This is a genomic window from Haloarcula sp. H-hyl2, assembly GCF_056934385.1.
Genome location: NZ_JBRIIJ010000006.1, coordinates 57,672 through 113,347, shown reverse-complemented (window position 1 = coordinate 113,347; position 55,676 = coordinate 57,672). Strand labels below are relative to the sequence as shown.

Here is a 55,676-nt window from a genome sequence, read left to right as displayed (position 1 = left end):
CTCTTTCCAGAAATGGACGAACCACCGGAAATCTTTGTTTATCATATTCCCAGTGGACATAGCCCGAATGGTGGGTGCGTGCTCTCTTTCGCCGTGTTTTGCTTCGTGGCAGCGCCGACAGAGCGTTCCGAGATTACTGAGCGTGTTCGCTCCTCCAACCCCTTCTGGAACGATGTGATCCGCATCCAGATGGGATGCATCGTCTGCGTCGAATCCCGCTCGACAGTTGCGGCACCGGTACCTGTCGCGCCGATGGACTATGAGCTTGGCCTGATAGCCGTGGCTCACAATCTCGCTGGGTTCGTCTGCACTGCTTTCTTCCTCCGATTCGTTCGTGTTGTGTGTGTTTGAGTCGTCTGGCGTACTCATGTCTAATCGAGGGTTGCATTGAACCTGAGAGAACCTCGTGGATTAGGACGGGCCCCAGGTCAATACACGTGTTGTAGTTCGCTACTGTGCTTCTGGCAGCAGATATGTATTTATCGATACAGAATACCTTTGCTTTCACCCCCTTGCCCGGCCAGAGTCCGTGTAGGTGGATTAGGACGGGTACTGACCATTATACCCCGGCCTACGCCGTTGCAATGTATAAACCCAAGGGCGGGAAATATATCGAAAATAAATATCTAAATCCAGAAAATTTTCAGGAGGCGTCTCACGTAGAATATTTCTAAAGTACGTTTAAAATTGGGGCAGAAAGAACGTACTACCGGTCGCCCTCCTGCAGAACCGTCTCTCCGTTGGAGTTGTAGTTTCCGAGCGCCCACTGACCGCCTTCGATATTTGGTGTATCGCCTGCACCGAACTCTCTCCACAGCTCGTCAAGAATCTGTTCAAGATCGCTAATCACTTGCTGATCACCGATCTGCAGCGTGGCATACTCCGTGGTGTACCGGTCAGTATCGATAGTCTTCGGGGATCTGTGGAGACTGCTGCCTATGTCGTTCGGGGTTACCAGTCTGACGTCGCTGGCGTCAAGAAGAGAGATACATGCGAATGCGGTGCCGGAGAAACCCATCTCCGACAGATCTTCGACCGTATTCCTTGCCGCCAGTACAATGGACGCGTCAAGGCCTAAACCTACATTTTTTTGAATGAAACCCTGTAACCAGATTTCGTCGTGTTTCTCGTGGAAGGCGTCAGCGGAAGCTGTTTCGTACAGGCCGTCATTCTGAAGGACGGCATAAGAGTGGTGTTCAGTACCGGAACCACCGCTACCGTATGAAATCGTGTACTTGCCCTTTGGTTCGCCGTAGGAAGTCAGTCTCTCAAACAGGACAGACGGTTCCGGGATACTCCCTGACTGGGTTTTGTTCTTCGACAGCACGCCGTTCGGGATGATATGGAGGACGACAGCAGGACCTTCAATCAGTTCGCTTGCATACCCTTCCCGGGCCTGGATATCCTCTATTTGATTCTCCAGAATTTCGTTTATGTCCTCGATGTGGTCGTGGTTCTTCTGCAGGTCGACGTCGAAAAAGACCTCGGCTAAGTCCCGGCTGTTCTGTCTGACCTCTCCGAGGATCTCTTCCCGGTGGTGAATCCTCAGTTTCCAACCGTACTTGTCCTGGATCTCGTCCTCCATATCCAGTTCCTGCCTGCCTCCGACATCCTGGTTGGTGACGAAGACAAAGAGATCGTAGTCTTCTCCTCGCTCCTCCTCCAGATCCTCTACTTTCTCTGCATCACTCCGGAGCTTCTGTCTCCACGTTTCCTGGACGCTGGCGTGAGCGATACCTTCCCTACCACCTAGTTCGATTTGGCCATCCCATCCTCCGTCAGGGCCTGACCTGCCACTCTCATGAACATCGTAGCCTTGCTCCCGTAGATACGCCATAGCAAAATTTTCGAAAGGGTGGCCTCGGATACTTGCCAAAGCGTACTCCAGTTCGTCCATACACTTTGATTGCGCTTTCTGTGACAAAATGGTTCACAACCCACTGGTTAATGACAGAGAAAAAGAAGGTTGCCGCTGCTATTGTGAGAGTTCCTATCTCAGGCAGTTGGATGCTGTAAGTTCACAGCTTCTGTATGCGCGCTCTCTATTCAGCAAGCCAATCTAAGTGGTACGATAACTGATAGAAATTCGGGTATCGAATTAGCGAGGATACAAAACACGTGCCAATCTCTCCTCTCAAACTCAGATCCGCCGCATCGTCGTCACCACCTCTCGCCCGGTGACCCGCCACCGACACCCGCTCCAGACCACTCGTAGATGAACTCTTCCACAACGGCGATGGACTGAGTCATTTAGTCATCGCGCTGACGACCTGTCCCATTGCCTGAAAGCCGAAAGGTATCGCTGAAATAATCGAACCCCATCATAATCCTCCTATCAAATCAAAAGTTTTAAGTGTATTCAGACATTATATTATCATACGAATCGGGTAGGTAGTCCCAGTCTCTGGGACTGGGGTTCGAATCCCCATCCCGACTTCAATGCGCCGGCGAGCAGCTCTGGAGCCTCGGTATGCAGGCGGTTCGTCGTCTTCAAGACGACTGGAAGTCGAAGTTTCGCGGACTGATCAAAGAGGTGATCAGCAGTACGATAATGAATGTAGTGATCGCAGTGATCATCGGAATGGTCACATCAGATTGCAGTAGTATCGAAACACAACTGATCGCGGCTTTATTCTCCGCCGGCGCTACCCGGTGAGCGTCAGCTATTTGTTCAAACAGGCTACGTCAATGCGCTATAGTGTCGCCGTTACGTGCTGAAACTCACCTTGCGACGGCGTCGGCTGCAAGGTCAACCCACCCAGCGCCAGCTCACGCAAGACTGCAGGTGGCACCCCCTCGGAATCCTGAAGTACTGCATCCAGCGTCCACGTATCGTACTGACTTGCATTCGGTGCAACCACATCGACGGCAACGACCGGAACTATCTCTCTGATAGCTCGCGCAGCACGACGGACTTGTTTGCGCTGCTCAACGGTGCAGGTCATGCCTCGACCTCGCAAACGAGCTGCCCGACCAGCGACTCATCGAGCCGCACCTCGGCCCAACCACCACAGTCAGCGGCCCATGCGTCGACCCACGCCCGCGGAGAGGTCGCACTGTATGACTCTCCGTCATACGTCACTGGTTCCAGAACTCCCTCGGTAGCGAGCGCGTCGAGATCATGGACCTCCAGGACTTCGCCGCCGCCACAGATGAAGACACGACGATCGGTTACACCACCAGCGAAGCGGTGCTCGTGCCCGTTGGTATCGATCCCGATGAGTGCGGTCCCATACGGGAAGCCGGTACGTTCTTGTGAAGTGGATTGCGTAGTTGCCATTGGTTCTTCCACGGAACCACGCGCCTCGGTGTCCTACCACCGGGGCGATTTCGTGAGAAATCGACCAGCGGCGCGTGTGTTCCTATTCCATATTATATATCTGGACCACCATAAAACCTTTTGCACGTGCAAAATAAAGTGGCTATACGATGGCCCAGGGTGAGAAGACAGTCGCAGACTCTGAAATCGTCCAGTGGATGCGTGAATCGCCCGAACCCGCGTTTACAACTGCAGAGGTAGCGCAGCACTTCGAAATGACTGCAGAAGGTATGCGCGGACGGTTAGAGGATTTACAGCAGAGGAACGCTGTTTACAGAAAGAAACCGACATCGAGAACAGTGATTTGGTGGGTCGACTCAGATCACGATGATTCAGCGTTGTCGGCATAGAACTGCTTTCCAGCGTCGGTAATCCAGTAGATCACAACGCGGGAACTGGGCTTCTTCCGTGCGAGAAGGCCCTCCTCAACTAATCGTTCCATCTGATGACGAGCTCCTTCTTTTGTCACGTCGAGCTTGTCAGCGATTTCTTTGGGAACGAACGCAGGCTCTGGTGACACCACGAAGTGATGGAGTATATCGACCGGCTCGATCTCGGGATCTGGGCCGCGAGGCACACATCACAAGACCAGAGCGCCGGTAATCAAGCCTATCATGACTTTCTTTATGCACGTACCAAAAGTTAAGTGCAGACAGTGTTTCATCTGGCAGTAGGCGACGCACCGAATCCGACTGCGTCGCACCGAACCCATGAGAACGACCACGCCCACCCACGACGAGAGGCATCGCTCGCGACCGCTCCCGTTCACGGTCGAAACCACCAGACAGCGCGGCTCCCGTTCACTCCCGTTCATCTCCCGTTCATCGGCCGCACGGCCCACGAACCATCCACAGCGACCCACAGACGAGAACCTCACTCCGAAAATCCGCTCCCGTTCACACCGCCGCCTCAGAGTTATCCTAGCCACCGCCGACCCCTCGTTCGTGGGTGAGCACGCATGACGACCTACCACGAACTCACGGGCTTCCAGCGGGATCTCTTGACGGCCATCGCCGGCGTGGCGGACGAGCCCTACGGCCTCGCACTCAAGGACTACCTCGACGAGCGCTATCCGTCGCCGATCAACCACAGTCGCCTCTACCAGAACCTCGACGACCTGGTCGAGGCCGGGCTCGTCAGCCGGGAGTCCCTGGACGAGCGCACGAACGCCTATCGCCTGACCGACGCCGGGACACAGCTGCTCCGGGCCCAGGCCGAAACGCTCGCGAGCGTCTGTGACACCCGCCAGGTCGTCGCCGACGGTGGTGACCGGCAATGAGCCGCCACAGTCGGCACTCGGCAGAACAGAACCGGGACCCGGATGGATGTTGTCAGAGGCGAACTGCCACCGAACAGGTGGCGAACCGGGTCCCTGCGCAGTCCTACGTGGGAACCCAGCATAACTACCGCTGTGAGAACCGCTGTCGTATGTCTCTGTGCGACAGCTGGCCCCATCGACCCAGGCGACGAGGCCAGTCGTCACGTGCCTCTGACAATCGTGCCGGACAAAGCGGTCCTTGCTACGCCGGCACCATTCCCTACGCTGTCGGTTGTAGATGTAATTGTTGCATCACGATGCTACCAACACACATGGTATTGGATTCGGCTACAGCTGCAAGCCAGAACTGGAGCCCCGGTGCGAGTGTGGCGAGTACTCACGGGGAAGAGAGCGAGGGTATCCAGGGCCCCACGAAACTCCCCACACGGCTGCCTTATAAACGGTGGTCCGATATCAGGCGCTGTACTGCGGTTCTCCCTCGGTCTACTGTGCCTGGGACCACACTCACGCTCGTGCAAAAACGGGGCCCTGGGGCAATTGATGGGTCAGTGCTCAGGAGCGAGCACGGGGTCAAACAGGGCCCCACCGAGTGGGTAGGGCAGTGTCTAGATAAACCGTCGGTCGATATCGAGCGCTGTACTGCGATCTTCACCTCTTTAGGAGGTGGTTCCTGATGGGTATCGTCGACAACTCGTCTGGACTCACACACCCATTTGTCCTTACACGCCTGGGTGAGCACCTACCTGGACCTCGAAAGCGAAGGCTTCCGCACCGAGAGTCATCCCTACCAAACATACTGGAAACCCAAAGAGGGGTCGCCGACCCGCGGGGCACCATGTCAGACCCGCGGTCGGCGCTGAAACAGGTGGGCAATCGGGCCCCGGTGGATGCGCTTGGGGCAAGTGAGAGGGGACTGCGAAGCGGGAACCGGGACTCACTCGGTCGGTGTGGGCAGGCCCGGAATAAGCTTTCTGGACCGCCCGAGGGCGGCCCCGTCGGAGGTGGCCGATGAGTCGCCTGCCCGAACTGGGCGAGTGCATCACACTCGCCGACTACGACAGCGACCCCTGGCTGTTAGTCACCGAAGTCCGCGAAGAGTCTCTCCGAGCGGTCCTCTGTGCGGAGTTACCACCCATGTACCAGCGACGCCTGCGAGAGACTGCGGGTGACCCAGCGGGACGACGGGAGCTCGTCCACGCACTCCGCCAGACTGACTTGCAGGTCTTAGCGATCCCACGACAGGCAATCGAGCGAGGCGCCCGGGAGGAATGGAGCTGTGCGCCACAGTGAGTCTGAGCAAGATTATGCGGGGGTTGGAACGTTTCCGATCTTGGTCGAGCTCCCGTCGCCGCTGCTGGCCCAAAGCGGGGCTCCTCCAATGATGGTCCCGTCTCGTCCCAGCAGTGCGCGACCACCGAATCCACGCATAGGCAGGTAGTTACCACCCGCGCAGTGGTGAGGGCCAGCGCAGCGACCGCTCGTGAGCTACAGCCATGTCGCGATGCCTGTTCCGAGGTCGGTTCGTCCCGGTTCGAGTCCGGGGACGGGTCTGCAGATGCCCGAACAGATGTTCCACAGCACGCAGTCGGATCGACACCACACCAGTCCCCGAGACACCTCGAATTCGCCGGGGGTGAGGACCGATGTGTGAGGACTGCCTGACCCGCGAGGAGGTCGCGGAGATTGTCGCCGAGGAGACTGCCGAGCTGCGAGCAGCACTTGAGGCGGAACGCGAGCAACGCAAAGCAGCCGAGGCCGAGCGCGATCGCCTCCAAGAGCGTGTCGACGAGCTCGAAGCCCGAGCCCACATCGAGTGGGACGGCGGCGATCAGCGCGATATCTGGGTCATCGCGAACGACGGCACCCGCTTCCCACTCGGGCGAGCGGTGAAAGCGAAAGTCGCAGAGACCGACCTTCAGGAGCGCCTCGACGACCTCGCTGAGACGGAGCCGGCGCCGGCGTCACCGACGATCGAGACCGAGACCCCACTGGAGGACATCGTCGCCTTGCCCGATCCCGTCGCCGAATCCGAGCTCTCGGCCAACCAGCAGCGAGCCAGATTCATCGCGAGCGACGTTCGCGACTACGCCGACAAAGCGCCAGCCGGGTGGTGTCTCACTGCCGGCCAGGTCGGGACAGTGTTGAAAGCCGGCTTGGACATCACGCCACACAGCGAGACCGTCCGACGAGTGCTCCAGATCCTCGAGGATCTTGGCGACGACGCAGCGACCGTCCGGAAGCGACGCGGCGAGAAACGCATCGTCTTCGACGAGGAGCTGGTCCGACGCCTCGAACGACAGGAAGCTCACGATGGTGTGAGGACGGCACCGGCATAGGAGTGTGAGCAACGCCCCGATTCCGCCAGGACCCTGGCCAGGCTGAAACTATCCACTGATCGCACCGTCGTGCTCTCCCCCTCTCGGTAGCAGCAGCACCCGGGAACCGCTCGTGATGGACAGTCGTATCAGCGACTGTTCGCACAGAATTCGTCGGTTTGGGTGGGGTCATTCCCTCACATCAGTGTGAGGCGGCAGAGGTGGTCAAACAGATCACCCGGGTCTTAGCGTGGTAACGGTTCGTCATCGCCACCACCAGACGGTAGCCAGTCGTCGGTCAAAAACCCGTTCATCGAGCGCTCGGGGTACAGGGTTGGGGTGACGACCAACGGCAGTCGAAACCCGCCGATCGGGGCTATACTTCCGGTTCTGGAACCGGTGTGCGGAACGACGGCGGTTCCTCTTGTGGCTCGGTCAGTATCGCACTGTAGTCCAGATAAGCACGGAACTCCTTGATCTTCCCGTCGTCGTCGAAGCGCATGATGTCCACGAGTCCGATACCTTCGAAGGAACGACCTTCGACCGTTTCCCCGTCTAACGTTCCCTCACAGACGACCACGTTACCGTCCTCGTGGAAGGCCTCCATGACGTGTTCGCCGCCAGTGAAGAAGTCGGCGTTCGCGTCGTAGAACGCCTCGATATCGTCTTTCCCGCGGATGGTCCCCTTCCGAGGTGAGCGGAGGACGGCATCGTCCGCGTACAGATCGAGCACCTCGTCGATTCCTGCGTCGGGATCGTCCATCAGTTCGAAGTACCGTTTGGCTGTGTCAACGTTCATCGACGTGTGAACGTGTCACCTCCTCTCCCTACTGGGTTCCCTGAAACATGGATGGTCTTTTATTACCGACGCTCGATGTTGGCACAGACGTTCTTGACCTGTGTGTAGCCCTCGACGGCTTCCAGGCCCTTCTCTCGGCCGAAGCCACTCTGTTTGAACCCGCCGAACGGTGTCTCCTCGCCGCCGGCGAACCACTCGTTGATGAATATCTGCCCGGCGTCGACGTCGCGGGCAAAGCGGTGAGCGCGCCCGACGTCCTCGGTGTGGATGCCAGCGACCAGCCCGTAATCGACGGCGTTGGCGAGTTCGATAGCTTCGTCCTCGTCGCTGAATTCCACGACTGACAACACTGGACCGAATATCTCCTCCTGCGCGATTCGCATGTCGTTGTCGACATCATCGAATATGGTCGGCTCGACGAAATATCCGTCGCGGTCCAGCGCCTCCCCACCGGTCACCGGTTCGCCGACCTCGTCACGGCCGAGTTCGATGTAGTTGGTCACTTTCTCGAAGTGTTCTTCGGAGACCAGTGGTCCCATATCGTGCTCGTCGATACCTGGGCCCACACTGAGTGACGCTGCCCTGTCTGCGAGATCTGCGACGAATTCGTCGTGGATGTCTTCGTGTACCAGCAGTCGCGAGCCTGCTGAACAGACCTGTCCGGCGTTGGCGAAGATGCCGGTCATGGTGCTATCGAGTGCTGTCTCCCAGTCCGCATCGGGGAAGACGACGTTCGGACTCTTCCCACCGAGCTCGAGGTGGACGTTGGTGATGTTGTCCATCGCCGTCTTCCCGACTTCGATGCCCGTCGGTACCGACCCCGTGAAGCTGATTGCATCGATTCCGTCGTGTCCCGAGAGGGCGGCGCCGGCTTCACTACCGAACCCTGGCACGACGTTGAGAACGCCATCCGGGAGACCGACATCCAGCGCCAGTTTCGCGATCTCGACAGCCGTGATCGAGGTCTGTTCGGCGGGCTTGACGACAGCGACGTTACCGGTCGCGAGTGCCGGTGCGACGCTTCGCCCGAAGATGTTCGTGGGGAGGTTCCAGGGGATGATCTGGGCCGTAACGCCGAGCGGCTCACGGATTGTATAGTCCGCGTATTCCTGGGTGAGTGGGATACTGTCACCGTGGACCTTGTCGGCGATGCCGGCGTAGTACTCGAAGTAGCGGGCACAGGTTTCGACGTCTGCGTGCGCGTGTGGAAGCGGCTTACCGTTGTCGAGTGTCTCCAGCCGAGCCAGTCGGTCCGCGTTGTCCCTGATAGCGCCGGCGAGGTCGTTCAACAACCGACCGCGTTCTTGCGGAGCGAGGGCGTCCCACTCGTCGAACGCCGACCCCGCAGCAGCGACAGCGGCGTCGACATCCGCCGCCGTTCCCGCCGCAATCTCTGCCAGAGGATTCCCGGTTGCCGGGTCGACTGCTGTGAATCGGTTACCGGTCGCTGGGGGGCGGACCTCGCCGCCGACGACCGTGTCGTATCGTTCCTCGAGTCCAGTCTCTGTGGCCTGTGACATGTGAAAATCACCAGTCCAGGTACCGATAGCGTCTTTGTCGGACATAGTCGTGCTATCATAACCCCACGTTGTATCGGCACCTCGGTGATCTGTCCAGAACACTCTATAGCATTCGCGTGAGAGTGGGGGTATGCTGATCGTGAAGATACGAGTGCGGTACGAAGACGACTGGACGGCGGAACTGTCCACGTACGACGTGTTCGCGAAGTTCGTCGCCACCACGTTCCACTACCGGGAGTACCTCGGATTGGTCGCCATCGTCGTTGACGACGACGAGTTCGATGAGGTCGTGGACGTCATCAGATCACACGATTACACCACTGCTGTCGAGGTGACCGAGCGGTACAGCGCTCCTGAACCGGGACGGACCGCGGCAACGCTCGTCGTCCGTGGGGAGTATCTGGAGTATACCCCCCTACAGATCCTGCTCCACGAGGGGTATTTCCCACACGGCGGGTTCGGCGAACTCACTGACGGGTATATGGAATACGATATCCTCATGGAGGATCGCGAGGAGCTCTCCGATACGGTCGCGCTGCTCGAACACTTCGGGTCCGTCCAGATAGAGCACATCTCAGCCGACTTCCAGCGCCGCATCACGCCCAGCACGAGCGAGTGGAGCGAATTGTTTCATTCGTTGCCCGATCGGCAACGCCACATTCTGAGCGTCGCTCACGAAGAGGGGTATTTCAGACAACCGAGAGAGATCACGCACCAAGAACTGGCCGACGAGATCGGCATCGCCAAGACAACTGTCTCGCACCACCTCCGGCAGGCAGAGGAGTCGATCATGTCGTTCCTGGTCCCATATCTCGCTCTCGCACAGACAGGCGACGAATAACGTCCGCTCTAGAGTGCGATGAACATGACAGCAAGGGCGGCGAGCCCGAGACCGACTGCATCCGTCGTTCCGAGTGTATTTCCGAGTACGACGATATCGAGTAGTGCTGCCACTACGAAGTAGAGTGCAGCAATGGTCGTGACTGCAGTTGTATCACCGAACTGGAGTCCACGATAGTACGTCAGTGTTCCGACGCCCATGATCGCACCGGTCGCCAGGGCGAACCCGAATGCGCTTCCGACGGGGGGCATCTCGATAGGTTCCGGCCTGAACAGTAGATAGCCCGAAAAGAGGACGGCACCGGTCGAATACGTAATGAGTGCGACGACCTCTGGTGCGAGCGTCCGCGTCGCCAGCTCTGCACCGATTGCCCAGAGAGCGTACGCGAACATCGCGACGAGTGCAAACAGGAGTCCTGAACTAGCCATCTCGTAGTGATCACCAGATTAGCGGTCCGTAACGCGTCGCATAGACGTTTGGGTGAACATAGTCACTGACAGTTTACCCCTGTTGTAGTCCGGTGCTATAGTTGATCGGCAACTGACATCCTCTCCCTCGAAATGGTGCGCCTATCGGGACCAGAACGGCTTAGCAACCCGCCGGTCAAAAAGCTATGCAGGCTAACCAATCTAACCTACATAATAAATGGGCTGCTATGTTCAAGCGAAACACTACCACACAGAACGCTGCTTCTCCACCTATGCCACGGAATGAGACTCGGCGATCCTTCCTCGCAAGAGGTGGCGCGACGGCAGCGACCATCGCAACGACGTCACTGGCCGGCTGTGGAATGCTTGGGGGCGGTGGCGGCACCGTCAAGGTGAGTTCCAAGCGGTTCACCGAGCAGAAGATTCTCGGCTACATGGCGTACCACGCGCTCAAGGAGAACACCGATCTCAAGCTCGTCGACGAGACTGGACTTGGCGGATCGACACAGAACTTCCAGGCAGTCAAGAACGGCGAGGTCGATATGTACTGGGAGTACACCGGTACTGCGTGGTACACGGTGCCACCCCAGCACGACGAGCCCGTCGGGAACCCGAAGGAACTGTACCAGAAGGTGAAATCGGAGTTCGAATCTGAACACGGACTCACGTACTTGGAACGAGCGCCGCTGAACAACACGTTCGTCCTGATGGCGAATCCCGACTGGTCCGAAAAGACTGGCGTCGAGACACTGTCGGATCTGGCGGCGTACATCAACGACGGGAACACTGATATCGACATCGTTCTCACGACGGAGTACATCGACCGACCCGACGGCTGGAAGGGGACGGCCGAACACTACGGCTTCGGCGACAAGCTCGACGCACTCTCGGACTCGGTACAGGAGACCGGTATCGGACTGAGCTACCAGATCGTCGGCAAGGGGGAAGCCGACGTCGGGCTCGGCTACAACACCAACCCGCAGATCGTCAAGTGGGACCTGCAGGTCCTCGAAGACGACAAACAGTTCTTCCCGATCTACAACCCGGCACCGCTCATCAACGGCGATACCTACGAGAGCCACGGCGAGGCGATGGCACAACCGCTCAACGAGATCGGCCCCAAACTCGACACCGAGACGATGCGTGGGCTGAACAAGGCCGTCTCGGTAGACGGGAAGAAAGCAGAAGATGTCGCGACGAACTTCCTCTCTTCGGAGGGAATCATCTAACGTCATGTCTGGAGTGATCGTACAGACCGGGAGCCTCACGCCTATACTACTGGCCGGGCTGGGCAGTTATCTGGAGTTCGCACAGTCGTACGGGGGTGATCTGCTCAAGCTGGTCGTCGAACACATCCAGATTACGGCGTACACGATCGTGATCGCCGTTCCACTGGGAGTCGCTGTCGGGACGCTTATCACCCAGTACGAGCAGGCGGCCGAACCGATCCTCTGGCTCGCCAGTATCATGCAGACGGTCCCGAGTGTCGCGCTCTTTGGCATCCTGATCCCGTTCCTCGGCATCGGGACGCCACCGGTGGTACTCGCCCTGGTGTTGTACTCGCAGTTGCCGGTCATCAGGAACACGTACATCGGGATCACCGAGGTTGACGAGGCGGCCGTCGAGGCCAGTGAAGGCCTCGGAATGACCACCTGGGAGCGACTCCGTCGCGTCCAGTTACCGATGGCACTGCCTGTCATCATGGCTGGTGTCCGCAACGCCGTCGTCATCCTCATCGGCATCGCCGCGATCGGCGCGTTCATCGGGGCCGGTGGCCTCGGAGACTTCCTCTTTCAGGGGATCCGCAAGCGTAACGTCGAGATGATCGTCGTGACGACGATCCTGCTGTCCGCGCTCGCCTTGGCATTCGACTACGTGTTCGGGGTGGGCGAGCAACTGCTGCGCGTGCGCAACGGTGAAGAGATCGACCCGGCGGGACTGACCCGCCTCCTACAGAAGGTGATGACATGATCGAATTCGACAACGTAACCAAGGAGTATCCGGACGGGACAGTCGCGATCGACGACGTCTCTTTCACCGTCGAACGGGGGACGACGACGGTCCTCGTGGGGCCCTCCGGCTGTGGCAAGACGACGACGATGAAACTGGTTAATCGGCTGGAAGACCCGACTTCCGGGTGTGTCCGGTTCGATGGCACCGACGTCCAGGACCTCGACAAGATCGACCTGCGCCGGGACATCGGGTACGTGATCCAGGAGATCGGGCTCTTCGACCACATGACTGTCCGAGACAACGTCGCAACAGTCCCGGAACTGAAAGGCTGGGACACAGACAGGATCGACGACCGGGTCGACGAACTCCTCGAGTTGATGGACCTACCGCCTGCGACGTACCGTGACCAGTATCCCACCGAACTCTCGGGTGGGCAGCGACAGCGGATCGGCGTCGCCCGTGCACTGGCGGCCGATCCGGACGTGATGTTGATGGACGAGCCGTTCGGTGCGCTCGATCCGATCACCCGGGAGGATCTCCAGAACGAGTTCCTCGACATCCAGTCAGAACTTGACGTAACCATCCTCTTTGTCACCCACAGCATCGACGAGGCGCTGAAGATGGGGGACAAGATCGCTATCTACGACGTCGGAGAGGTGGTCCAGTACGACACGCCCGCGGAGATCCTCCGCTCGCCGGCTAACGAGTTCGTCGAGGACTTCATCGGCGCCGATCGGGCCCTCAAACAGCTCCAGGTACGCCAGGTCGGCGACCTGATGGAGGGGTCCAAACCCGATGGAGCCAGCCTCCGGTCGGATGGCCGTGTCGATCTCCCGTCGACGAACGGCGCCGGCGTCCAGCCCCTCTCCCCGTCGTCGTCGATGCAGGTCGCCCTCTCGCGGATGATTCAGCACGACGTCGACGTGATGCCGGTCGGCGACAGCGGTACAGTCGAGGGCTGGATCTCCCGTGACGCGATCCAGCGCGAGACGCGTGTCGAGACGGAGGTGCGGTCCTGATGGGACTGCTCATCGATTCGATCCAGTACCTGTTCGACAACAGCGGCGAGTTCCTGACACTCCTCCAGGAACACCTATTCATGGTGGTTATCGCGGAGGTCGGTGCGATTCTCGTCGCCGTCCCTCTCGCTATCGTCGCCGTCCAGTTCGACCGCACACGACGGCTCGTGATGGGATTCGGGAACGTCGCACAGACGATTCCGACACTCGGAGTCATCGCACTCGTCTACCCCATGCTCGGCATCGGGTTCGCACCAGCCGTCTTCGGCATCTGGCTCTACGCGTTGTTTCCCATCATCACGAACACAATCACCGGACTAGAAGACGTCGACGAGGAGACCGTCAGGGCTGCCGAAGGGATGGGAATGACCCAGCGGGAGATTCTTCGGAAGGTCCAACTGCCACTCGCGATTCCGGTCATCTTCGCGGGTATCAGGACCAGTTCGGTCCTCAACGTCGGGACAGCCTACCTCGCGTTCTTCATCGGCGGCGGCGGCCTCGGTGTCTGGGTCATCAGCGGGATCACCCAGTTCGACAACCCGCAGATCCTCGCCGGTGCGATCCCGGGAGCGCTGCTGGCGATCCTGGCAGACCGACTGTTCGCGGCGATAGAGACCCGACTCACGCAGACCGTCAGCGCAGACACAGGAGCGACCACCGCATGACAATGACGAACGGCAAAGTCGTATACGTACCAGAACCGGACGAGATCGAACTCCGAACGCACGAGGTCCCGGACCCCGAACACGGTGCCGTGGTAACGACTGTCGAGCGATCGAACGTCTGTGGCTCTGACCATCATATCGTCGAGGGTCGACTCGGTGATCCGTTCATGGATATGGTCCTCGGACACGAGGCCCTCTGTCGTATCGCAGAACTCGGTGACGGCGTCGAGACCGACTCGGCGGGTCGACCGGTCGAGACTGGAGACCTCATTGCACCGGTCTACTACCGAACGTGCCAGCGCTGTCACGCGTGCGCCCGTGGCGAGTACTACAACTGTGAGAACTCCTACAGCCACAAGACGAAACCGCTCGACGAGTTCCCGCACTTTCACGGGACTTACAGCACCCACTACTACATCCATCCCGACCAGCATTTCTACAAGATTCCCGAAGCACTCGAATCCAGCCCCGGCGTGGCTGCCGCGGCAAACTGTGCACTCTCACAGGTCATGTTCGGACTTGACCAGATCGGTGTCGAGTACGACGAATGGGTCGTCATTCAGGGTGCCGGCGGTCTCGGCCTGAACGCCACTGCGTACGCCCGTGAACAGGGCGCGAAGACGATCGTCGTCGAGGGACGACCGGAGCGTATCGAACGCGCACGGTCGTTCGGTGCCGACCACGTCGTCGACATGCGCGAGTACGATACTGTCGACGCCAGAATCGACCGGGTCCACGATCTGACCGACGGAGGGGCTGACGTCGGTGTCGAGGTGGCCGGTGTCCCGAGTGCGTTCACCGAGGGCGTGGAGCTTCTCCGGGAGGGCGGTCGGTACCTCGAACTCGGGAACATTAATCCCGGTTCGGAGACAGCCTTCGATCCCGGCCGTATCACCAGACGATCGATCGAAGTGACCGCACTCGTCCAGTACGATCCAGGGTATCTCGACCGCGCGCTCGAATTCCTCGCGCAGACGATCGAGGACTATCCCTACGACGAACTCGTCGATGCGGTCTACACGCTCGACGAAGTGGAAGAAGCACTCGACGAGGCAGCGAACGGTGATCTCTCCCGCCCCTCTATCGCACCACACCAATGACACTCGATACGATCCTCGTGGCGGTCGGACAGGACGACGCGCCACCTGGCGACCTCGTTGAGACGGTCGTCGAAGTCGCGGCACCGGCGGATGCGACCGTCGAACTCCTCCACGTATACTCCCGGTCGGAGTTCGAAACTGCTCGTGACGAACTCGATTACGAGGGGACACCGCCGTCGCCGAACGAGGTTGCCAAACGCTACCGCACGTCGAAAGATATCGCCGCCGAACTTGCCGACTCGGCGATCGAGACGAGCACGCACGGGGTCGTCGGCGACTACGCGGAGAAGATACTCTCGATGGCGGTAGATCTGGACGCCGACCGCATCGTCATCTGTGGGAGTGGCCGATCGCCGGCCGGGAAAGCGGTCTTCGGCAGCACAGCACAGTCGGTCCTGTTGAACAGCCCCTGTCCGGTCACGTACGTCGGACGCGAAGTGAGCTGAGGCGGACGTTCTCGATTTTTACCGTTCCGAGATGTAGTCATCTACCTGCCCTATTTATACTGACGACCATGTTCCAGTATAGACCCAATGTGAGTGTCGTGTGAGGTTGTAACTGTCATGGAATACACCACACTCGGAACGACGGGCGTCGAAGTCAGCCGCCTCTGCCTGGGGTGCATGGGCTTTGGATCGAGCGATTGGCGGGAGTGGGTTCTCGACGAGGACGAGAGCCGCGAAATACTCGACCGGGCCGTCGACCTGGGGATTAATTTCTTCGACACGGCCAACATGTATTCGCGGGGTGAATCCGAGCGTATCCTCGGTGAGGCGCTGGCAGGCCACCGTGAGAAGAGTGTCGTCTCGACGAAATGCTACTACGAGATGGACGGGGACAACCCCCAGTCACAGGGACTGTCGCGAAAGACGATAGAACAGGAATTATCGGCGAGTCTGGATCGACTCGGGATGGAGACGGTCGATCTCTTTTTTGCTCACCGGTGGGACGAGAACACGCCGATCGATGTTACACTCAGCGCGCTCGACGATGCCGTCCGACGCGGTGACACCCGCTATCTCGGTGCGTCGTCGATGTGGACCTACCAGTTCGCGGAGGCTCTCCGAGTGAGTGGACGGGACGGGTACGAGCGGTTCGACGTGATGCAGAACCACTACAACCTGCTCTACCGCGAAGAAGAACGGGAGATGCTCCCGTACTGTGAGCGTCGGGACGTCGCAGTCATGACCTACAGTCCGCTGGCACGCGGGAACCTTGCTGTCCCGTTCGACGAGTACGAGACGACTGACCGCGGTGCAACTGACGACTGGGCCCACCAGTATCCATACCGCGATGGCGGGGGCGAGACGATCATCAGACGTGTCGAGGAACTCGCCGACGAGAAGGACGCGACGATGGCACAGATCTCGCTGGCCTGGTTGTTCTCGAAGAACCCTGTGACGACGCCGATCATCGGCGTCGACTCGATACGTCACCTCGAACAGGCTGTCGAAGCGCTCGAAATTGACATCTCGGACAGTGACGTCGAGTGGCTCGAGGAACCGTACGAACCGCTCCCGGTTGCTGGCCACTCGTAATAACAGCCCGAATCTGCCACATGAGAGAGAGCTGAGACACGGAGGCTCTCGCTTCGGGCGAGTTACTCGGTCACGATCTGTCGCCCTTCGCAGGGACACGAATCTCTGTCTGACCAGTGTCCGGTGCATCTATTACTAGAAACTGGGTCTCAGCGGGGAAGGCCCAGTATCTATTGATAGATTCTTTCAGCGTTTCGAAGCTGACTCAGGGTTGGTCATCCCCGCGAAGGGCTGGGGATGTCTTCTCAATGGCCCTGACGAACTCCTCCGGGCGTTGGGAGCCAATCATCATCGTACGTCCATCCGTCCGCTCGATCCAGACGCCACGATTCCCGCTGACGTTGTATGCGATCTTCCCAGGAACCCACCGAATGCCCCAGCCACCGAACTCACCGATCGGGCTGTACTCTGTCGACTCATATGACTCGATTTCCGCCCACGAAATTTGACGGAACGACCGGTGTAGCGGCCACATCTCGATATAGATGCCGTCGGCTCTCACTTCGGTCTGGAGACGGAGACTGTAGATCAGGCCAGCGGCCAGGATGAGGATTACGAGGCCGGCCCAGGAAATTGGGCCTAATACGAGCAGCAACAAAGCCGCGCCCCCGAGCAACGCCCAGAGCCACGGCTGGCGAAATCGCTGTACCTCCTGAAAGACTGGCTCTTGCTCCATACGTACGTTGTACTGACGGTGCGCTACTGAGTAATTGTTTCTCCGGACAGGGTGGTTCGGTTGAGCCAACTACACGCTGCGCATACCCTGTCCTGTCATCATATAGCACACCGCCGATACTCTGAATGCAAGTGCTGTGCGATATACTCCTGGAACCAACTATGTCGTTCCGCAAACGGTTCTGGTACCCCGCATTTGTGGTGCCATCGGTTCCCTGGCTCTCCAAGTGGAGGTAACTAAGATGGGACTCTTCGATACGGTCAGACTGCACGACGATGTCCATCTCCCCGAGTACCCGGATGGAGTCGCGCCTGCCGAGACGATCGACTGGCAGACGAAGGGGATTGCTCGACCCAGCATGACGACCTTCCAAATCACAGCTGATGGGCGACTGCTCGAAGAGGAGTGGCACGCCGAGTCAGTCCCCCCAGACGATCGCCCCTTTGCCAGTCGAGATGATATCGAACCCGGCGATTTCCGCTATCTCGTCGGTGCCAGAAAGCGAGTCCACGAGGGGTGGACAGAACGCGATGCGTTCCATGGGCGATTCGTCATCTCGCACTTACCCGACGAGATGGAGTCACTGCTGAAGTATCGAGTAACGTTCACGCATGGGCGGCTTGAGGGCTTCGAGCGCGTGTAATTGGGGCTAGTTACGCATCGCTGGGCGATATCTGGCTGTCTAGACCGGCCAGGTGGGAATCGAGGGCGTGCCAGTCTCCCAGCGAATCGCCTTTAGCGCCGCTGGAAGTTGCTGCAGACGGGTATTGAGACGGAGGGTGGGTGCGCGTCGAGAAACGTCGCGTCATGCCGGTTGACGCGCGTGTCTTCGTAATTGAGTTGGATATGACAGGGCCCGAGCTCCGGATGGTCAGCGTTCTGGTGGAAACCGAGCATCAGGTTCCGGTTCGGTTCGATCCAATTGATACGGTAGTATTCGTGGTCGACGCCGGCGGGATACCAGAAGCGAATCTCCAGTCGTGCGGTCGTCGCGTCGTACGAGTTACCCAGGAATGTTGTCTGATCGACATCCTCGATGACGTACCGGGGCCGGCGTCGAGACGGGCGATAGCGCACGTCCTCACACCCAGCCCCTGTCCTAACAGCTGCGCCTACAACAAGTGGAGGTTGCATCAGGCTAGATGATCCCGCCGATAACGAGGAGGCCGAACACGAGCAGCAGCGTCGCGACCACGCTACCGCTGGCTAGCCATTTGTTCTCCATGGCCTTCTCGTGGAGTGGCATGGCGGCGTACTCCTTGCGGAACGCCTCGAGGTTCTGTTCGTCGTAGAAGTACTTCGTCTTCAGCGCGAACCGTTCGGTCACCGCACAGCCCGTACAGATCGGCTCCCCTTCGAGCCGTTCGGTCTTGCTGTGGCTGTCGCAGGCGATCGCCCCGCAGTTCGGACAGTACGTGTACGTCTCGTCGACGCCCCTCGTGTCACAGTGGACGCACTGATGGATGCCGTCCTCTTCAGTCACTCTGGACGGGCCCGCGGCGTAGTACTCATAGGAATAGGTGTACTCTTCGAGGTCGGTTGTCTGTCGAACCTCGGGGAGGTACACCGGTTCGATCGACTGGACGGAGATGTCCGAGCGATTCGGTTCGCAGGTCTTCTCGTACGTGACGTTGTTATCGCCGGTGTAGGTCACCGTCGTCGTGTGATAGTCCTGGAGCCGGTCGACGGCCCACTCCTTGTACTCCGTCTGGGTCTGGCCGAACCGGCGTTCCTCGACGTCGTCGAATGTCGCCCCGAACTGGTCGACATCAAGATCAACCGTCGCATGGAGGTTCTCGGTGACCAGTGTTGCGACGGTGTCGTCGGCGACCTGTGGGTGCCCACGTTCGGCGTGGACGACGAACCCCGTGCGGTCGTCGATTCGGTGGATGACGCCGACGGATGTCTCGAAGACGGCGTCGGTATCGGCGGTGATCGCAACTACTGGGCGGAAGGTCACCTGCGAGTGAGGCCTCGGAATATCCGTAGCCTCGATGTTCTCGATGTCGCGAAACGCCTCCTGAACCGGTGCGTCGACATCTGTGGCCGGGTCGTACGGTCGCAGGGTCTCGTCACAGAGGATCTCGATGCGGCCGTTGTAGAGGTCCAGCCCGATCTCGTCGGCGATCTCCCGAAGGTCCTCTCCGTCAAGCAACTCGATGGGATATGGATCGTCGTTCCGCCGGAGTCGGTCTGCGTACTCTTCGGCAGGGCTCGTGAACCGGCCGGTCGTCACCACCATCCCTCGCTTCGGACCATCGAAGTCGAACGTCGCGATAGCCGAGTGCAGCTTCTGGACGACCGGGCGGCCGACAGTTCCCGTGTGTTTGCACTCGACGACGATCGCCCGCCGTGTACCGTCGACGACCTCTTCCATCAGGACGTCTCGGCCCTCGTCGGCTGTCCGCTCTGCCTGCCGGACGTTCTCGTAGCCGAGGTTGCGGAACACGTCTTCCATCAAGTCCTCGAACTCGAATCCTGAGAGGTCGTCCAGTACAGCCATCCGAATGTAATTGGACTGTATTTTGCAACACCCAAATACGTTACCGCGCCCAGCGACAAATCCGTGTGAGATCGCCTTGTGGCAACACTACTTTCATCAGATGGGGGTGCCATAGGATGACAATGGACTGCCCTGCTTGTGGCACCCCAGTTACCCTTGAGATTGGGCCAGAGCGGCCGATTTCAATGTCTCTCCCCGACGCGATTCTTGGGGCGGAGGAAGACGAGTGCATCGAGATTACAACGGACTGCTGGAACTGCGGGTGGCATGAAACACGGGAGCTTCGAGTCGAATCGATCGATACAACCGCTGGCGACGTGGCTGATATCGAGCGAGCCTCACTCGTTGACGAGATAATCAATGAAATCGCGGGAATCGAAGACTTGGCGACACTTGAAGATGTGCTCGCTGAGATTCGCCAGCACCACGGCTCTGGAGGACCAGCCAACGATACGAACGATAGTTCCAGGGAGTAACACTGGATTGACTCTACTGTCAAATAGGTTTAACACCAAGTGAGAGAGTAGTATCAATCACAGAGGTACGCAGGGACCCGTCCTGCACATCGGATTCATGACAGAAACAGAAAACCACCGCGCTCATAACAGCGATTCGCTCCGGGAAGAACACCCATCAGGGTGGCTCGTGCTCACAAAAAACGAGAGTGCGTCGAAGATTATCGATGCGCTGCTGGATCTCCCGCCCCACCGAGAGGTCAACCAGTCCGAACTCGCCGAGGAGGCAGAGGTTAGCCGGCAGTCTGTCAATCGGCATTTAGACCTTCTCCTCGAAATCGATATTATTGAACCAGTTAGCAACACCCGGCCACAGCGGTATCGATTCAATCCTGAGAGTGACGTCAGTCAGGCGATCATCCAGCTCGACGCTGCGATGAACGCGGCTGGCCCTGAAGCCTGAGCCTCTACTTCACAGAAATTCAAGGCGGATGCCACGGGGCTTGACCCCGAGGTTGTTGACCTATGCCGGTCTCTCTAAGGGGTTGCTCACATCCGTCACTACCCACTAGCCAGCTATTGCTGACGTCAATTTTTCGCACCCTTAGGGGGTGAGGGGCGCTCCACAGAGAGCGTTCCGTTCCAGAACGATGTCCGATGACGACTCTCCAGCCCGTGTTGCACAGCAGCCGGACCCCGAGGCGATCGTCAAGTTCGGCGACGTCGACGCGGAGTTCCGCCAGTTCGTCGCCGAAACGCTCGACATATCCGAGTCTCTCAGTACCGAGCTACTCGGCGGGGACGATCCAGTCCTGGTCGTTGAGGAGGTCGGTCAAGATCGCTGATTACCCACTGTTCGTAAAACAAAATCCAAAAGCATATTTATATGTCTTGGGATTCAAATATACATACATGATTTCGAGGGCTGGCCTCAGCATTGTCGACGCGCTCAGTACTGGCCAGCAAGCGACGCCAGCCGAACTCGCAACAGAGACCGAGTACTCGCAGGCCCATATCTACGATGTCCTAGATGCACTGGTGGCTGCGGGATTGCTCTCTGAATCACGTGGCAATAAAAACCAACGGCAAGTGCAGGTTACGGATCACCCGGTCATCGAAACGTACCGCACCCTACGTACAAAACTGAGCCACGTCGACTGGATTGAGCTTCTGTCACCTGCCGCACTCCGGGTGTGTTGGTATCTCGACGAACCACGGCGTGTCACCGACATCGCAGACCGGCTGTCGATCACCCGCCAGGGTGTTCATAACGCCCTCTCACCGCTTAAGAATCGAGCAATGCTATCACCGTCAGGACCGGACTATGCATTACATGATGACCTTTCACCCTTACTGGCGTTCGCTCGTGCAGTGGTGATTCACGAGCACCGTTCTCGGGTACGGGCGGTTGCACCGAGTGCGACCGTCGAGTGGTGTGACCCAAAGCGCGCACTTGTCCGGGTCCAGACAGGTGCGGATACGGATGCACTACACAACTCCAGTGAGTGGCAACTGACTGGACTTGCTCAATTTGAAGCGTACGGGCTGCAGTTTTTCCTCGCTGGCGAACCCGCGTTCTGGTATGCCCCTGACGAGGAGCTCACACCTGCTGAGGTGGTCTGCCACACACTCGTCCTCGACAGTGGGTCCCGTCGTGTCAGCTATGCGATGCTCTTGATCGAGAAGGTAGATATCGACCGAGAGAAACTCGCTTCGACTGCGAGATGGTACGAGCTGGAGCGTGAAATTACTGCGATGTATCGACCACTGCAAGGTGAGTTCAATATCTCAGAGGAAGTTCCGGTTGCCCTTCCAAGTGAAACAGAATTTACGGCGCTCAAAGAGCAGTATGGAGTCTCATGACTGTGTTCACAGGCGGTGAGGCCATTGAGGCGTTTCTTGAGGAATTCGACGGTTGGCTCTCAGAATCGGTTACCGTGTATCTCCTCGGCGGCTCTGCGATGACCGTCCGTGGACTGAAAGACCAGACGGAGGATATCGATCTTGCCCTGGGTGTGGTCTCCGAGTTTGAACATGTATATGAAGCGCTCAAGATACAGGGATTCGTAGTTGTTGACGAGCCAACCGAGTCGTTCGAGGGTGTCGGAAAAACCATCGAATTACATCACGAAGAGCGCGGCTTCCAGATCGACCTGTTCGAACAGCAAGTCGTCGGGAAAGTGTGGATTACGGAGCGGGTACGCGATCGTGCCGAAGTGTTCTGGTCTGGCGATCACGCGACGGCGTTGGTCCTCTCGGATGAGGATATGTTCTTGCTGAAAGCAGTCTCCGGTGGGGACTTGGCAAGCGGTCGTCGACGCGATATTGAAGATATGCGAACGTACGCTCAGCGCGGCATCGACTACGAAGTGGTCCTGACTGAAATCGATCAGCAGCGACCGTTCAATACCGGTCAGACTGAAGCCCAACACATCCGTAACCGCTCTCACCCGCTATTCACCATCGAGATGGCGGTGACATCACTTTCAGGGCTTCCGGATACATTCACGTCTCAGATCGAAGCTTTTGCGACGGAATTCGAAGTTGAGTATACCATCTTGGGAGCTGTCGACGATGGGCTAACCGATATCAAGTCGATCCGGGAGCGCGTTGTCACCAATGTACGGGCGCTTTCAGCCGACCAAGGAGATGCTGTTGACGAGGCAATCGACCGACTAACTGTCAAGCAGATTCTCGAATTCGATGGGGACACAGTTCGACTCCGGTAACAAACTCTCCGCCTGAATTGTTTTCTCTTGTCCGGCAAAGACTACGCCAAGGACGTCGACGGCGTCGTCCCCGTGGTCAATCCCGACGCCCACGAGCAGTTGCAGAAAACCGAACGCTGAGTGATCAGCGCAACGGATGAATACTCAGATAGCGTATTCTCTGTGATGGACGGATCACGTCGGTTTGAAGTCGTTGAGCACTTGTCGAACGCGGAGCTGGACCAAGCGATCGATGACGCCCAGAAGGCGGACGAGACGCATCTCGTCCGGCGACTCTGCTTCGTGAAGAACCTCTATGAAGGCAAGACCCAACAGCAGGCTGGAGCAGCTGTCGGCGTCTCTCAGCCGACGAGTAGTCGCTGGGCACGCGCGTGGAATCATAACGGGATCGAGGGGCTACGCCCACGCTTCGGCGGCGGTCGGCCGCCGAAGCTCACCCCGGCACAGTGGGACGAGTTCTGCGCAGTCCTTGAACAGGGCCAACCGTGGACGCCACGCGAGATTCACGCACTCATCGAACACCGCTACGGCGTTACCTACCACCCGACCCATCTCGCCCGAAAACTGCGGGCCTCGGGCATGCACTACGCCAAACCACGGCCGATGGACCCCCGCAGTCCCGACGATGCAGAGGCGATTCTCGCCGAGCGCCTGTCCGAGGCGCTCGGCGAGGACACAGACAAAGACGAAAAGGAGGACGAAGACCCTGTCGTGCTGGGATTTTTTCGATGAGGCGTGGCCACAGCCGTTCGAGAACTCTCAGCGGATGTGGTCGTACGACCGCACCGTCCAGATAGAGAAACCGTTAGTAACGGTGCCGTGGCGGTCGATTGGCTTCTATGCGTTGACTGGCCGGAGCGTGATCACGTACAAAGAGCGGTTAATCAAGGAAACGATCGTTGAGGCGCTTGAAGAGATCCGCGAGCAGAATCCGCGGGGTCGGATTCTGCTCGTGGCCGATAACTACGGCTCGCACCACGCGAAGCTCACGCAGAAACGGGCCGACGAACTCGGCATCGAGTTCGTCTTCATCCCGCCGTACTCACCGACGCTGAACGCGATCGAACCGCTGTGGAAAGACCTCAAGCGCGAGATTTCACCAACCATCTTCGAGGGGAAAGACCACTTCAGAGAGTTCGTCACCGAGACGTTCCTTCGGCTGAGTCACAAGCTTAGCTTCGCTGTTGACTGGATCGAGACGTTTCTTCCCAACAATATTCAGAGGTTACAGTGATCACTCAGCGTTCGGTTTTCTGCACCCCCGGAGGGTGAGGGGTTTCCCGATATGAGCACTGAGCACCAAGCCGTCGACGAACAGCCGCCAGAACACACCACCGACGACGTCGACATCGACGCCGAACACCAGGAGGCACAGGCAACCGGCGAGGTCTTCGAGGGCCAGCAGCGGGGAGGGCGGTAAGATGGTCTGTCCGGACTGCGAGCGTCCGTACCCATCGTCGTCGACGGCGTGCGTCGGCAAGCGCTACCAGATCGGCGGAGCGAGCTACGATCCGATCCCGTGGGGCGAGGAAGCACAGTTCCGAACCTACGAGGAGCAGGTCACCACACTCGAAACGGAGGTCCTCTCCGGAGGCCGGGGCCGTCTCTCGAAAGCCGACGTCCGCCAAGAACTCGAGTACTTCGTCGCGACGACCGACCCCGAGACCTGGAACAACCGCTCCTGTCCCGCCTGTGGCGTCGAGCAAGGCGAGACCCATCATCATCTCTGTGACTACGAGGAGTGTCCCGCCTGCGGCGGACAGCCCCTGATCTGTCCCTGTGAGATCGACATCGAGGTCCCTGATCGCGAGCAGGTCCAGGCCGACGCCAGCAACGAGGGACGCCTGGCCAAGATCTTGGGGCAGCTGGGGTAGCTGACGCCTTTGCCCGACTCAAGACTGATGCTGATCAGGTGCGGGTATCGTCGGTATCCTGATCGGGATCGGCCAGGTATCGCACCCGCTTCAGAGACACGTCGTCAACGTATGCTGTGCCTGGCCCCGAGCCGTAATAGACCCACACTTCTGCCGATTTGACTGGTTGATCGTCGTCGAAATCGGAGATGACACACCGATCACGGTATTCAGTCCAGTCCACCTGGTAGGTCGCTTTTTCGATCGGCGTGACTCCTGACGGATCCGGAACATCGTAATACTGAATCCCGATATAGACGGACCCGTCGGGGTCGGTTACCTTCGATCGAGCACACATTCGATACGGCGTTCCGGACTGGATACTGGACGTGATATTTTGTCCCACGAAGCCGGGTGTACCGTCGATTTTGAGCGCGTACGAACCGCTGTAGGGCTCTTGGGTGGTAATCGTGTCACTACTGGCAGTCAGATCGGTATTGAATCCGTCCTCCCAGGCACCATCGTAGCCGTCTTCGAAGCCGCCATTTCTGGTGAGTTCACTCCCAACTGGAATGGGTTTCTCGTTCGTGTCGATCGAATCGTACGTGAGCACGACAAGCGCCCCGCTGATTGTCGCGACGAGGACCACAGCTATCGCGACCATCAAAACGTTTCCAATGACTGGTGAGACACCACGATCAGTGTCCATTACGCTGGGATTGGTGAGCACGGTGATAATAGCAACGAGAGAGTGCCAGGCTGGCGAGGTCCGGCTATGTGCCTCTAACAATTTATGACACAGAGTCCCCTGAGCGTGCGGTGTAGCCTGCTGCCAGATGGGGGGCGGGCCCCAATCGGACGGTACCCCATCGCACTGGCGTCCAGGGACCGCCGCCCAGATCGTACCACTGGAGAGTCTCGGAATACGCTTTGTGGCAGTCGTTTTTATGCAGAGATCCCAACCAGGCTCCTAGAATCGCCCGCCTGGCGTGGCTTTCTGCATCCCCGGCGGGTGAGGGACTATGCCAGAGGACACCTGCCCACGCGAGGGGTGCAACGCCGAAATCGTCGACAGCGAAATCGCCACGGTCGGGACGCTCGACCCGCGCGCTCGCGATCCATGAACCGAACCCGTCGTCACCTGCGCGGCGGGCCACCAGCGGGTCGTCTAGGCCCGCTGGTCCGTTCTCGGGGGAGGTTTCGATATCGTGAGCTGGAGCATTCGCTTTCCGGAGCGTCCCAGAGGTTGTCTCAGTACTCCCCAATAGTAAAATATTTTATTGTTGCACAAATATGTGCAACTATAGGGAAAGTGATGTTCGAGCCCTGCAATGAAAAAGCGCTCAAGACACTCCTGGCAATCGAGTCCGGTGACTCGATCTCGGGAGTCGCTCGTAAAATTGATGAGAACCGGGAGACGATTCGCCGTGTCGTCAATTCACTCGAAGAGGGGGGCTACGTGGAATATGACCAGGGGCTTTCCGTTGTCTTCCCAGCTGTCCGTGAGGCGGCACTCTCGTTCTTGGCGGCATCGGCAGCGGTGTCCCCACCGTCGATTCCCGAGGCGTACATCCTCCCGCACTTCGCTGGTCTGGACTTCGCATACACCTCGATTGATGCCGTCTACGTCTGGACGCGCGGGGGATATCAGGTCGCCCGCGAACCTGCGGACTATCCGCTGTTCATCGCCGTCGATGAGTCTGATCTCGAGGAGTGGGAACGGTTCTTCGATCGATTCGGAATCCCAGTCGGACAGGAGCGTCAACTACCAGAGGAGATCGCCGGACCGATTCAGTACGTCTTGGAAGCTCGTGAGACAGTCGAGGCCGACTCCGTCGACGGTCGCCCAGTCATCTCGCTTGATGAGACGCTTTCGTTCGCGCGGGATCACTACGCGACGTTCCAGCCGGCGCTCGATATGCTTGACCGGATGTACGACGATGTCGAAACTACTGCTGACTATCGAAGGGATTCTTTCTGAAGATCACGCGTATCAGACGACTATATTGGCGTTGACAGTCGGTCGCTCTCAGGGTGGGGCAGACGGCCGGGTGAAGCGGCCCGGCTCTCCGATGGAAACCGGCGTGGGGCTGGCGAGCTGGCTGGGAGGCCGAGAGCAGAGCGTGTGTCGGCGTGGGACTGACAGGCGGGGCTGGATGGGGCCGATGGCTGGGTGTCGCCTGCTGGCTGCGCAGCCGCCGCTGGGCGGCTGTCTGTCTGTCGCTGGCGCCGGTTGGGTGGGTGTGGTCGGTGTAGGGGCGGGTGGGTGTCTCGGCTGGGGTGGTCTCGACGGGATCGGATCTGGTAGTACGAGGGACTCTCGTGGCACTGCTGGGTCTGCCGGGACTCCTGTGGATGGGACGATCCTCACTCCTGATGCTGGTGGGACTGCTGGGACTACTACAGGAGCCATGACCTCCAGGACGACAGTGACGCGGGAGTCGGCCCAGCACATCTTGAAAGCCCCACGCCGCTGGCAGTAGAGCAGCTGGTGTCGTATCGGGTCTGGCGCCACTATTGGTATGGAGACCAATAGAGTTATTCCATTGGCCTATAAACCAATGGTTGAGGATGGGCTCGCTGACCGATGATGACCTCGATGGCATAAGCAAGGGGCAGAAGTACCCTGACGGGACTGTCGTCCGGGTGTTCTGCATGCGGACTGACCGTGATGCGTACCCGTCTGGGTGGGCCTACAAGCTCCATTACGGTGCAACAGAGCCAGATCCGCCCCGTACGCTTGAGGACGGTACGATTCGTCGGTACGACAACTCGCACGAGGACACAAAAGGCCACGAACTCCACGTCGCACCCGAGACAGAACCAGAGATAATCGAATTCCCAGGAATGGTCGAACTCTGGGACCGATTCTGGAGCGAAATTCCGAAATCCGAAATCGAGGTCAAGTGAGGCCATTACCCCGTGATACCCATGAACGAATCAACGCCACCGCTGCATCCGATGGAACGCGAACAGCTTCGGGCTGCGTCGACGCTCGTCGTGACAGTCAACTCGTCCGACGAGTTCCACGACGACGTTACCGAGGACGTCGAGTCGCTGGAACACGGTGATTCAGTGGACGCAACGCCGACGCTGTCGTTCACCAGCTACGACGACCTCATGGAGACGCTGACACCGCGTGTCCTCGAGCTCATTGAGGCTATTCGCCGGGAAGAGCCATCCAGCATCAATGAGACTGCGCGAGTTGTGGATCGGGACGTAAAGAATGTACACGAGGAACTTAGTCGACTTGCGCAGCTAGGAATCATCTTCTTCGAGGAAGACGGACAGAGCAAGCGCCCGGTCGTCTGGTTCGACGAACTCGTCATCAATCTCCCGTTTGATCCCGAATCAGGCGATACAGCGGCCGCAGCGCCATAGGAGTACGACTGGGGCTTGATACGACGGTTGCAGCAGCGCTCACCAAGCACACTCTGTCTCGCAGCGAGGAGGTGGAAGAGGCTGGCCGAATAGGAACCGCCGTGGGGCTGGCAGCCGAGTACAGAGGCCGAGAGAAGGGCGTGTGTCGGCGTGGGACTGACGGGCCGGGCTGGGAAGGCGGCTGGCTGGGTGTGGCCTGCTGGCCGCGCAGCCGCCGCTGGGCGGCTGTCTGTCTGTCGCCGGCGGCGGTAGGATGATCGAGGCCGGTGTAGGGATGATCGGGAACGACGGAGAGTGTGATCCAGGCGGGACCGGGACTGCTGGCACGAGGAACGCTCGTGGCACTGCTGGGTCTGTCGGGACGACTGCTGGGGACGGGACAGCTCTCACTCCTGGTGCTGGTGGGACTGTCGGGACTACTGCAGTGGTCAGGTCCTCCAGGACGACGTCGACGAGGGAGTCGGGCCAGCACTCCTTGAAAGCCCCACGCCGCTGGCGGTCGCTCAGCGACATATCGCGCAAACCGCGCGCGATAGGGGTCGCTGACCCGACCACAGCAAGCGCCAGCGGCGTGCCCCTTTCAGTCCCACCCGACCGCAACAGCAGAGCACAGCGGAGACGGCGCGCGCGTTTCTCGCGCACGGTTCTGAACGAGGAACCCGCTTGGCCTGCGCTCCCTCGCCGGAACGAGCACGTCGCGGCGGAGAGTCTTGCTTACGACGGCAGGCCGCCGATCCGCCGGCGGCTGACCGGAGTCAGCCTTGGCGGCATCGTCGCCCTGCCGCCGACGCTGGCGACTCTCTGTTGCTCCTCCGTTCGCGGGCATGTGGCGCTCTCTCAGCACCGCCCGAGCGCCATTCCGGGCTTTCGGCATCCGGCACTCGCTTGGCCGCGCGGGATGTTCGCTCAACCGCAACCGCACGGGATATCCCCCGCCCGCCGGGATGTCAACCACGCGCCGATCATTTATATCCTATTCGAGACGAAACGAATAGGATGATTAGAAACAGAAAATGTCGCTCGAATCTCAGTCATCTCTGTATTCTTTGATTTTCTCTTGACCGTACTTGTCTTCTGGATAGGGCTCTCGATTCTCATCTATCACGACGAAATCTCTCGAATGCGGCTGTAGGAAGCCACTCCATTGGTTGAGTGGATAGTAAGCGATTACCGTCCAAGGATTCGTCTGGGTGATTACCTGATATTGGAGTTGAGGGTCCTCTACCTCTGAACCTGGGTGGTCGAGAACGTCTGTCGCTCTTATGCAAAGCTGCGGAAAGACCGTATTGTTACACTGAGCCGACGCTAATGTGGTGATATGGCTTCTGCTCAGCCAGCGTTCGGTGGGATGTTTCGACAGCTGATTGAGCTGGGCGTCGTCGAGGTTGATACGGAGCCGCTCGATGCCCGCATGGAGCGGCGACTCAAGGAATTTTGGGAGAACACGTCTTGTCCACGGTGCGGTCACCAGAGCATCGTGACGTGGGAGAGTATCGACCGAATCTGGTGCCGTGACTGCAATTTCAAGCCGGTTTTCACCTACGGAACGCCGTTCCACGAGAAGCACCTCACCGCTGGAGAGGTGCTTCTCGCGTTCACGCTGTACGCCGATACGTTGCTCAGTATCAACCAGATCGCGCCGTTGCTCAGTCGGGCCTACAAAACCGTTCACACGGCGATTCGGGAGGTGGAAGTCGCGATCCATCGCGGCTTCCCCGTCGTCTGGAAGCTACTCGATCAGACAATCGATGGACCGACGCAAGTCGACGAATCTGGCGAGGTCGCCACGGTGATCAGCTGACGCTCGTCGCGGCGTGCCGCGACTCGCTTCGCGTGATCCGTGGCCAGCTCGGCATCGACTTCAGCGGCGATCTTGAACCGGTGATTCAGGAGGCTGAAGACCTCTCCCAGCCGCTGGGAGAGGTCTGGACCGACGGACTCCAAGCAGATGGACTTTGACCACCGAACGGTCGTCCACAAAGAGCGATATGTTTCGCCTGAGGGCGTCCATATTAACCAGGCTGAGTGCCTGTTTTCGCTCGTCCAGCCATGGTTGCGGAAGTTTCGCGGCCTGTCCAAGCAGGGCTTGGAGCAGGCCGCTCACACCTTCGGTATCGTTCGGTCACTCAACCTAGCGGGTGAATCCGCCGAGTCAATCGTTGATTGTCTCGTTATCGGGGCTTTCCGCAATTCTACATAAGAGCGTCTCGTGTTAACCAACACGGCCCACGAATCCATAGTTTTGTTGGTTAAGACGATGGAGACGACTCTCGTGCCTGCTGACTGTAACACTACTCGAAACTTCTTTATATGCAAGTTTCGTACTATGTTACACCGTGCTTCGGCGCATCGAACTCGAGGTCCTCGCTACGGTCGACCGCGGCGACACGATCTCCGAGCTCGCGGCGAAGCTCGACCACAGCGAGAGTTACCTCTCTCGTGCCGTCGCCGACCTCGTCGAAAAGGGGCTCGTCTACACGGAACGCGACGGCCGCCGAAAACGAGTCGTCCCATCGGATGCTCGTGCCGTCGAACTCTACCAGGACCTCGTTCGCCAGCATTCCCACAGCGAGTTCTCCGAGCTGCTGACCGGCAAGGCACTCGAGGTGCTGTACTACCTCGACCAGCCGCGAACCGTCTCTGAGATCGCCGACCGGAGCGAAAACTACCGCAACACGGTCAACCGCGTCCTCAAGCGGTTTCGCGACCGGGGTTTCGTCGGGACGGTCGACGGCCACTACGAGTTCAACGCCGACTTTGACCGCCTCCACGAGTTCGCCCGTGAACTCGTACGCCATCTGCATCGCCAGCGCCTCGAATCCGTTGCCCCGAAGGGCACGATTCTCTGGGAGGACTACGACGAATTTCTCGCCCAGGCCGAAGCGGAGATCGACGCGGAGGCGTTCCACGAAACCGGCCTCGCTCGATTCGCCGCCTTCGACCTCCAGTTCCCACTCACCGGCCACCGCTACTACGTCTACTCCGAGGAGCTCGACGCAGTCTCGCCGGCGGAGCTCTGCTGTCACACCCTCTTGATCGACGACGGCAGCCGTCACCGCTCGTACTGTCTCCTCCTGCTCAACCACGTCGATGTCGACGAGGAAGATCTCCGAGAGCAGGCGGCGACGTATGGCCTCGAAGCCGAGATCGACGCCTTGCTGCGCTACCTCGAGATGCACGGCGAGGTCGATGACGACCGGCTCCCGGAATGGGACGAGTTCCAGGAGTTGGCGGCTGACTACAAGATGCGACTATCCTGAGACCGATCATGGTCACCAGCCGTGTCGTCTGCCAGCGTCAGTTCGGATCGTAGGGATTCGTTGCTGTCTCGAGCCGATAGACGTCCTCGACAGCGTCAAAATCGTCGTCAAACGCATACAGGTAGCCGAGCCCCTCGGTTTGCATATACGCGATAATGCAGGCGTCGACGAAGGAGAGCGGTTCGTGTTGGCGAAAGAGGGCCTTCCCTGTCGCGAGGGCGTCGGTGGTGAGTGAGTCAATGTGGAAGCGGGCGTTTTCTTCGATGCGATCAAGGAGATCGACGGCTGCGTCGTGGCCGGCGTGGGTCGTGAGACCGTTGAGCGTTTCCGCGAGCACGTAGTCGAGGACGACTGCCTCCGGGAGCGCTCCATTGTCGATGCCCTGGAGCACGGGAAGCGCGGTATCGTGGGATCCATCTCGCCGGTATGCGGCGGCAAAGAGGACTGTCGTATCGATGAGTGCACGAGGCATTTACTCGACATCGACGCCCCAGGCGTCATGATCGCTCGTGACATCGGTCGACTCCTCACCAGCGTAGCCGTCAAAATCGGCGAACGTGCCCGTTTGCTGTTGGATCACGTGGACCCGAATACTCCCATCGTCTTCGAGATGCCAACGGAGCTGATCACCATCGTCGATATTGAGTTCCCGCCGAATCCGAGCAGGAATATTTGCTTGGTTTCCAGACACCTTGCTTTCGGCGTCAATTCTGTCGCTGCTCATACTTCCCGATATGTGGCCGGCCGTGAAAAGCCTAGTGTGCCGCCACACTACCCAGTATCAGAAGAGTGATTCCGACAGAGAAGATGGTAATATACTCTGGGGTCGTGGGAGCCGGCCGTCTGGTCGGGGAACAGGGCCTCGTTTGATCTCGTGATCGACGCGAGGCAGGTGCTTGCAGCCGCCTTCGGGTGAACGCTGCTGCCAGTCGGGGCAGGTACACGACTCGTCGATGACGTCGACTTCGTCGGGCACACCTGAGACACCATCGGTCTGACGACCCTGTTGGATTGCTCATGCCGTCGCGACGACAGTCTGGTACTCGCTTTGCGGGGGTGTTGGGCGTAGCGTCAATTCAGCAGACACAAGCTCCTGAAGTATCGTCGGCGGCACGCCTTCATCGTCTCGCAAGATGACATCCAACGTCCAGCGTTCGTACTGACTCTCCGATGGTTCGAGGACGTCGACGTCGAGCGTCGAATCACATTCACGCACCGCCCGTGCGGCCTGGTGGACGCGATCGCGCTCGTCGACAGTACAACTCATCCGTCGATCACGGCGTGTCTCCCGGTCAGTCGCGCCCGGATTGAGGGCCTGTTCGTTACTGAAGGTATTCTGCTGGACCGATGGCGGAAGTTCGTGTTCCAGTGTCGGTCTGTCGCGTGTGTTCTTCCCGAGAACGCTGCACGATGGTCGTACCGCGAACGGCGTGGCACTATGTTGTGAGCAACCCTCTGTTGTATATGAAGTCTGTCACCTATCATTTTCCGAATGTTGTTGCATTTCACACTGCTCGGTGGGGAGACGACACGCTGTGTGCGTATAGTATCGTCTCAGCTACCGGTGGATTCCGATATCAACTATTGAGCTTCAACATGTATAAAACTATTGTCTTGCTACAATATCACAGATGTACGAATCGGCTGAAAACGATCGCTGCGCTACTGCTCAGTGTCGTCGGGAGTCGTGGGATCGAGTCGACGACGCCCGCGATCAGTGAGCCACCAGGCTCTGGCGTTACCGATCTTATCGGACTCGACCAGTTGGTCGGCTTCGAGTCGGTTCAAGCGGTTGGTCACTGCCTGTTGGCTGATACCGGCCATCTCGGCGATCTCTGTCGTGCCAAGTGCCGGTTTGTAGGCCATATGCATCGATCTGAGAAGCTCCTCGTCGGAAACGAGTGGGTCCGGGCCAGGTCGGTCGGGCATATCCGTCGAATTGTTGTCTAGACACATACATCTGGCTGTTCCTGAGTGTTGTATCTCAGCAACTATTCTCCAGGCTAGTGTCATCCACACGAACAGTAGCGGTCACTACCACCCGCGGAGCTGTGGAATCCGCTTCGGGACCGAATGTGACATCTCTGTGACAGTGGTCGATGCCTGCACAGCCCCTAGTGTGGTAAGGACTGGAACGACTGTCTCGCCGGGCAGTTGCCGCTGGAGTACCCACGCGTAATATGCGGTCTGGAGTTCGTAGCGGGTTCGGACCCCATCGCTTGGGGCCGCGAACAGCACCTTCAGGTCGTCGACATACCAGGTGCCGTCCGGAGCAAACGAGACGATGTCGGCATGGTTGTGGCTCTCGATTGTGAGGCCGTCGACGTCGAGGAGCGTATCCAGTGGCTCTTCGGTGTAGAGTTCCTGGGCACGCTGGAAACGCGCCCACGTCTCCGTCGTGGCGACCTGCGGTGCGATCGTCTCTTTGATAAACGCACGAATCGCCGTGCGGACCTGGGTGGTGGCATGGCTTGCATGCCTGTCCAGTTGTGTGGCAACCTGCGAGTCCAATCGGTCCGACCATCGGAGTAGCTCGTCGGCCGAGATCCCCGCGTCGACGGCACTCGTGATAACCCCGTGGACGATCGTCCCGATCGTTCCGGCATCGACTGTCTCGGTCGGCAGGTCGAACGCACTCGTAGACGCCGACTCGTCGAGCCGCAGATCCTGGCCGCGGATGAACGCGGGCCAGTGGTCATCGAGTGCCGTCGCAAGCGGGTAGAACGTGCTCCCGCTGAAGAACCGCGGCGTGCGCTGGGTCTCGTTTGGGGCCGGCTGTCGTGTCGCGCGCAGCACCGGCGGCTCAGTCGTTCCGGTATAGTTCGTCCCGAAACTGGCTTCGTTGACCCCGACGGCTATGTCTCGATGCCTAGTCGGCCGCGCCACAGAGAGCTTGTATTGGTCGGTTCCAAGGTCGCCGTCGAATCCGAGCGCCGACTGCAGGGTAGCGGCCCAGCTATCACGGGGTGATTCCCGCGCATCGCTGCGATAGAGCGAACAGACGAGATGGTCACGAGCCCGGGACATCGCGACGTACAACAGGCGCCACCGACCGGCGCGGTGGGCCATCGCCGCAGCGCTCAGTGACGGCGCTCCAGCGATGCGATCGTGGTCCCCGTCCGTAACCCATTCGTTGGTCGCCCATCGCAACGGGTTGCCATCGCTCGAGTTCCCACCTGGATGGTCGCCGCCGGACGAGGTGACGGGCGTCCAGGACTCCGTCGTGGGTGGGGCCAATCCGAGCGTCCCACCGTCGGTGAGAAACCGGTCCTGGTGGGGTCCGCGGAACCCGATGTCGCCGCCCAGGTTTGCGAGGACGACCGCATCGGCTTCGTCGCCCTTCATGTTGTGAATCGTCCGGAACACGACGTCGTAGGCGTCGGTCCCGGCCGCAGGGACTGTCGGCCCATCCTTGGGGGTGTCGACGTACTCGCCGAGGATCGTCGCGAGCTCCCGAACAGAATACTGGTCGGCCCCTTCCCACTGCCGGACGTGCTCACAGAGCGCATCCAGGGCGGTGAGTGCCCGCTGGTCATCGGTGACCTGGTCGAACGGGTCCGTCGATAGCGCCAGCGTATCGATCACATCGGCGAGTAACTCGGCGCCGGGCTGTCGTGTCTGGTGCTGGCGACGGTCTTGGAGGGTCTGCAACCCCGCTACCACCCTCGCCACAGCCGGGGAAAGGTCCGCATCGGCCAGCGCCGCGAGGTCGTCCCGGTATCTGGCGGCGACGTCGGTGTCGGCGGTAGTCCCCTCCACAAGCCCATCGGCCATCGAGTCGAGTGTCTCGAGTAACTGCTCGGTGCGAGCCGGTGCATTCGGGTTGACCAGCCACTCGACGACGGCACACGCCAACTCGACGACGCCGACGGCGAACAGATACTCACTCGCATTCGCCACCCGCAAGCCTCGCGAGCGCAGTTCGGTCGCAAGCGGTTCCATTTGCGAGCGGGACCGCCAGAGGACCGTGACGGTCTCCGGCGAGCCGTCGTCGCAGTGGCAGGTCTCGCCGGCAAGGATACCCTCGATATAGGCCGCCAGCGGCACCGCTTCGGCGTCTTCGACCCATCTGCGCGAGCCGGGCATGCCACTCCCTCTGTAGCCCAGCACGTGCACAGCTGGTCTGGCCCCAGCGGAACGGTCGGGCTCGACCAGTGAGTAGCCGGTCCCGCTTCGTGTTCCACCACCCCGTTCCGGATCATCGAACACATCGGTAAAGACGTGGTCGACAGCCGCGGTGATATCCGGACGCATCCGATAGGTCTTGGCAGCGTCGCGGGTGACGTGGGTGGCCCAGGACCGGCCGAAATACTCGCCGTCGGTGAACGCACGAGCGAACAGCTCTGGACGGGCGTTCCGCCAGGCATAGATGCACTGGTTGGTATCGCCGGCCAGCAAGACCCGCGCATCGTCGGGCACCACCGCCGCCAGTGCGTCGTGCTGGACCACCGAGAGGTCCTGTGCTTCGTCGATGATGAGCGTCTGGAGGTGTGCGCTATGGCGGACGCGAACACGCTCGCGGAAGTCGGCTGCGGGCGCCGCCTCGCCGGCACCGTCGAAAAACGACGCGACCCAGTAGGCGACATCGCGGTGGGCGACGACGTTCCGGTCCCGTGACAGCCCGTCGTATGCCGCCTCGTAGGCGCTGACGAGGTCGGCAAACGCATCGACACAGTCCCGCCACGCCGCATAACAGCGCTGGTCGGCGGCGACGACGGCCTCGTCGGGAGAGTCTGGTGCATACGCTGCGGCCGTCTGGTCGTCGTAGTGGCGCCTGATGTCCCGGACGATATCGTCGAGGCTGTCGGGCGGGCCGTCGGGATAGACGTCGTCGATCGTCTCGTGGAGGCGCTCGCGAAACTCCGCATCTGAGAGCCGTCGATCACGTTTCTCCCGACGGGCGGCTTCGAGCAACGCGTCGACACCCTGTGTGTGGTCGTCGGTGTCGGGATAGGCGGCGTCCAATCGCTCGAAGGCCGCCACGTAATTCTCGTCGGCTCGCAGCTCTGCCAGACAGTCCGCTCGCAGCGACCGCAGAAGGACGTCGTTCCCGACCGTCGGCATTTCTGAAAATCCCAGTTCGCTCGCGATATCGGCGAAGATCCCCCGCAGGATACTGTCGACGGTGCCGATGTAGTCGGTCTGGCGGAGCCGACGATGCAATCGCTCGGCCGTCTGGTCGGCGATGTTCATCCGCGTCCGCTGTGTGTCGTCGGCAAACGCATCGATCACGTCGTGCATCCCCGGTTTCAGTGTCGCTGCATCTTCCTGAGAGAACGAGGCCACACAGACGCCGTCCCCGACCCCGGGTCCCGTCGCGTCTAGGCGGGCCAGACACTCGGCGCCGACCTGCTCGACGGTCGTCGACTTGCCGAACCCGGCCGTACACTCCAGCACGAACAATCCCGACGATGCGTTGATGAACCGGTCTCTGATCGCCGCCTGTGCGCCGTGCAGTTGTGGGATCTGTGTCGTCATCGGTCTTCGGGGTAGTGGGTATCGGTCGAATCGGTCGAGTCGGGTGCGTGTGTACGACAGTGCTGCTGGAGTGGATCGGGCATCGCCGCCGTGGGATCCCGCAATGCGCGAACCTGTGTGCGGTCCAGTCTGGTGGGTGTCCACCCCTCGAGGAACGGCGATGGCTGGTACTGGATCCCTTCGACGTCTTCGGTAAAGCGTGTCAGGACCAGACACCGTGTCGCCGCCGAGACGGTATCGATGAAGTGGTCGTACCCGCGGGCTTCGGTCCAGGACTCTCGCACAGCCACCTGCCGCGCCGCTGGGGAGTCGCCGGCGGCGATCGCACGGCGTACGGGCGCCGGCAGGGCGCCAGCGGGCCGCTGTGGCCAGCCGCTATCGACCAGCCCCATCGCGATCACGAACGGATACGAGCGGAGCCACATGTCCGTCCCCGCAAGCACGTCGATCCGTTCGGCGTTGGCATGCTCACGCCGACCCGGTCGTGTCTCGGCCAGACCCGTCAGGACGCGTTCAACAGCCGCCCACGAGCGATCGACATGGTCGCGCTCGAGCCAGTCGGCGTATTTCGCACGCGTCTCCCGCAGGAGGTGGTCGTCACCGCTCCCGCCGGCAACCCGCTCGAGTGCGCGGGCGGTCCGTGCGGTAGCCATGTGCTCTGTCGCCCCGGTCTCGACGCGTGGTTGGAACACCACCTCGTCGAAGGCCGCGATCGTGGGTTCGAGGACGTCAGTCACATCCGCGGGTGTCGGCGCCGTCGGTTGCGCACGACACCAGTTCAGCCACCCCATCGCTCGCCTGCGTGCCGACTCGGCCGTGTCCATGCTGGCGATCCGTCGCTGCCATGCAGCGAGCGACGCCGTCGTCTCGGGATCGACCTGCTGCCAGACGGGGTCGGTCGTCGGCGGCGGACCCGCCGACTCACTCTCAGGGGAGATCCACTGGAGACGCAGTGGCCGGGCGACGGTGACTGCCGCGACGTCACCATCGCCGTCGGTGTCACCATCGCCGTCGGTCGTCTCTGCGGCGATGGCCGCCAACATGGCAATCACGGCGTGGACGAGTTGGAACGGCTGTGTCTGCGTGAGTGAAAGCTGTGTCCAGACTGAGGGCTGGCGGCCATATGTGGCCAACGCCCGCCTGAGCGGCTGTTCGTAGGGAGTAACGTCACGCGCAACGACCGCGATATCGGTCGGCGGGACGCCGGCCTGCAACAGGCTGTTGATGAGTGCGGCGACCGTCCGGGCTTCGTCGTGGCGGGTCCGGGTGACCACCTCCAGAACGTCGGCGCTGGTGGCGTCGGCGACCGTCGGCGACGGCGATGCCACGGGATTGGTGGTCGTCCGGCCGCCCAGCCGTGCGTCGAGACGGCGTGCGATCCGTGGGCCGCTGCCGGCCCGGAGATGGAGGTGCGAGTCGACCCCGGCCGCCGCTGTGAGTGTCGTGAGGAACGACAGCAGCGGCGCGCCGACCATACTCACGCCGGCCAGGTGGACCCGCTCAACAGCAGGGTACACCTCTCGCCAGCAGGCCCCGTCGGTTTGCGTGACCGCGTCGGCGGCCGCCGCCAGTCGCGTGGCCGCATCGATGTGGGCCTCGGTACGGCGCTCCAGACACCGGGTGAGCGCCCCAGTGCCAGCCCGGATATCCCGTAGGTCCGCCGCTGCATGTGCAGGCAGGACATCACACAGGTGATCGAGGGCTCGGTTGTCGCTGGATCGGTGGCCGGCGACCAGTCGCAGTTCCCGCCGTGCCGCTTCGATCTCTTCCGTATTCTCGACGAGGGGTGCCCCGTAGACGGTTTCCAACGGTGCTATCGCCGCCGGGCGATCGGTCAGAATCTCTCGCAGCAACTGGAGCCGATCCAGGCGGTCAAGTGTGGCCGGCGTACTCTCGGCGTGGGTGTCCAAGAGTGTCGACGCTACCTGGTCGGGTGTGGTCAGGGCCAGGGCTGATCGGGGCCTATCACGGGCGGCGAGTGCCCGTTTGATGTTGCGCTGGTGGAGCCGCTCCGGTGCGATGATGAGGTCGGTCGGTTGACGCGCCCGCCCACTCAGTTCGAGGAGGCGCGACGGGTCGTGGATATGGACCGTCTTCGATGACCATGTCGCCTCCGAAGACGACGGAGATAGTGGTGAACTCATTACATCGAGCTGTGGACATATTATCGAGGGGGATATAAAGACATCCGCCCCACGGTGAAAGTGGTAACCGCTGTCAAAATCTAGACCAGCGGTGGAAACAGGCCGTTTGGTAGGGTTGTGGCGTCAGAATTTGTGTCCAGGGCCGGGAGAATATCTGTCTCGACGTATGTCGTCATCCGGTGTTGTCCTCCGCTGTGCCTTTGCCGCGTGTCAACTCCCCATCAGCATCTTCGTTCGCCTGCTCTCGCGCTTCGTTGCTGAGTTGTTCTGCTGACTGCCCCTCGAATGCGTCGCCAGCTGCTTCACGGATGGCCTCAAGCGGATTTTCGTCAATGGTGATGAGTTCGAGACGTTCTTCATATTCCACTACATGAAAATTCTCGCCGTACTTTTTCCGCAGTTCTGACGGCAGGTATAGTCGCCCATGTGAATCCGTTTTCAGTGACACACTGTATTATATTGAGAAAAAGAAAAATCTATCCCAAAATATAGCTATCGGTGGCAAAAGATGGTGAACAGCGAGTCAAAACGTGATCCGGACGGGCGGCGTCTGCAAGGAACTCTCGAGCACCCTCGTTGTACTGCCCGCCATAGTTTTTATTATTAATATTATTTCTTTATTATATTGTACTATTTGATGGATTGCTGCCGATGCCCTTGTGAATGTCCAGCGTTCTCACTCTGTTGGTCCGCCGGTCTTCTTTGACTTCGCACACTTGACTGATCAGTATTCGACCGGTTTTACTCGCAGCTCACCGAAGCCGTACTTTGAGTGACTGCCAACCCGGAGGATACCGCTCTTCGCGGTCTTGATTGGCCGGTCGCCCTCGTACTTCACGACCTGTCCGTGGTCAACGGTCTGGAGCTCAAAGACCTCTCGTTGCTCTACAATCTTCTCCTCTCGCTCACGGAGATCCCGACGGCCCTCCTTCCACCACCACGGAACATCCTGGTCGGCAGCCTCGGGATACTCCGACTCCAACACGAACGGCGTCGTCACTTCCACAACGAAGGTGCTGCCCTTCCTGAGCCGGGAGTAGTCTAAGTCCTTGAGGTCAACAACCTGCGTGTCCTTCAGTCGCGTGATTCCGTACCCGTAGTTTCGCTTCCCGCCGAACTGCAGGTCATCAAGCATGTCCTGGCTCAGCGGGAGCCTATCGGGGTCATCGGCGTGCAGATAGGCGGTTATGTACCACTTTGTGGTCTGCTGTTGCTTGCGCGCGCTCGCCGGTTTACCCATGATTGTCTCGTGAGACAGAGCAGGGTGGCCGCTCTGTGGGCGGATATCATGGGAGTTCAGCGCGTCTCGCGGACGGGCGTCGAGGAGCCAGCGATGGGCCGGATTCCGCATTAGGAACAGATCATCGTAGCTTTCAACGTCCGGGAGTCCGCTTCCGAGATACGTACGAATCCCGCTTTGTGAATGTTCTTCAGGAAATCTCCCGAACTGGCCGGGGACGAACATCCCGTGGCTGGCGTGTAGATCCTGGTGGATACTGTGTGGGACGTGCGGGCCGAGTGCGTGGAGGATGGCATTCCCCGAGACGTAGTAGGGGTGCCCGATGTAATCCATCTCAAGCTCCCAGTGCACTTGCTGAATTCTTGTCATTTAATTCGATGTCTTCAGTGAATTGTTAACCCAGGTTTCGAAGTCCTCGAGGTACTGGAGCGCGGTGGACCACGCGCCGATTCGCCGAAGGTTCGCATCGAGTACCATATCGTACCTGTCGTGTCCCGTCTCCAGGGGGTGTGTCTTCAACCGGCTCCACGCCGCCGCCCACGACCGCCATGGACGACTCCCGAGTCGGGCTGACGGCTGACCACGATCGTCGCCGTCGATCCGCAGGGCAAACTCCGCGCCAGCATACACCGTCCGGTGGGGCACGAGCACGTCGGCCTCGTCGACAACCAACCGAAGATCGGCAAACTCGTGGCCATCGCAGTAATTGTCGAGGAGTGCTGCTACGAGCAGCGTATGATATTTCAGACTTGTGTAGGGGTAATAGACGCTCTCGGTGAACGCAGAGACAACATTGCTCTCAAGCCACGACCGATGCATGGCTTCTGGGTCGTCTTCGGTCAGGAGTTCTCTTACGGTACTCTCGACGCTGTTGCGAGTAAACGCCTCTGAATCGTATCGGCTCTCGCCCTCAATGAGTGACAGCCGATAGAACGTATCGTGATTCTCGACGGTCTGCTCAGGCTGACCGCTAGGTCTGCTGAGGGCGGACGCATCGCCGTCTGCGCCGTGAGGGACCGTCTGGTTTACGGGCACTCCGGCGAACGTTTCGGGGGCGTGCCTGTGGGCATGGCCATTCATTTTGTGCGCATCGTGGCGGTAGCAATTGATGAGAACCTGGCCTCTTGATTCAGTCATTGGTTTGTTACCCTCTGCTCAAGGACGTCGACGAACGCGGGACGGTACTCCTCGGCCCACTGGTCATCTTTCTCGTCCATCGCGTTCGTATTGCCCTTTCCCCGATCGAAGACACGCTTCAGTTCACGCTCCACATAGAGCGGGTTGATAAGCTCGCAGTCGACAATCCCCGCGCCGAAATTACGGGCACCGCCCAGCTGATGAATGAATTCCGTCTGGTTTCTCTCAAGGAATTCGATCGCTTCGAGCAGCAGCCCAAGGAACTCCGGTTCCAACTCCCTGAAGGAAAGATGCCAGCACCCATCGAGGTTGGCGACAGCGTCGATCTCCACGTTCCGCAATGGTTCCCGATTGTCCTCTCGGTTGCGGGAGACGACGTTCCGGTTGAGTCGGCGGTAGTGGCCCTCTGCTTGCCCCCGCGTGTAATCCACGCTGGAGCGAACAGGTTTGAACTTGATCGGTCGTCGCATTATCTTGCCGGGGATACCACCGAAACCACCGAAGAGGTCGAAGATGATGCAACCCTCGTCTTCTTTTGGGTCGTCGGTACATGCGCCCTTCTCGTGGTAACCGGCGTCGAGATCACGCTCGTAGACGCCCTCCTTTCTGAAGTTCGCGTTAGCCTCACCGGGGTGGCAGGCCGTCCCGTCGTACTCCTGTACTGTCTTTTCCATCCCGTGGCGAAGCCATCCCGAAAGCGGGAAGGCGGGGATGATACCGCCAATCTGGTTCTGGGGATCATCATCCTCATAATTGCCGTTGCTGGCGTGATGCCGGTCGGTCATGATGCTGTCTCCGACCACCAGAAGGTCGGTCTGAATCCGTACGAATACGTCGCGATCGATGCCTTCTATCATTGGTTTGTGGGGGAGGGTGTCATAGAACGATTACCACACCAAAGAGCAGGGTGAATGCTGAGATGGTATGGCCTCAGCGACCCTGCAAGATGATCCTTCGGTAGAGACGTTCTTCAATGTCGCGGAGACCGAGACATTAGCGTTGTTCGAGCACCTTTCCTTCGGATTTCTCGAAGAGTTCAACGTGTTCGCCCCGGCGCAGACGGGGCGAACACGAGAACACGAACCACCAGAGTTGATGCGTGGATTCCTCCATTGCTACTACCACGATATCTACGGGATCCGTCCCGTTGAACGAGAGCTTCGGAACACAATCGTTTGGCTGAGCTGTGGCTTCGATCGACCGCCGTCAAGAGACGCGGTCGATCGCTTTCTCACCGACCTCGAACATGTTGTCGACGAGGTCTTCGACCGACTCGTCGAGCAGGCCGCCCGGCGCGGCCTGCTCGACTTGACCTACTGTATCGATTCAACTGACGTGAGAGCGATGCCCGCCGATCAAGACGCCTCGAAGTGCTATGATCCAACCGACGACGAGTACTACTACGGCTACGGTTGCACGATCGTCTCGACCGGGCAAAAGATCCCGATTGCAGCCGAGTTCACCGAGAGTAAGCAAGCGCCAGAGGAGACGGCGATGCGCGTCACGCGTGACGCGCTCGCCGTCGCCACACCGATCTGGATGGTCGGTGACAGCGCCTACGACACGCTCGACTGGCACGACCACCTGCTGGCCGCAGGGGTCGTGCCAGTCGCTCCGTACAACGCGCGAAACACCGACGACCCGAAAGACATCGAGTACAGGGTCGAAGACCGCATCGAACAACACAGCGAGGATGTCCAGCTGAAGCAGTCCACGTTGGATGAGACGTACAACCGCCGTACTGGAGTCGAACGAACCAACGAATCAGTGAAGGACTGCGGCCTCGGGCGAACGCACGCCCGAGGCCGCGTCCACGCACGAGCGCAGGTGTTCCTCGCTCTATGCCTTCGCCTCGTCATCGCTATCACCAACTACGAACGCGGAGACAATCCAGGAAGTACGATCATCACGGTGTGAGAAGAGTTCTATGACACCCTCTTGTGGGGAGTAACATGAACATGCTTCGAGTGCCGCTTCGACCGTTTTCAGCCGAGGCGTATCGCTCGAATCCGTGTCTTTCTTGCCGCCCTTTGGGCGGATACAAGCGAGGCGAGACCTACATCAGCAAATCGACACGATGCAACGTTTCATCGCTACCTTCGGACCTCGCACCCATCAGAACAGACAAATTTCGGGTGTCGAACCGCGTTCAGAGGTCGAGGACTTCCACGCTGCCGTCGCTTTGAATCTCGTCGGGCGCGACTGCCGCTTCCGACTCGTCCGTGTCAGCGTCGTCGTCCTTGCTGGCGTGGTCGAACGCCGTCGCCTCGCCCGACGCGCCCGCCGGCTCGATGTCGGCCTGCTCGGACGCCGCGCTTAGGTCTGCCAACGCGTGGTCCGGGCACGCTTGCGCCTTGCCACCCATGTGGGCGACGACCGAATCCACGTTCACGTGGGTGAACTCACAGCCATCGACCGGGCAGGCGTACTCGCCAGCCGCGTTCTGGAACAGCGTTCGCGACGGCTTGTTGCGCTGTGCGCTTCGCGCGTCGTCGTCCTCGAACGCCAGGACCTCCGGGCCCGAATCCGGCATGGGCGAGTCGTCGCTGAGGACCTTCGGTGGGACCTTCTCGTCGTCGTAGTGGGACTCGCGCAGCCGGCGCACCTCGCGCTCCAGCCGGGCCTGCCACCCAGCGGTGTGCGCGATGGCTGCCGACACCTCGACCGCGTTGTCGGTCTGAGTGTCCCAGGAGACGGCACGCGCCTTGCCGACCGACTCGTTGTCGCTGGTAAGCCCGGAGAAGACGCGAATCTCGACGTGCTCGGCGTGGAGATGCCCGCTGACCACGCCCAGCACCTCGTCGGCCGCGCCGAGTTCGGTCGCGTCGATGACGGCGACCTCCGCCCCGTGGTCGGGCCAGTCGAAGGTCCGCGAGCCCAGCTTGGGCCCGTAGTCGGTGTGCTCGGTCTCGAACCGCTGAAGCACTGCCTCGAACTGCTCGACGGTGGCCTCTGCGTCGGGCAGCTGGTCGGATTCCTCGCCGATGAACGCCTCTGCGCCGGGCACGCTCGCCCACTCGGGGACGGGGACGACCCACTCCATCGGGCAGTTCTGCTCGGCCATCGGCCGGCCGACGCGCGTGTTCTTGCCTTCCTCGGGCGGGCCCTGCTTGAAGGTGCGCTCCGGCGGCCGGTAGCGCTTCTGGGCCAGCCGGGGCACGTCGTCGTCGGCCTCGACCCTCGGGAAGGCGTACTTGCCCTTGCCCCGCGTGGGCTTCTGGGCAGTCCCCGTCGGGGAGTTCGTGATGGCGTCGTTGCCCGACCGGGTGACCGGCGCGTTGTTGCTGGCGTGGTTGATGTGGAAGGAGGTGTCGAACGCCGCTGCGAGGGTGAGTCGGCCGGCGTAGCTACTCGGCTTGGCGTTGCGAATCGTGACGATGTCGCCTTCCGAGAGCAGCGTGTCGACTTCGGACGCCTTCCAGATGGTCAGCTTCGCCGAGCCCAGTTGCTCGCTACTGTTCAGTTCTGGCGCGGCGTCGGTCACGTCCAGGACCTGCTGCTGGCTCGCGTGGTTGGGCTTGTACGCTCGTTCGACGCGCACCTGGACCGAGCAGGCGGGCCACTCGGGGTCAACCTCGTCGAGCGCGTACGTCGTCGGATGCCACGCGCGGGCCTGGGCCGGCTGGAACGCCTGGAGCGGGTCTTCGCCGCGCCCGGCCAGTTCGCGCTCGAACGCGTTCCGGAGCGCTCGCAGCGACGGCACGGTGTGCGCCGCTGCGCCGCCGCTCGCCGCGATGGAGCCATCGGGCGCGACGTCGACGTTCACGTGTTCGTCCGCGGGATGCTCGCTGCCCTCGGCGGGTGCGAAGAACGTCTCTTCGGCGTCGCGACCGGCGCACTCGACGTTGCGGTCGTACAGGTTCATGACGTCCCGTTCGAGGTCTGCGAGCGTGCTGGCCGAGAGCGTCTGTTCTTTGGCTCGCGCTGCGATGTTCTCCAGCTGCTCGCTCCGCGTTCGGACGGTCGGCGTGGTTGCCACCTCGACGCGCTTGCCGCCGATGGTTCGCATTTCAGTCTCGCGCTGGTCCGGTGCCCATCGCGGATCGTAGGTGCCATCGGGAGTTCGGCGCTTCATGTGTCGGGCGTGGACTGGCCGGTAGTCCCTCGAATCGGTTCGTGCCTGGCGTGCCTCGACGCTCGTGTTTCCGTTCTCGTTCCAGGTGTCGAACGCCGGCTGCCACGTGTTCGTCACCGGGTTCTCGCGAAGGCCCTGCCGGATGGTCTCTGCGCGGTGCGCCACGGCCGCCTTGGTGTGTTCCTGGGCCTGCTCCCACGCTTCGTGCGAGGTCGCTGCGCCCTCGGGCTCGCGCTCTGGCTCGGGCTCGACGTCGAACGTGGACGTTATTTCGGCGGCCATCGTCGGGTCGATGTCCTCGGTGAGCCACTCGTCTTCGGTCCCGGCGTAGGGAGAGTCCATGTCGGCGCTCTCCGTGTCAGCGTCGTCGTCTGCGCCCTGCTGCTCGTGGAACGCCTCGACGACGCGCTCGCGGTCCGGGTACTGCGCTCGGCGCTGCTCGCGCAGGCGCTGCTCGCCTGCACGCCCTTCAAGCCGCGCTGCCGACGAGCCTGAGAACGGCAGGCCCTTGTGGGACATCTGCACTTCGAGCTTCTGGGCCTTCGACATGCTCCTGTTCCAGCCCTTGCCGACGACGACGCCCCAGCCGTCGGGCGTGTTCTGGAAGTTGCCCTGCTTCTCCTGGGACGCGCTGCTCCGCATGTCGGGGCCGTCGTCACCCGAACTGCCCATCGAGGTCTCGACGGTGGACTCGGTGCGCGGGACGACGTTTTCGTAGTTGCCCAGCGTGGGCCCCCAGGAGGGATGCCACGCCCGGCCGTGGACGACGAGGCTGAACGCCCGCCCGAGGACCGAGAGGTCGTAGTCGGCGTTCTCGTTCTTCTCGGGGGCCGGCTCGTCGCGTTCGGCGTTGTTCGACTGGCTCCGCGTTGCACGGGAATCGTCCGCAGTGTTGTTCGAGTTGCAGTACTCCTCAAGGGTCGGAATTTCGTGTTCGGACATAGTGAATCTCTCTCCAATCGCCGCAGGCTCCACCCTACGGCCGCTGAAACCGCAGTTTCGGTAGTCAGCAACAATGTCTGCTCCAGTTCGGCACGGCCGACCAATCCACCGCGACAACTCCGACAGGACAGCGACCGGGCTACTCCCGATGTCGCTCTCCAGGCTGTCTCCGGTGTCCATGACTACCGGTTCTGGTGGTCAGCAACAATGTCTGCCTCACCTGCACCACTGCTCGTCCGGTCCAGGCTGTCCATTCCACCGCCACAGCCGGTGGTCCGGCTGGCGGACCAGTCCACGTTCCAGGTTCCGCCGGCTCACCGGGCTGAGGTCACCTATCAGGGAAGATAAACCGGGCTGGCGTACCGGTGGTCAAGCAATGCACTACTCAGTGTTCCGGAGAGAGATGGCGTGCAAGAAACCGGGGGAGGTGTGAGGTGCCTGTGCTGCGGATCTCGCAAAAAGGGGCGCGTGTCAGGCTGCGTCCGTACCTTCGTCGTAGGCGAGCTCGACGAGGGCGTGGGCTTCGTCTTCGGTAAGTTCGCCGACGCAGGTGTCCACGAGCGTCTCGTTGAGTGCCTTCCTGGCGTTGGCCTTCCGGCACTGCGTGTCGGCATTGCGCTGGTGGTTCGCTGCGGCGAGGAGGTATGTGCAGGCGATCGCGATGATCTGCCGGTGGACCTCGTTGTGGAACGGCACCGGCAGGTTGGTGTCCCAGTCGTCGTGGCCGTCCACCGAGAGTAGTGGGCCGTAAATGTCGGTCGATGCGTCGACGGCGACGGTCTCGATGTCGGAGTCCGTCGATGGGGACTCGTGGAACCAGGCGTCGAACCGCTCTTCGAAGTAGTCCGACAGCGCCGACGCGAGCCGGCCCAGGTGGACATGGCTGGGCGAGTTGCCATTGCCGGCTTCGCGATGGACGGTCGAGAGAGCCGCCCGAGCGCCGCTGATGACCTCGCTGGCGACGAACCGGTGGCCTCGGTGCTCGAAGCCGTTCCAGTTGCCCAGGTCGTCGATGCCCGTGACGGCCGCCGTTGGTGCCGGCACACTATAGTCGTCGGTCCGCGATGCGTACTCGACGGGCGTCTGGCACTCCGTCTCGAAGAACCACTCGCGACAGAGGTCCTCTCGGTCGGCCTCCGGCGTGAGGTCCGTCTGCACTGTCTCGTCGCCTGCGTCTGCCGCCTCCTCGTCCGGGGCGACCTCGCTGGTCGGCGTCACTGGTCGCCCCCCATCGCGTCGAGGAGGTCGGCGACGTCCTTCCCGCCCATGTCGGTGTCGATGTCGGCGAGGCCGGTGTCGCGTTTTTCCGTGCAAACGGTACCATCTGGTCGAACGGTGTAGGTATCGAAACTCATGTCAGGTCTCTCTCCACGGTCTCCGGGACCGCTACCCATCATGGCAAACAAATTTTCCGCGTAGCCCCGCTGAACAGACCATATACGGCGTCTCTGTGAGACAGTCGAGTCTCGGTCGGGCAATGCACTACTCTGCGTTTCTGTATAGCCGGGTCTGAAACAAAGCGGCGACAGGCCACGGCTGAGGCACAGCAAAAAAGGGGGCGTGAGTGTGTTACTCGAGGACGGGGTCTTCGGCGAGGTACACCGCCGGGAGAACGCGCCTGCCGATGGCCGCCAGGAGTGCTTCGCGCACTTCCTCGCGGAACAGGTCATAATGATGGGAGAACTCGACGAACAGCTTGCCGGGCTCGCTGCGTGCTCGCGTCGCGGTGACGGTGCCGATCGTCTTGGTGCCGGCCTTGACGAGCAGCGGAACGCCGGTGTCCAGGCGAGCGGCGAAGGCTTCAGCGGTTGCGAAGTCCTCTGCTGGCTCGGCCGTGACGGTTGGCGTTGCATCTGGGCCGACCGCGGTGCCGACGTCGTCTCGGACCTCGACGGTGTCGGCGGCTTCGAGCTGGTCCGGCCTCGGTGCGTCTGGTCCGTCGGCCCGACCACCGTTTCGTGGCTCGGGCATCGAATCAGGGTTCTGCTGGCTGGCGGCACTCTCGAATGCGTTGCTGTCGTGGACGTGCTTGTTGAACATGGTGTTCACCGAGGTCTCTCTCTCTCCGAAGACCTCGTCTCTGGTTGGGAGCAACAATGGCTGCCTCCTGTGTCTGCATTGGCTGCGGTGCCACGATCGCGTTCGTCTGGCAGCCACTCTCTCCGCTGGGTGGAGCAATGCATTACTCTGCGTTTCTGTTCAGCCGGGTCTGAAACAAAGCTGCCACTGGCCACGGTGAGCTCGCCTGCGAAACAGTGGGTGTCTGCCGTGATCCGGGCCCCGGATCGGGTCGACCGAAGGGAGACGCCACCGACTGTCGGAGCGACAGCGACGACAGCGCTCCGTCGCTGTGCGGTTCACAAAAAAGGGGCCCGAGTGGTGTTCAGCCCTGGAGGGTGCCCGCCATCGCGTGCCAGCGAAGTTCCTTCTCGGGGGCGATGTCCATGCCTTCCAGGTCGCGTGCGACCCAGCGGGCCCGCTTGAGGTTGACGACGGCCGCCTCGGGGTGCCGTTCGGCCAGCGTGCCAGCCGAACTTGCCGTGCCTTTGACTGCCAGTGCGTCGAGGCCGCTCATGTACTCGATTGCGATGAAACCGTCCAGGGACGCCTGGAGTGCTTCGGCAACCAGGGAGTCGGCCGAGGGACCGTTGCCGTTGACGCGAGCGACGAGGTCCGAGGTGCTCAGGCCGCCCGTCTTGGTCTCGACACCGGCGAAGGCCGATTCGTGCTTGGTCGTAGTGACTGCGCCACTGCTCGTGAAGGTGCGTTCTTTCGAAGACATCGTTGGTAGTGCTCCGAGGTCTCTCTCCGAAGACCTCGTCTCCGGTGGGTGGCAACAATGTCTGCCCCGTTCCTGCATTGGCTGCGGTGCCACGATCGCGTTCGGTTCCCTTCCATCTGTGTCGGCTGGTGATGCAATGCACTACTCTGCGTTTCTGTTCAGCCGGGCCTGAAACAAAGCTGCCACTGGCCACGGTGAGCTCGCCTGCGAAACAGTGGAGTATCTGCCGTGGTCCGGGTCCCGGTCGGGTCGACCGCAGGGAGACGCCACCGACTGTCGGAGCGACAGCGACGACAGCGCTCCGTCGCTGTGCGGACAACAAAAAAAGGACCCGAGGGGGGTCTAGAGCTGGTCGGCGTAGTGGGCGATGACTTCGCCGTGGCAGTGGTCGGCGCGTTCGTCCTGGCCAGGCGTCTCGTCTTCGGCCTGGCACCAGCAGCCGAGCGTGTCGCCCTTGAGGTTGGCGACTGCGTCGCGGAACTCGGCGTCGGTCTTGAGCTTCGTCTCGAAGGCGACCTTGAATCGCGCGATGGCTTCAGCGCGGCCGCCGTCGCATTCGTCGACCGAGAACGGGTTACCGAGCCAGCCGTGCTCTCCGATTTCGGCGTCGCCGAGAGCCTCGCCGTCGTAGCCACGACCCACGTAGGTGTCGCAGTCGTCGACCTTCCAGTGACCGATGGTGGTCTGCTGACGCTCCTGCTGTGGGTTCAGTTGAGCGTCGATGGCCTCGATGACGGCCTCCTTGGATGCGTCTTGGGAGACACCGAGTTCGAGCGTGGAGGCGAGAGTTTGCAGTTCGTTCCACTCCAGGTCTTCGAGGGCTTCGATTGAGTCGAGGCCGTCGACGGAGATGGTCTTTTCAACTTCGATACCGGCGATGGTGGTAGTGTCGCTTGCCATAGTGCTCACAGGGCTGAAATGCCCCGTTTCTGGTCGGTAGCAACGATGTCTGCCCTGTTTCTGCATTGGCTGCGGTACTACATGGCGAATCTATCTCCTGGTCGTCGGTCTCGGTGTCTGCATTGGCTGCGGTGCCACGATCGCGTTCGGTTCCCTTCCATCTGTGTCGGCTGGTGGAGCAATGCACTACTATGCGTTTCTGTTGAGTCGGGCCTGAAACAAAGCTGTCACTGGCCACGGTTGAGGCACAGCAAAAAAGGGGGCTGATGGCTCACTGGTCAACCGCCGTTGCGTCTGCGTCGAAATCCAGGACTGACGCTGGAGCTGGCTCCCCGCAGTGAGTCGCGTCGTACTTCCAGATGCAGTGGTACTCCCCGTCGGCCGTTGGCCATGCGTAGGCGACGGTCACCGGCAGCAGCGGGTTGTCGTCGTCGATGCCGTCCTCGAGGTCGAAGGTGGCCTGCTCGCCGACCGGCGGCAGCGTTCGACCGTCGCCGACGGCGGTCCGAAGCGTGTCCAGCGGCCGCTCTCGGAGGTAGCCGGCGAACCGGCGGAGTTTCGTGCCGAGCGTGTTGTCCGGCAGCGGTTCGTCTCGCCCGAGGTGAGGGTCGCTGCTCATCGGCCGGCGACCTCCTCGGCGTCGGCTTCCGCGTGGCGACGCCGTTCGGCGGCAGCCCGTTCCTGGAGAACCTCGTCCCGCGACCGGGGCGTCGAATCGACGTCGATGCCTTGCAGTCTCTCGGCGTCGCGTTGGGTCAAGCCGCCGGGAAGACGCGGGTCGCCGGCAGTCACTCGTTCGTACTGTGCGTCGTCGGTCTGCGTTGCGTCCTGAGACATCGTTGGTAGTGCTCCGAGGTCTCTCTCCGAAAGACCTCACCGCCGGTCGGGAGCAACAATGTCTGCCACTTACCGAAGCCGGCCCCGCCCGGCGTCTGCCTCGATTCGCTGCCGGTCACCCCCACCCAGCCCTGCTTGCTGGCCCACCTGCTGTGCGGTGCGGATCTCGTCTGCCAGCTCCTCTCCATCGAAGGCCGACCGACCGGCCGTCTGGTGTCGCCCCATGCTGTGCCACCGTTGCTTCCACCCTGGCAGCCGGCTCTGCCGGCGTCTGCGTCTTCCCCACTGAAGGCCGACCGACCGGCCGTCTGGTGTCGCCCCGTGCCTATTCCACCGTTGCTTCCAGCCTGACAGCCGGCTCTGCCGGCGTCTGCGTCCTCCCCCTGTTTCTCCCGGCTCGACAGCCGACCCTGCGTCGGCGTTTGCGTCCATCTCGTTCCTGCCGGCTCGACAACCGCCTCCCTGGCGGACTGAAAGGGCGAGGTCGTCTCGCGTGCTGTCGGTGCTGTCGTCGAGCGACCGCGAGCGACCGAGGGCTTTCGGGGACCGCTGCCCGACTCGTCCTGCGTCCCATCAAGCCGGCCTCGCCCGGCGTCTGCGTCCTCCCCGCTGCTGATGCGTCTGGTCCTCCTGCGTCTGCCTCGTCTCCCTGGCCCTCCACCTGTGGCCCTGGGGGTATCCCTGTTGTGCGTCTCGCTTCTCGACCACGCCTGCGAAGGCGATGCTGTAGCCACTTTGCGTCTGCTTCGTCTCCTCGGCCCTCCACCTGTGGCCCTGGGGGTGCGTCTGCTGTGCGTTTTGGCTTGTCCCTGCCACTGCGTTACTGCAAGCTCGGCTTCGTCGCTGTTGTGTTGGTGGTGCCTCTCCTCGGGGCCGGCTGCCCCTGGGGAAGCCACCTGCTGAGACTGGTCCAAAGCCCCACTGGTGCGTATGTAAGATTATCCGAGAGGTCCCGCCTAGCTGACTGGCCCATGCTGCTGTCGGTCCACCTGCCAGTCCAAGGCCATCCGGCCGCTGGGAGATGCTGTCGCGATCGGCCATCTCCCCTCCCTGCTCAGCCAGTGCCAGAAGACCCAGGTCATTTCTACCCAGGGGGGTTCCACCCCTCCTCGGTGGTGGGCTGTATCCAGCTGCTGTATCACATTCCCGATACTTGGCCATGTGGCCTGAACCCCCCACCTTCGGGGGTACATGGGGGTCTTCTCTAGAACGCTGGGCCCAAAATCGGGGGGTCCCGAAAACTGTGAAATAAAGTCTGCCAGATTCTCGCTCTTATTCGGGCCCAAGAGCGGCTATTAGTCCCGAATATTGGCATATCGGCGATGAAAAATTCCGAAAGGAGAGAAAAGTTTGTCACACCCTCGCCGTCATGCGATTTTGAGGGGGTGTGACAAACTTCGTATTCGGGGGGCGACCAAAGTTTGTCACACCCCCGCCGTCTGGTTATTTTCAGGTTTTGCGGTGAAACACTCAGAGATATTATGGTTTATAGCGAAATAAAGTGGCCAAGGAAAGTTCGTCACGCCCTTGCAGTCATGCGATTTTGTAGGGGGTGTGACGAACTTTTTTGAGCGGAAATTGAAGTTTGTCACACCCTTGCCGTCTGGTTTTTTTCGCACTTTGGCCATTGACCTCCATCACACCCTGGTTCGGCCAGTGGTATTTCACTGGGAAAGGGGAAAGTTCGGGGTGTGGATGGCTCCAAATAGAATCAATTGAACAATGCACACTACCGTCGTTCGGGCGGCGGGCATGAGCCTGCTGATCGGGACCTCAGAAGAGAAGAAAAACGGTGTGCGTTAGCTTCTATCTTTCTGATAGTTCCAGGTTCAAGATTTCCCTGCCATACTCCGAGAGTTCAAGACCTGCGAACGCCCGGCGTGGTTCACCGTCAAGTCGCACTCTCGATGATTCTGCATCGATATGGTCGTTGGATTTGTGGCCGGCTTTTTGCGGGGTGAGGTCCGTCTCAAGGTCCGGCACCTCTTTGGTGCTGCTCTGTTCGCCGTCCTTTACCTGGATCTTGGCCCACTTGTTGTAGACTTCGCGGAGGTGGTCTTTTCGGAGGTACGTGTCGTCGGCGTCATCGTCGTCGGGCCTCACCACGCAAGCGGTGAGGAACTGCTGGAAGTACGGCTTGGCGAAGCGGCTGTCGCTCTCGGGGTCAGTAAGCGGCATCCCGTACTCGATCGCGGCCTCCTCCAGCGTGAGTGGATCTGCGGTAGTGGCCTCCTCGGTCTCTGCCTTGTCCCCGTCGGCGGCTTGGGTATCGCCGTCGCTCTCGTCGCCGTCGTCACCAGCTGCACGCTTGTCGGCCAGTCGCGGCGGCGTGTATCCCGTCTCCTCTTCGATCGACGCCAGCGTGTCCAGATAGGCGTCACTGGGGAGCTTGGTCGGCGGTTGACCCTCGTCCTGGCTCTCCCAGTGTTGGAGGGCGTCTTCGTCACAGAACCCCTTCTCGATGGCATAGCCGATCAGCCCTCGCGTCGGCACCGGCGTCTCCTCGGGGACCAGCCCCTCGGACTTGGCGTAGTGCCAGAGGTGGAATCGCTCCATATCGCTCAGGTCACCTCTGGGGTTTCTGGCCGACCGGATACCCATATCACACAGCGCGTACAGCTGGAAGTTGTAATTCGCGTCGTACTTGTGGTCGTAGGCCCGGTCCTCGCCCAGCACCACGAAGTAGTTCGGCGAATCGCCGTGATGACCCAGGGGATTGTTCCCTCGCTCGCCTTCGCTCATGCCCAGATCCGAGAGCGTGACCGACCACAGCGGATTGAACTTCCCGGTGAGGTCGCGGTAGTCGCCAGAATCAACTCGTGCCTCCACTTCCTCGGGGTCGAGATCGAGCGAGCCGCCACTGTCGGTACTGCGCCGGCCGGCCGAGCTCCCGGCGGGATGGAGCTTCGGCGTGTAGGTCGGCAGTGGGCCGAACATCGCGAGCGGCGGCACCGTATCCCCACGCAACGCCACACCCGCATCGGCTTTCGCGTCGGCGGGGGTGACGCCACCATCCCGATCCGCCGGCCGGAACGTCCCGCCTTCGAACGCTCGCATGTTCGGTGCGTGGTAGAACGTTTCGCCGTCGACGAGCGACTGATCGGCCGGCCCCAGCACCGCGAACAGCGCTGGCGGGCTGGCCGTATCGAGGAAACTCGTCTCGGGATGGATCGCCCCGGCCCGCCCACCCGTCAGGGGGGTGTCGGCGTCGGCAAGGCCCTCCATCCACGCAGCGGCCGAGAGCGGCGACTGTGGCGCGTCCATGCCGTCGGGGGTTGCATCCCCGATGGACTGGGGCAGCGTCCACGAGAGCGGCGGCGAGAGCGACAGCCAGCCGTTCAGGAGGTAGTCGTCGAGGTCGCGTTTCTCGTCGCCCAGTTGCGGCAGTTCGATGATCCAGACGTTCGTCCCGTCGTGGTCGGATGCCTGGCCGTCGTTCTCGGCGTCGTGCGGGCGCTGAGCGAGATGGAACGAGTCGTCGGCCTCCGTGGAGGGCGTAGCCGGTTCGACCCCTCGTGCGGCGTCTGCGACACGCTCATACCGGTCGGGCAGGTCGTGGATGGTGTCGGCCTCGCCGTTGACGACCTCGTTGCGATAGAGCGCACCCGCCTCCTGGACGACGCCCGTGGCCGTCTCGGACTGTGGGGCGACCTGCGTTTCGAGTTTCCGGCCCATATCGACGGCGCTCTTGATCCCTGATCCGTAGTGGCCGAGGTTCAGCCGCCGGCCGATGGGTCCATTGTCGGGCCCGTCGACGTCGTCGGCCAGCAGGTGGACGGGAATCTCGTCGGCGGTGACTGGCGTTGCTTCGTCGGCGGGCTTGTCCGGGTCACGCGGCGGGGCGACAGTGATGGTCTGGTCGTCTAGGACCGTCGCCAGGTCCCCTTCCTTGTGCTTCTGGACGACTAGCGATTCGGTAAACATCCGGTCGCCGGGGAACTGGCCGGTGCAGAACAGCTTGCGGATCGCCATGTCGCGACGGGCACCGCGCTTGTCGAAGTTGTCGCTCAGGTCGGTGTCGGTCTCGGTGTCGGTGGCCTCGTCGACGAGGGAACTTTCCGGCGGGTCCGAGTCCTGCACGAAGTAGACGTCGGGGATCTCGTTGCGCTCGAGGTAGTCCACCAGCGGCTCGATATGCGAGCTCTTGAACTGCGTCGTGACGGGCGAGATACAGGGAATGTCGAACTGGTGGGCGGTGATGGCGTCCGCAATCCCTTCGGTAACCACGAGTGGCTCGCCGGGCTGGATGGTCTCAGCCCCATAAATCGGCTCGTTGACGATAGTGTAGGACTTCGTGATGGCGAGTTTGACGTACTTGCTCGGCATGAAGTCCTCGGGGTGGGTGCCGTGTTCGGTGTCGAAGTCGGGCTGGCGGAAGATGAAGAACGCGACTCTCCCATGTTCGTCGAAGTACGGGAACGCATAGCGAGCGTAGGGGATGCTCTTGAGCGGGCTCGGGTCGGTGTCGGCCACTGTGTAGTCGACGTAGCCTTCGCCGTCCTCGGGTT

At 60.7% G+C, this 55,676-nt stretch carries 57 protein-coding genes and 3 pseudogenes (2 of these 60 cut by a window edge); 28 read left to right on the top strand and 32 right to left on the bottom strand.

Going from position 1 to position 55,676, the window contains the following annotated elements:
* The 3 genes from Hhyl2_RS21400 to Hhyl2_RS21390 form a co-directional block, all read right to left on the bottom strand.
* Nucleotides 1-369, bottom strand: partial view of an HNH endonuclease gene (locus Hhyl2_RS21400; RefSeq protein ID WP_483552812.1) — the 5' portion only. 183 nt of this gene lie to the left of the window's left edge; only the first 369 of its 552 coding nucleotides appear in the window; its start codon is at nt 367-369; its stop codon lies off the left edge, out of view.
* Nucleotides 370-706: 337 nt separating this feature from the next.
* Entirely contained in the window at nt 707-1,897 is a 1,191-nt protein-coding gene (locus tag Hhyl2_RS21395) for a restriction endonuclease (protein WP_483552811.1), read from the bottom strand.
* Nucleotides 1,898-2,693: 796 nt separating this feature from the next.
* On the bottom strand, nt 2,694-2,945 hold the full coding sequence (locus tag Hhyl2_RS21390; RefSeq protein ID WP_483552810.1) for a hypothetical protein: 252 nt from the start codon (nt 2,943-2,945) through the stop codon (nt 2,694-2,696).
* A 176-nt stretch (nt 2,946-3,121) separates the two neighbouring features.
* Between Hhyl2_RS21390 and Hhyl2_RS21385 the strand changes: the two genes are divergently transcribed.
* Nucleotides 3,122-3,259, top strand: a complete 138-nt coding sequence (locus tag Hhyl2_RS21385) for a hypothetical protein (RefSeq protein ID WP_483552809.1) — start codon at nt 3,122-3,124, stop codon at nt 3,257-3,259.
* Between the two features lie 382 nt (nt 3,260-3,641).
* Here the strand turns inward: Hhyl2_RS21385 and Hhyl2_RS21380 are convergent, their stop codons facing one another.
* The gene (locus Hhyl2_RS21380; RefSeq protein WP_483552808.1) at nt 3,642-3,896 is read right to left on the bottom strand and encodes a hypothetical protein; all 255 of its coding nucleotides are present in this window, start codon (nt 3,894-3,896) and stop codon (nt 3,642-3,644) included.
* Between the two features lie 381 nt (nt 3,897-4,277).
* Between Hhyl2_RS21380 and Hhyl2_RS21375 the strand changes: the two genes are divergently transcribed.
* From Hhyl2_RS21375 to Hhyl2_RS21365, 3 genes are all read left to right on the top strand, one after another.
* Nucleotides 4,278-4,598 (top strand): helix-turn-helix transcriptional regulator, encoded by a 321-nt coding sequence (locus Hhyl2_RS21375; protein WP_483552807.1) that lies wholly within the window; start codon nt 4,278-4,280, stop codon nt 4,596-4,598.
* Between the two features lie 1,008 nt (nt 4,599-5,606).
* Entirely contained in the window at nt 5,607-5,888 is a 282-nt protein-coding gene (locus tag Hhyl2_RS21370) for a hypothetical protein (protein WP_483552806.1), read from the top strand.
* Between the two features lie 353 nt (nt 5,889-6,241).
* Nucleotides 6,242-6,934 carry a hypothetical protein gene (locus tag Hhyl2_RS21365; RefSeq protein ID WP_483552805.1) on the top strand — a complete coding sequence of 231 codons (693 nt, stop codon included), beginning with the start codon at nt 6,242-6,244 and terminating at the stop codon, nt 6,932-6,934.
* A 355-nt stretch (nt 6,935-7,289) separates the two neighbouring features.
* Here the strand turns inward: Hhyl2_RS21365 and Hhyl2_RS21360 are convergent, their stop codons facing one another.
* Both Hhyl2_RS21360 and Hhyl2_RS21355 read right to left on the bottom strand, forming a co-directional pair.
* Nucleotides 7,290-7,712: a nuclear transport factor 2 family protein gene (locus tag Hhyl2_RS21360; protein WP_483552804.1), complete on the bottom strand. Its 423-nt coding sequence runs from the start codon at nt 7,710-7,712 to the stop codon at nt 7,290-7,292.
* A 62-nt stretch (nt 7,713-7,774) separates the two neighbouring features.
* Nucleotides 7,775-9,232 (bottom strand): aldehyde dehydrogenase family protein, encoded by a 1,458-nt coding sequence (locus tag Hhyl2_RS21355; RefSeq protein ID WP_483552803.1) that lies wholly within the window; start codon nt 9,230-9,232, stop codon nt 7,775-7,777.
* A 130-nt stretch (nt 9,233-9,362) separates the two neighbouring features.
* Here Hhyl2_RS21355 and Hhyl2_RS21350 point away from each other — a divergent pair, with 130 nt between their 5' ends.
* A complete protein-coding gene (locus Hhyl2_RS21350; RefSeq protein ID WP_483552802.1) occupies nt 9,363-10,073 on the top strand; it encodes a helix-turn-helix domain-containing protein in 711 nt (236 codons plus the stop codon).
* A gap of 8 nt (nt 10,074-10,081) precedes the next feature.
* Here Hhyl2_RS21350 and Hhyl2_RS21345 read toward each other — a convergent pair whose 3' ends face one another.
* A complete protein-coding gene (locus tag Hhyl2_RS21345; protein WP_483552801.1) occupies nt 10,082-10,501 on the bottom strand; it encodes an EamA family transporter in 420 nt (139 codons plus the stop codon).
* 272 nt (nt 10,502-10,773) lie between these two features.
* Here Hhyl2_RS21345 and Hhyl2_RS21340 point away from each other — a divergent pair, with 272 nt between their 5' ends.
* The 7 genes from Hhyl2_RS21340 (at nt 10,774) to Hhyl2_RS21310 (ending at nt 16,776) form a co-directional block, all read left to right on the top strand.
* A complete protein-coding gene (locus Hhyl2_RS21340) occupies nt 10,774-11,730 on the top strand; it encodes a glycine betaine ABC transporter substrate-binding protein (protein ID WP_483552800.1) in 957 nt (318 codons plus the stop codon).
* Between the two features lie 4 nt (nt 11,731-11,734).
* Nucleotides 11,735-12,472, top strand: coding sequence for an ABC transporter permease (locus Hhyl2_RS21335; RefSeq protein WP_483552799.1), 738 nt, complete (start codon nt 11,735-11,737; stop codon nt 12,470-12,472).
* Complete coding sequence (locus Hhyl2_RS21330) at nt 12,469-13,473, top strand: ABC transporter ATP-binding protein (protein WP_483552798.1); 1,005 nt, start codon at nt 12,469-12,471, stop codon at nt 13,471-13,473. The genes Hhyl2_RS21335 and Hhyl2_RS21330 overlap by 4 nt, the downstream gene beginning before the upstream one ends.
* The gene (locus Hhyl2_RS21325; RefSeq protein ID WP_483552797.1) at nt 13,473-14,138 is read left to right on the top strand and encodes an ABC transporter permease; all 666 of its coding nucleotides are present in this window, start codon (nt 13,473-13,475) and stop codon (nt 14,136-14,138) included. Before Hhyl2_RS21330 ends, Hhyl2_RS21325 begins: the two co-directional genes overlap by 1 nt.
* Nucleotides 14,135-15,238 (top strand): zinc-binding dehydrogenase, encoded by a 1,104-nt coding sequence (locus tag Hhyl2_RS21320; RefSeq protein WP_483552796.1) that lies wholly within the window; start codon nt 14,135-14,137, stop codon nt 15,236-15,238. Before Hhyl2_RS21325 ends, Hhyl2_RS21320 begins: the two co-directional genes overlap by 4 nt.
* Nucleotides 15,235-15,684 carry a universal stress protein gene (locus tag Hhyl2_RS21315; protein ID WP_483552795.1) on the top strand — a complete coding sequence of 150 codons (450 nt, stop codon included), beginning with the start codon at nt 15,235-15,237 and terminating at the stop codon, nt 15,682-15,684. Before Hhyl2_RS21320 ends, Hhyl2_RS21315 begins: the two co-directional genes overlap by 4 nt.
* A gap of 117 nt (nt 15,685-15,801) precedes the next feature.
* Nucleotides 15,802-16,776, top strand: coding sequence for an aldo/keto reductase (locus tag Hhyl2_RS21310; protein WP_483552794.1), 975 nt, complete (start codon nt 15,802-15,804; stop codon nt 16,774-16,776).
* A gap of 205 nt (nt 16,777-16,981) precedes the next feature.
* Here Hhyl2_RS21310 and Hhyl2_RS21305 read toward each other — a convergent pair whose 3' ends face one another.
* Complete coding sequence (locus tag Hhyl2_RS21305) at nt 16,982-17,452, bottom strand: DUF6141 family protein (protein WP_483552793.1); 471 nt, start codon at nt 17,450-17,452, stop codon at nt 16,982-16,984.
* A 241-nt stretch (nt 17,453-17,693) separates the two neighbouring features.
* Here Hhyl2_RS21305 and Hhyl2_RS21300 point away from each other — a divergent pair, with 241 nt between their 5' ends.
* Entirely contained in the window at nt 17,694-18,095 is a 402-nt protein-coding gene (locus Hhyl2_RS21300; protein WP_483552792.1) for a hypothetical protein, read from the top strand.
* A gap of 39 nt (nt 18,096-18,134) precedes the next feature.
* On the opposite strand, the pseudogene Hhyl2_RS21295 reads toward Hhyl2_RS21300, so the two are convergent.
* Nucleotides 18,135-18,541 (bottom strand): annotated as a pseudogene (locus tag Hhyl2_RS21295) (hypothetical protein); the annotation flags it as partial.
* Between the two features lie 49 nt (nt 18,542-18,590).
* Entirely contained in the window at nt 18,591-19,955 is a 1,365-nt protein-coding gene (locus tag Hhyl2_RS21290; protein WP_483552791.1) for a restriction endonuclease, read from the bottom strand.
* A 116-nt stretch (nt 19,956-20,071) separates the two neighbouring features.
* Between Hhyl2_RS21290 and Hhyl2_RS21285 the strand changes: the two genes are divergently transcribed.
* From Hhyl2_RS21285 to Hhyl2_RS21245, 9 genes are all read left to right on the top strand, one after another.
* A complete protein-coding gene (locus Hhyl2_RS21285; protein WP_483552790.1) occupies nt 20,072-20,431 on the top strand; it encodes a DUF8105 family protein in 360 nt (119 codons plus the stop codon).
* 97 nt (nt 20,432-20,528) lie between these two features.
* Nucleotides 20,529-20,873 carry a winged helix-turn-helix domain-containing protein gene (locus Hhyl2_RS21280; RefSeq protein ID WP_483552789.1) on the top strand — a complete coding sequence of 115 codons (345 nt, stop codon included), beginning with the start codon at nt 20,529-20,531 and terminating at the stop codon, nt 20,871-20,873.
* Between the two features lie 187 nt (nt 20,874-21,060).
* Nucleotides 21,061-21,255, top strand: a complete 195-nt coding sequence (locus Hhyl2_RS21275) for a hypothetical protein (protein WP_483552788.1) — start codon at nt 21,061-21,063, stop codon at nt 21,253-21,255.
* A 67-nt stretch (nt 21,256-21,322) separates the two neighbouring features.
* Nucleotides 21,323-22,273 carry a MarR family transcriptional regulator gene (locus Hhyl2_RS21270; protein WP_483552787.1) on the top strand — a complete coding sequence of 317 codons (951 nt, stop codon included), beginning with the start codon at nt 21,323-21,325 and terminating at the stop codon, nt 22,271-22,273.
* Nucleotides 22,270-23,139 (top strand): hypothetical protein, encoded by an 870-nt coding sequence (locus Hhyl2_RS21265; protein ID WP_483552786.1) that lies wholly within the window; start codon nt 22,270-22,272, stop codon nt 23,137-23,139. The genes Hhyl2_RS21270 and Hhyl2_RS21265 overlap by 4 nt, the downstream gene beginning before the upstream one ends.
* Before the next feature lie 165 nt (nt 23,140-23,304).
* Nucleotides 23,305-23,871 carry an IS630 family transposase gene (locus Hhyl2_RS21260; protein WP_483551636.1) on the top strand — a complete coding sequence of 189 codons (567 nt, stop codon included), beginning with the start codon at nt 23,305-23,307 and terminating at the stop codon, nt 23,869-23,871.
* A 34-nt stretch (nt 23,872-23,905) separates the two neighbouring features.
* On the top strand, nt 23,906-24,373 hold the full coding sequence (locus Hhyl2_RS21255; RefSeq protein WP_483551635.1) for an IS630 family transposase: 468 nt from the start codon (nt 23,906-23,908) through the stop codon (nt 24,371-24,373).
* Between the two features lie 51 nt (nt 24,374-24,424).
* Nucleotides 24,425-24,559, top strand: a complete 135-nt coding sequence (locus tag Hhyl2_RS21250; protein ID WP_284010489.1) for a hypothetical protein — start codon at nt 24,425-24,427, stop codon at nt 24,557-24,559.
* 1 nt (nt 24,560) lies between these two features.
* Nucleotides 24,561-25,013, top strand: a complete 453-nt coding sequence (locus Hhyl2_RS21245; protein WP_483552785.1) for a hypothetical protein — start codon at nt 24,561-24,563, stop codon at nt 25,011-25,013.
* A gap of 34 nt (nt 25,014-25,047) precedes the next feature.
* Here the strand turns inward: Hhyl2_RS21245 and Hhyl2_RS21240 are convergent, their stop codons facing one another.
* A complete protein-coding gene (locus Hhyl2_RS21240; protein ID WP_483552784.1) occupies nt 25,048-25,701 on the bottom strand; it encodes a type IV pilin domain-containing protein in 654 nt (217 codons plus the stop codon).
* A 606-nt stretch (nt 25,702-26,307) separates the two neighbouring features.
* Between Hhyl2_RS21240 and Hhyl2_RS21235 the strand changes: the two genes are divergently transcribed.
* The 5 genes and pseudogenes from Hhyl2_RS21235 to Hhyl2_RS21215 all read left to right on the top strand — a co-directional run bounded on the left by Hhyl2_RS21235 (nt 26,308) and on the right by Hhyl2_RS21215 (nt 31,633).
* On the top strand, nt 26,308-26,973 hold the full coding sequence (locus Hhyl2_RS21235) for an RNA polymerase subunit sigma-70 (RefSeq protein ID WP_483552783.1): 666 nt from the start codon (nt 26,308-26,310) through the stop codon (nt 26,971-26,973).
* Between the two features lie 590 nt (nt 26,974-27,563).
* Entirely contained in the window at nt 27,564-27,902 is a 339-nt protein-coding gene (locus tag Hhyl2_RS21230; protein ID WP_483552782.1) for a toxin-antitoxin system TumE family protein, read from the top strand.
* A 21-nt stretch (nt 27,903-27,923) separates the two neighbouring features.
* Complete coding sequence (locus Hhyl2_RS21225) at nt 27,924-28,373, top strand: HVO_A0114 family putative DNA-binding protein (RefSeq protein ID WP_483552781.1); 450 nt, start codon at nt 27,924-27,926, stop codon at nt 28,371-28,373.
* Nucleotides 28,374-29,691: 1,318 nt separating this feature from the next.
* Nucleotides 29,692-30,573 (top strand): annotated as a pseudogene (locus Hhyl2_RS21220) (IS1595 family transposase).
* A gap of 136 nt (nt 30,574-30,709) precedes the next feature.
* Nucleotides 30,710-31,633 (top strand): helix-turn-helix transcriptional regulator, encoded by a 924-nt coding sequence (locus Hhyl2_RS21215; protein ID WP_483552780.1) that lies wholly within the window; start codon nt 30,710-30,712, stop codon nt 31,631-31,633.
* A gap of 37 nt (nt 31,634-31,670) precedes the next feature.
* On the opposite strand, the gene Hhyl2_RS21210 is transcribed toward Hhyl2_RS21215, so the two are convergent.
* The 11 genes and pseudogenes from Hhyl2_RS21210 to Hhyl2_RS21160 form a co-directional block, all read right to left on the bottom strand.
* Nucleotides 31,671-32,105 carry a PIN domain-containing protein gene (locus Hhyl2_RS21210; protein ID WP_483552779.1) on the bottom strand — a complete coding sequence of 145 codons (435 nt, stop codon included), beginning with the start codon at nt 32,103-32,105 and terminating at the stop codon, nt 31,671-31,673.
* Complete coding sequence (locus Hhyl2_RS21205; RefSeq protein WP_483552778.1) at nt 32,106-32,357, bottom strand: AbrB/MazE/SpoVT family DNA-binding domain-containing protein; 252 nt, start codon at nt 32,355-32,357, stop codon at nt 32,106-32,108.
* Between the two features lie 57 nt (nt 32,358-32,414).
* Nucleotides 32,415-32,615 (bottom strand): annotated as a pseudogene (locus Hhyl2_RS21200) (hypothetical protein); the annotation flags it as partial.
* A 33-nt stretch (nt 32,616-32,648) separates the two neighbouring features.
* The gene (locus tag Hhyl2_RS21195) at nt 32,649-32,900 is read right to left on the bottom strand and encodes a hypothetical protein (RefSeq protein WP_483552777.1); all 252 of its coding nucleotides are present in this window, start codon (nt 32,898-32,900) and stop codon (nt 32,649-32,651) included.
* Nucleotides 32,901-33,295: 395 nt separating this feature from the next.
* Complete coding sequence (locus tag Hhyl2_RS21190; RefSeq protein WP_483552776.1) at nt 33,296-33,562, bottom strand: MarR family transcriptional regulator; 267 nt, start codon at nt 33,560-33,562, stop codon at nt 33,296-33,298.
* 105 nt (nt 33,563-33,667) lie between these two features.
* On the bottom strand, nt 33,668-37,111 hold the full coding sequence (locus tag Hhyl2_RS21185; RefSeq protein ID WP_483552775.1) for a UvrD-helicase domain-containing protein: 3,444 nt from the start codon (nt 37,109-37,111) through the stop codon (nt 33,668-33,670).
* The gene (locus tag Hhyl2_RS21180; RefSeq protein ID WP_483552774.1) at nt 37,108-39,255 is read right to left on the bottom strand and encodes a hypothetical protein; all 2,148 of its coding nucleotides are present in this window, start codon (nt 39,253-39,255) and stop codon (nt 37,108-37,110) included. Before Hhyl2_RS21180 ends, Hhyl2_RS21185 begins: the two co-directional genes overlap by 4 nt.
* A 172-nt stretch (nt 39,256-39,427) precedes the next feature.
* Nucleotides 39,428-39,703 carry an AbrB/MazE/SpoVT family DNA-binding domain-containing protein gene (locus Hhyl2_RS21175; protein ID WP_483552773.1) on the bottom strand — a complete coding sequence of 92 codons (276 nt, stop codon included), beginning with the start codon at nt 39,701-39,703 and terminating at the stop codon, nt 39,428-39,430.
* A gap of 276 nt (nt 39,704-39,979) precedes the next feature.
* Complete coding sequence (locus Hhyl2_RS21170) at nt 39,980-40,864, bottom strand: hypothetical protein (protein ID WP_483552772.1); 885 nt, start codon at nt 40,862-40,864, stop codon at nt 39,980-39,982.
* Nucleotides 40,865-41,632, bottom strand: a complete 768-nt coding sequence (locus tag Hhyl2_RS21165) for a DUF8168 family protein (RefSeq protein ID WP_483552771.1) — start codon at nt 41,630-41,632, stop codon at nt 40,865-40,867.
* Entirely contained in the window at nt 41,629-42,489 is an 861-nt protein-coding gene (locus Hhyl2_RS21160; protein ID WP_483552770.1) for a hypothetical protein, read from the bottom strand. Before Hhyl2_RS21160 ends, Hhyl2_RS21165 begins: the two co-directional genes overlap by 4 nt.
* Before the next feature lie 67 nt (nt 42,490-42,556).
* Between Hhyl2_RS21160 and Hhyl2_RS21155 the strand changes: the two genes are divergently transcribed.
* On the top strand, nt 42,557-43,549 hold the full coding sequence (locus tag Hhyl2_RS21155) for a transposase (protein ID WP_483552769.1): 993 nt from the start codon (nt 42,557-42,559) through the stop codon (nt 43,547-43,549).
* Between the two features lie 232 nt (nt 43,550-43,781).
* On the opposite strand, the gene Hhyl2_RS21150 is transcribed toward Hhyl2_RS21155, so the two are convergent.
* The 10 genes from Hhyl2_RS21150 to Hhyl2_RS21105 all read right to left on the bottom strand — a co-directional run.
* Entirely contained in the window at nt 43,782-46,649 is a 2,868-nt protein-coding gene (locus Hhyl2_RS21150) for a single stranded DNA-binding domain-containing protein (RefSeq protein ID WP_483552768.1), read from the bottom strand.
* A gap of 471 nt (nt 46,650-47,120) precedes the next feature.
* A complete protein-coding gene (locus Hhyl2_RS21145; protein ID WP_483552767.1) occupies nt 47,121-47,867 on the bottom strand; it encodes a hypothetical protein in 747 nt (248 codons plus the stop codon).
* Nucleotides 47,864-48,004 (bottom strand): hypothetical protein, encoded by a 141-nt coding sequence (locus Hhyl2_RS21140; protein WP_483552766.1) that lies wholly within the window; start codon nt 48,002-48,004, stop codon nt 47,864-47,866. Before Hhyl2_RS21140 ends, Hhyl2_RS21145 begins: the two co-directional genes overlap by 4 nt.
* Before the next feature lie 214 nt (nt 48,005-48,218).
* Nucleotides 48,219-48,743 carry a hypothetical protein gene (locus Hhyl2_RS21135; protein WP_483552765.1) on the bottom strand — a complete coding sequence of 175 codons (525 nt, stop codon included), beginning with the start codon at nt 48,741-48,743 and terminating at the stop codon, nt 48,219-48,221.
* 289 nt (nt 48,744-49,032) lie between these two features.
* A complete protein-coding gene (locus Hhyl2_RS21130) occupies nt 49,033-49,431 on the bottom strand; it encodes a hypothetical protein (RefSeq protein ID WP_483552764.1) in 399 nt (132 codons plus the stop codon).
* A gap of 342 nt (nt 49,432-49,773) precedes the next feature.
* Entirely contained in the window at nt 49,774-50,331 is a 558-nt protein-coding gene (locus tag Hhyl2_RS21125) for a DUF4326 domain-containing protein (protein WP_483552763.1), read from the bottom strand.
* Between the two features lie 271 nt (nt 50,332-50,602).
* Entirely contained in the window at nt 50,603-50,950 is a 348-nt protein-coding gene (locus Hhyl2_RS21120; RefSeq protein ID WP_483552762.1) for a hypothetical protein, read from the bottom strand.
* Nucleotides 50,947-51,168: a hypothetical protein gene (locus tag Hhyl2_RS21115; RefSeq protein ID WP_483552761.1), complete on the bottom strand. Its 222-nt coding sequence runs from the start codon at nt 51,166-51,168 to the stop codon at nt 50,947-50,949. The genes Hhyl2_RS21120 and Hhyl2_RS21115 overlap by 4 nt, the downstream gene beginning before the upstream one ends.
* Before the next feature lie 69 nt (nt 51,169-51,237).
* A complete protein-coding gene (locus Hhyl2_RS21110) occupies nt 51,238-51,393 on the bottom strand; it encodes a hypothetical protein (RefSeq protein ID WP_483552760.1) in 156 nt (51 codons plus the stop codon).
* 1,581 nt (nt 51,394-52,974) lie between these two features.
* Nucleotides 52,975-55,676: the 3' portion of a toprim domain-containing protein gene (locus Hhyl2_RS21105; protein WP_483552759.1), read on the bottom strand. The gene runs 1,021 nt beyond the window's last position; 2,702 of the gene's 3,723 nt are visible here — the last part of the coding sequence; the start codon falls outside the window, past its right edge; its stop codon occupies nt 52,975-52,977.

Coding starts and splice junctions, on each gene's coding strand:
- Hhyl2_RS21395 (WP_483552811.1), bottom strand. CDS start 1,897: ATGGACGAACTGGAGTACGCTTTGGCAAGTATCCGAGGCCACCCTTTC.
- Hhyl2_RS21390 (WP_483552810.1), bottom strand. CDS start 2,945: ATGACCTGCACCGTTGAGCAGCGCAAACAAGTCCGTCGTGCTGCGCGA.
- Hhyl2_RS21385 (WP_483552809.1), top strand. CDS start 3,122: ATGGACCTCCAGGACTTCGCCGCCGCCACAGATGAAGACACGACGATC.
- Hhyl2_RS21375 (WP_483552807.1), top strand. CDS start 4,278: ATGACGACCTACCACGAACTCACGGGCTTCCAGCGGGATCTCTTGACG.
- Hhyl2_RS21370 (WP_483552806.1), top strand. CDS start 5,607: ATGAGTCGCCTGCCCGAACTGGGCGAGTGCATCACACTCGCCGACTAC.
- Hhyl2_RS21365 (WP_483552805.1), top strand. CDS start 6,242: ATGTGTGAGGACTGCCTGACCCGCGAGGAGGTCGCGGAGATTGTCGCC.
- Hhyl2_RS21360 (WP_483552804.1), bottom strand. CDS start 7,712: ATGAACGTTGACACAGCCAAACGGTACTTCGAACTGATGGACGATCCC.
- Hhyl2_RS21355 (WP_483552803.1), bottom strand. CDS start 9,232: ATGTCACAGGCCACAGAGACTGGACTCGAGGAACGATACGACACGGTC.
- Hhyl2_RS21350 (WP_483552802.1), top strand. CDS start 9,363: ATGCTGATCGTGAAGATACGAGTGCGGTACGAAGACGACTGGACGGCG.
- Hhyl2_RS21345 (WP_483552801.1), bottom strand. CDS start 10,501: ATGGCTAGTTCAGGACTCCTGTTTGCACTCGTCGCGATGTTCGCGTAC.
- Hhyl2_RS21340 (WP_483552800.1), top strand. CDS start 10,774: ATGCCACGGAATGAGACTCGGCGATCCTTCCTCGCAAGAGGTGGCGCG.
- Hhyl2_RS21335 (WP_483552799.1), top strand. CDS start 11,735: ATGTCTGGAGTGATCGTACAGACCGGGAGCCTCACGCCTATACTACTG.
- Hhyl2_RS21330 (WP_483552798.1), top strand. CDS start 12,469: ATGATCGAATTCGACAACGTAACCAAGGAGTATCCGGACGGGACAGTC.
- Hhyl2_RS21325 (WP_483552797.1), top strand. CDS start 13,473: ATGGGACTGCTCATCGATTCGATCCAGTACCTGTTCGACAACAGCGGC.
- Hhyl2_RS21320 (WP_483552796.1), top strand. CDS start 14,135: ATGACAATGACGAACGGCAAAGTCGTATACGTACCAGAACCGGACGAG.
- Hhyl2_RS21315 (WP_483552795.1), top strand. CDS start 15,235: ATGACACTCGATACGATCCTCGTGGCGGTCGGACAGGACGACGCGCCA.
- Hhyl2_RS21310 (WP_483552794.1), top strand. CDS start 15,802: ATGGAATACACCACACTCGGAACGACGGGCGTCGAAGTCAGCCGCCTC.
- Hhyl2_RS21305 (WP_483552793.1), bottom strand. CDS start 17,452: ATGGAGCAAGAGCCAGTCTTTCAGGAGGTACAGCGATTTCGCCAGCCG.
- Hhyl2_RS21300 (WP_483552792.1), top strand. CDS start 17,694: ATGGGACTCTTCGATACGGTCAGACTGCACGACGATGTCCATCTCCCC.
- Hhyl2_RS21290 (WP_483552791.1), bottom strand. CDS start 19,955: ATGGCTGTACTGGACGACCTCTCAGGATTCGAGTTCGAGGACTTGATG.
- Hhyl2_RS21285 (WP_483552790.1), top strand. CDS start 20,072: ATGACAATGGACTGCCCTGCTTGTGGCACCCCAGTTACCCTTGAGATT.
- Hhyl2_RS21280 (WP_483552789.1), top strand. CDS start 20,529: ATGACAGAAACAGAAAACCACCGCGCTCATAACAGCGATTCGCTCCGG.
- Hhyl2_RS21275 (WP_483552788.1), top strand. CDS start 21,061: ATGTCCGATGACGACTCTCCAGCCCGTGTTGCACAGCAGCCGGACCCC.
- Hhyl2_RS21270 (WP_483552787.1), top strand. CDS start 21,323: ATGATTTCGAGGGCTGGCCTCAGCATTGTCGACGCGCTCAGTACTGGC.
- Hhyl2_RS21265 (WP_483552786.1), top strand. CDS start 22,270: ATGACTGTGTTCACAGGCGGTGAGGCCATTGAGGCGTTTCTTGAGGAA.
- Hhyl2_RS21260 (WP_483551636.1), top strand. CDS start 23,305: ATGGACGGATCACGTCGGTTTGAAGTCGTTGAGCACTTGTCGAACGCG.
- Hhyl2_RS21255 (WP_483551635.1), top strand. CDS start 23,906: ATGTGGTCGTACGACCGCACCGTCCAGATAGAGAAACCGTTAGTAACG.
- Hhyl2_RS21250 (WP_284010489.1), top strand. CDS start 24,425: ATGAGCACTGAGCACCAAGCCGTCGACGAACAGCCGCCAGAACACACC.
- Hhyl2_RS21245 (WP_483552785.1), top strand. CDS start 24,561: ATGGTCTGTCCGGACTGCGAGCGTCCGTACCCATCGTCGTCGACGGCG.
- Hhyl2_RS21240 (WP_483552784.1), bottom strand. CDS start 25,701: ATGGACACTGATCGTGGTGTCTCACCAGTCATTGGAAACGTTTTGATG.
- Hhyl2_RS21235 (WP_483552783.1), top strand. CDS start 26,308: ATGTTCGAGCCCTGCAATGAAAAAGCGCTCAAGACACTCCTGGCAATC.
- Hhyl2_RS21230 (WP_483552782.1), top strand. CDS start 27,564: ATGGGCTCGCTGACCGATGATGACCTCGATGGCATAAGCAAGGGGCAG.
- Hhyl2_RS21225 (WP_483552781.1), top strand. CDS start 27,924: ATGAACGAATCAACGCCACCGCTGCATCCGATGGAACGCGAACAGCTT.
- Hhyl2_RS21210 (WP_483552779.1), bottom strand. CDS start 32,105: ATGCCTCGTGCACTCATCGATACGACAGTCCTCTTTGCCGCCGCATAC.
- Hhyl2_RS21205 (WP_483552778.1), bottom strand. CDS start 32,357: ATGAGCAGCGACAGAATTGACGCCGAAAGCAAGGTGTCTGGAAACCAA.
- Hhyl2_RS21195 (WP_483552777.1), bottom strand. CDS start 32,900: ATGAGTTGTACTGTCGACGAGCGCGATCGCGTCCACCAGGCCGCACGG.
- Hhyl2_RS21190 (WP_483552776.1), bottom strand. CDS start 33,562: ATGCCCGACCGACCTGGCCCGGACCCACTCGTTTCCGACGAGGAGCTT.
- Hhyl2_RS21185 (WP_483552775.1), bottom strand. CDS start 37,111: ATGACGACACAGATCCCACAACTGCACGGCGCACAGGCGGCGATCAGA.
- Hhyl2_RS21180 (WP_483552774.1), bottom strand. CDS start 39,255: ATGAGTTCACCACTATCTCCGTCGTCTTCGGAGGCGACATGGTCATCG.
- Hhyl2_RS21170 (WP_483552772.1), bottom strand. CDS start 40,864: ATGACAAGAATTCAGCAAGTGCACTGGGAGCTTGAGATGGATTACATC.
- Hhyl2_RS21165 (WP_483552771.1), bottom strand. CDS start 41,632: ATGACTGAATCAAGAGGCCAGGTTCTCATCAATTGCTACCGCCACGAT.
- Hhyl2_RS21160 (WP_483552770.1), bottom strand. CDS start 42,489: ATGATAGAAGGCATCGATCGCGACGTATTCGTACGGATTCAGACCGAC.
- Hhyl2_RS21155 (WP_483552769.1), top strand. CDS start 42,557: ATGGCCTCAGCGACCCTGCAAGATGATCCTTCGGTAGAGACGTTCTTC.
- Hhyl2_RS21150 (WP_483552768.1), bottom strand. CDS start 46,649: ATGTCCGAACACGAAATTCCGACCCTTGAGGAGTACTGCAACTCGAAC.
- Hhyl2_RS21140 (WP_483552766.1), bottom strand. CDS start 48,004: ATGAGTTTCGATACCTACACCGTTCGACCAGATGGTACCGTTTGCACG.
- Hhyl2_RS21130 (WP_483552764.1), bottom strand. CDS start 49,431: ATGTCTTCGAAAGAACGCACCTTCACGAGCAGTGGCGCAGTCACTACG.
- Hhyl2_RS21125 (WP_483552763.1), bottom strand. CDS start 50,331: ATGGCAAGCGACACTACCACCATCGCCGGTATCGAAGTTGAAAAGACC.
- Hhyl2_RS21120 (WP_483552762.1), bottom strand. CDS start 50,950: ATGAGCAGCGACCCTCACCTCGGGCGAGACGAACCGCTGCCGGACAAC.
- Hhyl2_RS21115 (WP_483552761.1), bottom strand. CDS start 51,168: ATGTCTCAGGACGCAACGCAGACCGACGACGCACAGTACGAACGAGTG.
- Hhyl2_RS21110 (WP_483552760.1), bottom strand. CDS start 51,393: ATGGGGCGACACCAGACGGCCGGTCGGTCGGCCTTCGATGGAGAGGAG.